The following is a 55343-nucleotide window of genomic DNA, read 5'->3' on the forward strand; positions in this document are numbered from 1 at the left end:
CGCAGGGGGAGTTCTAAGGAGGGGGTTTTGCTTTGAAACAGCCGCAGCGCGCCTTTGCGAAGACACTGCGCAAGGCCATGTCCTTGCCGGAAATGCTGTTGTGGACAAGACTGCGCACCCGTCAGCCGGGCGGGCCGGTTTTCCGGCGGCAATATCCATTTGACCGCTATGTCTTCGATTTTTAGAGCGCATCCCAAAAAGTGGGTCGCACTTTTTGGATCCAGGTGCGTGTAAAACAAAAACTTAGCAAAAGCCAAACTGGTCATCGAGATCGACGGCTATCATCACGGTGTCAATCATCAGGGCGAACGCGACGAAGCGCGCGACCGCTTCCTGAACGAACGTGGTTTTGACGTGATGCGCATTCCCGCCGCCGACGTGCTGGCCGATCCCGATGACATGGCCGATGGCGTCTATCGTTATGCCGCAGAACGCATGGCTTGTCAGGACGGTGGTTTAGGCTAGGGTGAACCGGCTCAAGAAGGGTCTTACATGCCGCGTCATCACTTAAGTTTCGTCCTGCCCATCATGGCGGCAATCTTCGTCCCGGCGGCTCTGGCCCAGACGGCACCGCCCCCCGCCACCGCGCCCGCCCACGTCCAGACCCGGATGACCCTCTATCACGGCACCTGCCCCAGCCTGTCGCGGCCCGACAGCGCGCCCGCCTCCGACTGCCAGCCCGCCCTGCTCGTCAATAGCTATGCCGACGGATTCCTCGGCTATGTTTTCGTGACCGGCAGCCCGCCCGCCAGCCAGTCTGCCGTCTCCTTTTTCGGCGACACAACCGGCATGATGGAGGGTTCGGTGCAGATCGAGGCCGTCACCATCGCCGCGCCCGACAAGAGCCAGACGCTCGATGCGCGCGGCACCTGCACGCGCTCCGGCCCCGATGATGGCGCGCAAACGGTCAATTGCGAAGCCACCACCGATGACGGCATGTACACGGCTACTTTCGTTTCTGATGGCCAGCCGCCCCAGGTTAAAAACCTGACAGCGGCCAGATAATCTACCGCATCACGCCGCCAGAGCGTCCATTTCGCGCCGCACATTTTCTGAGGTTTCAGCCACCTGCGAGAAGGTCTGGTTGATATTGGCCAGGCTGTCGGTGATTTCGCGCACGGCGGTGACCGCCGACTGCATATTATAGGTGATCTCGCTGGTGACGGAATTTTGCTGTTCCATCGCACTGGCCACCGAGGCGACGTTTTCGAGCACATGGGTCATCGAGCCCGAAATCAGGCCGAGCGCCTCCACCACCTCATTCGTCACCGACTGCATGGTGGCGATCTCACCGGCAATGGTCTGGGTGGAACGCGCCGCCTGATTGGCCAGGCTCTTGACCTCGGAAGCGACGACGGCAAACCCCTTGCCGGCCTCACCGGCGCGCGCCGATTCGATGGTGGCGTTGAGCGCCAGCAGATTGATCTGGCCGGCGATGTCGCTGATCAGGGTCACGACATTATTCATGGCTGAGGCCGATTTGTTGAGCGTTTCGGCGGACAGATTGGCGGTTTCGGCGTGCTTGAAGACGCCCTCCACACTGGTGCGCGCGCTCGACATATTGTCGGAAATGGCGCGCACGCTTTGCGATAACTCTTCCGAAGCGGCAGCCACCGAATTGATGATGGCGCCGGTTTCGCTGGAGGCGCCGCTGGCCACGGTCGCCTTTTCCTGCGCCTCAAAAATCTGGCCCACCACCGTGCCGAAATTACGATTGGCGCGTTCGCTGCCCTGACGGCGATGCACCATCTTCGTCACGTCGCTGGCGAACTTGACCACCTTGATCACCTGACCGGCATCATCGAGAATCGGGCTGTAAATGGCCTGAATATAGATTTCGCGTCCGCCCCTGCCGACACGTTTAAACTCGCCCGACTGGAATTCACCGCGCCCCAGCCGCGCCCAGAACTCACGATAGGCCTCAGACGCCACATAATCCGGTTCGCAAAACATGCGGTGGTGACGACCGGCGATCTCACCCAGTTCGTAGCCGACCGCGGCCAGAAAATTGCCGTTCGCCGTCAGGATGTCGCCCGTCGGCGTGAATTCGATCACCGCCTGAGAGCGGTCGATGGCCGCAATCTTGCCCGCCACATCGAGTTCGTTCCGGCGTTGCGCGGTGATGTCGGTGGCGAACTTGATCACCTTGATCACCTTGCCTGCGTCATTGCGGATCGGATTATAGCTGGCCTGCAACCAGATGATGCGCCCGCCCTTGCCCTGACGCTTGAAGGTGTCGGCGCGGAAATGACCGGCGGCCAGATCCTGCCAGAAGGCGCGGTAAGCATCGCTGGCGGCATAGGCGGGGTCGCAAAACAGGCTGTGGTGGCGTCCGGCCAGTTCATCGAGCCTGTAGCCGACGGTCTTGAGGAAGTTGTCATTGGCGGTCAGAATATCACCGCGCGGCGTGAACTCGATGATGGCCTGTGAGGCGTTCAGTGCGGCAATGATGGCTTTGTCGTTATTGTCGGCGGCCTTGAAAAACATACGCATACCCTCCGAGAGACATCCGCTTTTCAAGCGGAACGTGTGTTGTCCCCTTGTCTCCGTCAGAGCAGAATGACCACCTATGCGTTAATAAGCTATTTATCGTAAAATAGTTTTACATCTTTAGGTTGATATTTGTCGCATGGCTGTGCGAGGTGCGCAAAACCTGTCAGTTTTCCGGCTTTGCAAAACGTGGGCGGAAAAACGGGTCTTCGAGAATATTCTCGCCTGCGGTCGGCGATTCCACCGGCTCCGGTGCAACGGTGTCAGCCGCACTTTCCACGCTTTTTTTGCGTGATGGCCTGGCACGGGCGGCTTCGGAAAAGGGGGCGGGCGCATCAGCCTCAGACGCATAAGATTTAGGCGCATCGACTTCAGGCGCATCGACTTCAGGCGCATCGACTTCAGGCGCAAATGGCGTGATCAACGTGTTCGACATGGCAAGTCCGCCCTGCTGCTCCTGCATCTGGCGCAAGGCCCGCAGATCCTCGCCAATGCCCATGACCGACAGGATGAAGCCGCACAGGACGCGCCACACGATCATGCCGATCAGTATGGCCAGCCAGCCCACCACCAGCATGGGCAGGGACAACAGATAAGCCATCGGCGAATTATCGGACAGGGCATTGCCGACCGCCACGCCCAGCACGCCGAACGCCGCAATGATCAGCAGGCTTAAGCCCGCCCAGTAAACGATGTGAATCAGGGCGCGCGTATTGAGCCGGTCGAAGGTCAGCATGTCGAGCCAGATATCCTTTGGACGGCTTGAACCGAACACCTGTCGCATCACACGCTTCATCGCACCTGTTCTCCCGGCAGGCGAAAACCGCCTCATGCCCTAAAGCTAAAGCGGGGATAGGGCCGGATTGTCAAGGGGCAGCGCGATGTTGATACAATGTTGCGACATTTTCCATGTCATGCTAAACATATCGATGCTTCTTCCGGACATGAAGGTCACGATATGCTGACGACATTGAAAAAATGGGGCAACAGCCCTTCTGTGCGGATTCCCGCCGATATTATGCGGCGCGCCAATCTGCATATCGATCAGAAGGTAGAGGTTGAACTGGTTGACGGCGTGATTCACATCCGCTCCGCCGAAATGGAAGACGAGGCCGATCTCGATGCCATGATAGCGCTGCTTACGCCTGATAATCTGCATGGCTTCGTCGGCACAGGCCCTGCGCTTGGACAGGAAGGCGGCGAATGAGCTTCGTCCCCGATCAGGGCGACATTGTATGGCTGGATTTCGATCCGCAGGCCGGCCACGAGCAATCAGGCCGCCGACCGGCGCTTATCCTGAGCCCATCGGCCTATAACAGCCGTACATCACTGATGATTTGCTGCCCGATGACCACAAAAATCAAAGGTAATCCGTGGGAGGTCAGGGTGGCCGCTCATCGTGAGGGCGTGGTGCTGTCCGACCAGATCAAAAGCCTTGACTGGACGGCGCGCAATATCGAGAAAATCGGTGCCGCCACTGCAACCGAACTCAGCCAGGTGCGCAAATTCGCCCGCGCGCTGATCGGGCGGCCTTAGAACGTCCATGCTTTAACCGGGGCAAACAAGAATAAACTTTCGTGGCAAAATCCCTAGACCTGCCCCACCGTCTTCAGCCGCACCTTGGGATGGATTTCGTTCTGGCTCATCACCACGGTCGAGGCGCGGAAGCGTTCGATGATCGAGCGCACAAAGGGCCGGATAGTGGGCGAGGTCAGCAGCACCGCCACCTCGCCGGTCATCGATACGCGCTCAAACGTGTCACGCACGGCGCGGATAAACTCCTGCAAGGCTGAGGGGGCCATCGTCAGTTGCTTGTCATCGCCCTGGCCGACCAGCGACGAGGCGAAGGCGTTTTCCCAATCATGCGACAGGGTAACAATCGGCAGGGAGCCATCGTCCGAGCGGTTCTGCCAGCAGATTTGCCGCGCCAGACGCGCCCGCACATGCTCGACCATCTGGGTGATCGACTTGGTGTGCGCCGCCGCTTCGCCGAGCGCCTCCAGAATGGCGGGCAGGTCGCGCACCGACACGCGCTCTTTCAGCAGGGCCTGCATGACGCGCTGCAAGGTGGCCACCGACACCACGGACGGGATCAGGTCTTCGGCCAGCTTCTTCTCGTCCGAAGGCAGGTCGCGCAAAAGCTTCGACAGTTCGCCATAGGACAGAAGATCGGCCATATTGTCCTTGAGGATTTCGGTCAGGTGGGTGGTGATGACCGTGGCCGGATCGACAATCGTATAGCCCAGGAAGGTGGCTTCTTCGCGCAAGGCGCTGTCGATCCAGGTAGCGGGCAGGCCGAAGGCCGGCTCCTTGGTATGGTCGCCCGGCAGTTCCACCTGACGGCCCGACGGGTCCATCGCCATCAGCGAGCCGATGCGCACCTCGCCCGTGCCCGCCTCCATCTCCTTGATGCGCACGCAATAGCCCTGCGAGGCCAGACGCATATTGTCGAGGATACGCACCGACGGCATGACGAAACCATATTCCTGCGCCAGCGTCCGGCGCAGCGCCTTGATCTGATCGGTCAGCTTGCGGCCATCCAGATCATTGATCAGGCCCAATAGCCCCAGACCCAGCTCGATCTTGATGTCGTCAATCGCCAGCGAGGCCGAGATCGGCTCATCCTCCGGCGGGGCGTTGGCGGCGGCCACCGCGTCGAGTTCGGCCTTGGTCGGAGGGGCGGGCGTGCGGCCCAGCTTCCAGGCCAGCCCACCGGTTGCCAGGGCGATGGCGCCGAAAAAGATGATCGGCATCCCCGGAATGAGCCCGATAATGCCCGAAGCCGCCGACACCATGCCCAGCGCCACCGGATTCTTGGCCAGTTGCAGCACAATCGCCTTGTCGGCCGAACCGTCAACGCCCGCCTTCGACACCAGAAAACCGGCGGCAATCGAGATGATCAGGGCCGGAATCTGGGTGACAAGGCCGTCACCGATGGTCAGCAGGATATAGGTGTGCGCTGCCTCGCCCGGAGCCATGCCGTGCTGCAAGATGCCGATCAGCATCCCGCCGACGATATTGACAATGGTGATGACAATCCCGGCCACGGCATCGCCGCGCACGAATTTCGAGGCACCGTCCATCGCGCCGAAAAAGCCCGATTCCAGCTCGACTTCTTTGCGGCGGCGCTTGGCTTCTTCGGAATCGATCAGGCCGGAGCTGAGATCGGCGTCGATGGCCATCTGCTTGCCCGGCATCGAATCAAGCGTAAAGCGCGCCGCCACTTCGGCGATACGCCCCGAACCCTTGGTGATGACCACGAAATTGACCAGCACGAGGATCGAAAACAGGATCAGGCCGATGATGAAATTGCCCTGGGTCATCAGTTCGCCGAAGGCGTTGATGACCGCCCCCGCCGCATGTTCGCCGTCCTGGCCGTGGGTCAGGATGATACGCATCGAGGTGATGTTGAGCGCCAGCCGGAACAGGGTGGTGACCAGCAAAACGGTCGGAAAGGATGAAAATTCCAGCGGCTTCTTGATAAAGAGGCCGGTCATCAGGATCAGGATCGCCGAGGTGATCGACAAAGACAGCAGGATGTCGAGCACCCACGGCGGCATGGGCAGGATCAGGATCACGATGATCGAGATCACGCCGATGGCCATGATGACCTCGCCGCGCCTCAGCCAGCCGGAAATCTCGGAGAATTTAAAAGCCGGCGCGGCGATAGCTTGTGCCACGAAGGGCCTCCGGGATGTATGACGCTGTACCCGGCAAAATCTACCCGGTAGCTGGTGAATGATTGGTTAATAGGGGTTAACCAAACTGCGCCTCACCGGCCTGAATTATGCCGCGCTGGCTCCCGATTGCGGGGCGGGCACCGGAATGCCGGCCTCGCCATATTCTTTCAGCTTGTTGCGCAGGGTGCGGATCGAGATGCCGAGGATATTGGCGGCGTGGGTGCGGTTGCCGAGGCAATGGCTAAGCGTATCGAGGATCAGCTTTTGCTCGACCTCGGCCACGGTGGAACCGACGAAAGTACGCGCCGCGCTGATCGAGGCCTGAGCGGCGTGATTGACATAGTCCATGCCGATCGGCGCTACCGGATTGAGCGGCTGGCCATCGGGCAGGCGGATCGATTCGGCATCGATCTCGTCGCCGCTCGACAAAAGAACAGCGCGGTGCATGGCGTTTTCCAGTTCGCGGACATTGCCGGGCCACGGATGGGCCTGCAAACGGCGGCGCGCCTCCAGCGACACCGGCTTCAATGCAATGGCATTGGCTTCGGAATATTTCTTGGCGAAATAGTCCGACAGGGCCAGAATATCGGCGGGCCGTTCGCGCAGGGGCGGCAGGGCCAGATTGATGACATTGAGGCGGTACAACAGGTCTTCGCGGAAGGTGCCGTCCTTGACCGCCTGGGCCAGATTGCGGTTGGAGGTGGCCAGGACGCGGATATTGACCGGCACGGGCTTGGCGCCGCCCACGCGGTCGATCACCCTTTCCTGAAGGGCGCGCAGCAGCTTGGCCTGAAGGCGCGCATCCATTTCGGAGATTTCGTCAAGCAGCAGCGTGCCGCCATCGGCCTCCTCGAACTTGCCGATGCGCCGCGCCATCGCGCCGGTAAAGGCGCCCTTTTCGTGGCCGAACAGTTCCGATTCGAGCAGATTATCGGGAATGGCGGCGCAATTGACCGAGATGAACGGCTTTTGCGCGCGCTTTGACTTTTCGTGCAGATAACGCGCCATCACCTCCTTGCCGACACCGCTTTCGCCGGTGATCAGGATCGAGGCGTCCGACGCCGCTACCTGATCGGCCAGCTTCATCACGGCCTGCATCGAGGGATCGACCGTCACCAGCGGACGCGAATCGTCCGATACCGCCGCCAGCACCGCCGCGATCAGCTCCGCATCGGGCGGCAGGGGAATGAATTCCTTGGCCCCGGCTGTAATGGCAAAGGCGGCCTTGCGCGGATCGGGATTGACGCCGAAAGCCACGACGGTGACGAAGATATGCTCGCGCTCATTGGCCTCGATCAGGCCCCTGATGTCGAGTTCGTAATCGACCATCAGAAGGTCAGCGCCCTGACCTTTGCGCAGCGCATCGGTGGCCTGCGCGCCGGTTTCGACATGGGCCACTTTCGCGCCCGCCTCCATCGCCATCTTGACCGCGGAAGAGAGTTGTCCGCTCAGGCGTCCTACAACTAACAGTCTCATGGCCTAGTTTCCTGCATCTTCGGATTTAATGATTTCCGTCATGGTCACGCCCAGGCGGTCATCGACCACCACCACTTCGCCGCGCGCCACCAGGCGGTTATTGACATAGATGTCGATGGCCTCGCCCACCTTGCGGTCAAGCTCCAGCACGCTGCCCTGCCCCAGTTTGAGCAGTTGCGACACCGACATATAGGACTTGCCCAGCACCGCCGAAATATTGACCGGCACATCGAAAACCGGAGCCAGATCGACCGCCGACTTATCGCCGTCATCATCAGGCACATGGCCGGTTTGCGGCGTTTCTTCAAAATCTTCCAGACCGAGATCGGCCATGAGCTGGCCTCCTTATTGATGAGGTGCGCCGTGGGCGCGCGACTGGTGATAGGCTTCGGCTTCGAGCGCTTCAGCAAGAGCGCGCTCCAGCGTGGCAAAGACGGTTTGCGGGTCGTAATCGGCCCGGCCTTCCGGCCAGACCACTTCGAAGGCGCCCTTTGGCAGGGCGGGATTATCGCGGAACTGAATCTGGCCCATGAAGCCGGCCATAGCGGCGGCGTCACTGGCGGCGGCCTTCAGGTCGTGATCGGGATCGCGGGCGAACAGAACCAGCCGCGTGGCGGGCTGAATCTCCTGCCCCAGCGCGGCCAGCGCGGCATCGAGCGGGGCCTGCGGAAAACGATCCAGCGCTTCGGCGGCGATCTTCTGCGCACAGGCCAGGGCCAGTTTGACGGCCAGTTCCTTGTGATTTTGCACGGCCTGAGTGATGTGGCTTAAGCCCGCCTGCGCCGCATCAGCCAGTTGCTGCTGCGCTGCGGCCTGCGCCATCTGGGCGCGCGCCAGCGCCGACGCTTCGCCCTCGGCATAGGCCTGGATACGGATCGCCTCCACCTCTTCGGGCGTATAGGCCTTCTTCTCACGCTTCGGGGCCGACACCACCTTGCCGCCGCCATCGAAGACGGTGCCGAAATCGAAACGTTTATGTTGCACGGCTTCGGTCATTGCGTCGGCACCTCCATTTGAGGTGCGCTAACGCTTCGCTGCTTGAGCGCGGTGCCGAAATCGAAACGTTTATGTTGCACGGCTTCGGTCATGCGACCCCCCTCCTCCCCATTACATGGGGAGGTGTCGAGCAAGCGAAGCGCGTCGAGACGGAGGGGTTAACCGACATCACAAGATACCCCTCCACCGCTTCGCGGTTCCCCTCCCCATAAAATGGGGAGGAGAAGATGGAGGCGATGCTCGTCGAGAGGCCGTTAATAAATAAGCTCATCATCGCCTCCCTGGCCGGCCAGCATGATTTCGCCCTTGGCGGCCAGATCCTTGGCGGCCTGCACCATAGCCATCTGGGCCGCATCGACATCTTTCAGACGCACAGGCCCCATGCTTTCCATATCGTCGCGCATGATCTTGGCGGCGCGTTCCGACATATTGGACATGAACATATCGCGCAAACCATCCGAGGCCCCTTTCAGCGCCAGGGCGAGCTGATCCTTTTCGACGGCGCGTAAAAGCGTCTGGACGCCGCCCGGATCGAGCTTTGACAGATCCTCGAAAACGAACATCAGGGCGCGGATGCGCTCAGCCGATTCGCGGTTGCGTTCTTCCAGCGCCGCCACGAAGCGGCTTTCGGTCTGGCGGTCGAAATTGTTGAAGATTTCGGCCATCAGCTCATGCGAGTCGCGCTTGCTCGTCCGCGCCAGATTGGACATGAATTCAACGCGCAGGGTCTGCTCGATCTTGTCGAGGATTTCGCGCTGCACCGGCTCCATGCGCAACATGCGCTGCACGCATTCGAGCGCAAAATCTTCCGGCAGGGAAGACAAAACGCGCGAGGCGTGGTCGGCCTTGATCTTCGACAGCACGACGGCCACGGTTTGCGGATATTCGTTCTTCAGATAATTGGCCAGCACCGCTTCATTGACGTTGCCCAGCTTGTCCCACATGGTGCGGCCCGCCGGACCGCGGATCTCCTCCATGAGGGCCTCGACCTTTTCGCTCGGCAGGAAGGAGCCGAGCAGGCGCTGGGTCTGCTCGAACGAGCCCATGATCGTTCCCGAAGACGACATGCCCGACACAAATTCGACCAGCAATTCCTCGGTGACCGTCGAAGACACCGTGCCCAGGCTCGACATGGCCTGGGAAATTTCCTTGATTTCCTCTTCGTCGAGCGCCTGCCACAGGGCGACATGATCCTCGCCAAGCGCCAGCAGAACCACCGCCGCTTTTTCGACGCCGGAAAGCTTTTTTGCATCATCTATGACATTGCTGCGCGCCATGCTTATGCCCTAAGTGTCATGGAGCCAGGATCGCAGGATCGACACCGACTCATCGGGGTGGCGCTCGACGAATTCCGACACCTTCTTGACCGAGGAAACGCGCACCTGGCCTTCGATGCGCGCAATATCGATGCGCTCGTCGCCCGCCGGGGCCGGCACCATCTGGTTGGCGGCGCCGATGGCCGGATAACCGGCCTGCCCGCCTTCAAGCGCCCCCGCACCCGCCATCTGCACGCCGCCCGGCCCCGCCAGTTGCGCACCACCATTGGCGGCGACCAGATAGCCGGGCTGGGTGCCGATGAACTTGATCAGCGGACGCGCCACCAGGAAGACCGTCAGAAGCGCCACGATCAGCAGAACCACCATTTCAGCGGCGCGCATGATGTCATTCTTGGTGAAGTCGAGCAGCGACTTCTTGACCAGTGTGCCTTCGCCATCATCCACATCATGGTTGAAGCTGATATTGACCACCTTGACCGGATCGGGATCACCCGGTTGCTCATAGGCAGCGACGGCGGCGGCCACCAGATCGTGAATCTTCTGGATGTCGGCATCGGAGCGCTTCTGATAGGTGGGCGGCGACTTGCCGTCCTTTGACGGCACGGCCACATCATCGACCGCCACCGAGATGGCCAGCTTCTTAATCTGACCGGGGCCGGTCACCTTGGTTGTCTTGGTGGTCGAAATCTCATAATTGGTGATTTCCGAATCCTGCTTCGAATTATTGCCGGACGTGGTGGCGATATTGGGGGCCTGTTGCGTGCCGGGAATATTGGCCGAGGCCGTGGTGGCGCCGCCGGCATTGGGATCGCTCGATGATTCGCTGTTGGAATTGGTCGAGGTGGAGCGCACCACCTGACCATCGGGATTATATTCGACCTGTTCCTGGGTGGTGGATGACTGATCGACATCGGCTGACACCATGACACGCGCCGCGCCACGGCCCACTACGCCCTCGACAATATCCAGCACCCGCTTGCGCATGGCGTCTTCCACCGCGTTCTTTTCGGCCATACCGGCGCTGTCGAGCGCATCATCGCCCTCGCCGCCCGCCGCCAGCAAATGGTTACGGTCATCGACCAGGGTGACGTTTTCCGGCTTGAGATTGGGTACGGCCCCCGCCACCAGATTACGGATGGCGCGCACCGATTCAGCGCTTAAATCGCCACCAGACAATGCCACAACCACCGAGGCCGTCGGCTGGGCCTGCGTTTCACTGAACAGATCACGCCTCGGCATAACCAGATGGACGCGCGTCGAGGAAATGCCCTGCAAGGTGTCGATGGTGCGCGCCAGCTCACCTTCGAGGGCGCGCTGATTATCGAGATTCTGCACGAATTCGGTCTGACCGAGCGTCGGGGCCTTGTCGAAGATCTCATAACCGACGCTGGCCGCTGTCGGCAGGCCCTTTGAGGCCAGCATCATGCGCGCCTTGGCCACCTCATCGCGGTTCACCATGATGGTCGAGCCATCACCCTTGGCTTCGTATTTGATGCCCGCCTGATCGAGCGTCTGGGTGATTTGCGAAGCCTCTTTCAGATCGAGGTTCGAATAGAGCAGGGATTGCGGCTGAGCGCTGACGTGCAGGATCACCATGGCGAGAACCGCCGCAACGCCGCCCGCCGCGCCCAGAATAGCCGTCAGCCGCCCGATACCGAAGCGTTGCAGACCGTTAAAAAAGGACTCCACTGATCCCTGCCCCATCACCTAAGCGGGCGACCCAAGGCCGCCCGTACCAGGCAATAATTTCCCAGTGCGGCGTTAATTAGGTCTTAACGGCTGCGTTAAGATTTATGAATTAAATCAAATAACAGTGTTTATTTTTTATTTCGGCCATCCCGCAACGCAAAAGCAAACGGCCACGACCGTTACCGGACGTGGCCGCAAAACGCGATGCGTTGCGTTTCCCTTTCGGGAACAGACTAGGTGGTCTGCATTCTGATGGAATCGGTCAAAAGAATGCAATCCGCTCTACATTTTACGTTTTTCCGCATCTCGCATTCAATTTGTAAGTCAAATTAAACGCTCGTTGCTCTAGGTGGTCTGCATTCTGATTGAATCGGTCAAAGGAATGCAACCCACTCTACATTTTCCGTTTTTCCGCATCTCGCATTCAATTTGTAAGTCAAATTAAACGCTCGTTGCTCTAGCGATAGGACTGGATGCGGGTGGTGCGCAAACCGGCCATACCGTGGCTTTCAATCGCCTTTTGCCAGCCGAGAAATTCCTCGGACGTAATATTGTAGCGTTCGCACGCCTCATCGAAGGTCAGAAGACCGCCGCGCACGGCAGCCACCACCTCCGCCTTGCGGCGGATGACCCAACGCTCCGTGCCGACAGGCGGGAGATCATTCAGAGTCAGTTTTGCCCCGGTAGGACCAATCACGTATTTTTCGCCTTTATTGTCGCGGCGCTGTTCTTGAAGCATGGCATTTTGCCTTGTTTGACCATCACATGCTGATCAATCTACACGATCTGTCATAACATCCGCTTAATCGCCATAGTAAACATATGACTAACGAAAGTTAGCGCCACCCGTTAAGGCTTTGTTCAGCATATAAAATGCCAATGCTTCAATATTAACGCACGATTAACATTCTTATTTTGAAAGTATGCTTTGTGTAATAGTAAAATAATCGCACATTTTACGACTACACTAATTTAATATTATTGCTTGAGGCTCAAAAGTTCCTGAAGCATCTGATCGGCGGTGGTGACGATCTTCGACGCCGCCGAATAGGCGCGCTGCGTCGTGATCAGGCCGGTAAATTCCTGGGCCAGATCGACCGTCGAGGCTTCGAGCGTATTGGGATCGATTGAACCCGCGCCGTTCGAGCCCGGCGTCTTGAGCAGGAAGGCGCCGGAATCGGTCGAAACCTGATAGGCATTGCCCGTCACCGGGGTCAGGCCGTTGGAATTGAGGAAGGTGGCCAGGGCCACCTGAGCCAGTGTGCGCGTGTCGCCATTTTGATAGACGGCGGTCACCACGCCGTCCGTGCCGATATTGACCTTGGCCAGATTGGCGAATTCTGTGCCGTTAGCCTTGACCGAGGTCGTGGTGGAATCGCTGTTGACCTGGGTAATCGTACTTTTACCGCCCGTGCCGAGGCCGAAGGTCAGGGGGGTGCCGGCAACAGTACCTGCGGCACCTGTCGAAGCGGCCCAGGCGGGTGCCGCCGTCGTGCCGGTCGTGCCCGCCGCCGCGACCGCTATGCCGGTACTCAGAATGCCCGTAGTGCTGGTCAGATTGCCGCTGCCGTCAAAGGTCAGCGTGCCGGTGCCGAGCTGGTGCAGATCGGCGGTGGCGGCGGGTGACGAGGGCACGATAGCCGTATTGCCGCTTGTTATGTCGGGCGATGAGACTTCATAGCTCCAGGTCGAGGGACCGGTTTTCAGCAACGAGATGGTGACCGTATGCGCCTGCCCGAGCGAATCGGAAATTGTGGTCGAAATCGTTGAATCGGGTTTGGTGCCGGTATTCGTAGTGGCATCGTAGGTCGACATGGCCGTCAGAGGGTCGGAGGCCGAATAACCTACCGGTGATACCGCCGGTGGGCCATTGGAGCCCGCCGCATAGGTGGTGCTGGCCGCCGTCGATACAGGCGTCATGGAGTTGAGATTGGCAGCAAAGGTGATGGCGGTCGATGCGGCGGGCTTGTTGGCCAGATCGCTGACATTGATCGGCGACAGTTTGGACTGGTCAGTAGCGCTGGTGTCGATATTGCCACTGGTATCGGCGGGCCAGCCTTCGAGATAATAGCCGCCGGCATTGACCAGATTACCCTGGGTATCTGGCGTGAACGAACCGTCGCGCGTGAATAGAAGTGATGAACCCGACGTCACGGGAGCCGAGGAATCTGAGACGACAAAAAAGCCCTGACCGTTGACACCCATGCTGTAGCCGCCGGTATCATTGTTCAGTTCGCCCTGGTTGGTCGTGGTCTGACGGTTGACCGCCACCACCCCGCCCGACGAGAAGGACGATTTTTCAGCCCCGCCCGAAACGAGGTCGGTGAAGCTGGTCAGGATACGCTTGTAACCGGTGGTGTTGGAATTAGCGATATTGTTGGAGATCGTCCCCAGGGCCGTCGAATTGGCGGCCAGGGCGGTGATGCCGGACTGCATGGCGCTGTTAATGCTCATGATAGGACTCCTGATGGAAACAAGAAGATGAAGGGCCGGGTTTTTAGGAAACCCCGGAAATATTGGTGAGCGGGATGGAAGTATTGCCGACCTGGAGCTGAACCACGCCGTTGACATTCTGGGCCGAGGTAACGACGCCCGTAATGCCGACCGCCGAAGACACATCGCCCGCCACATTCTTGGCGGCCACACTCAGCGTATAGTCACCGGCGGGCAGGGCCTTGCCGGAGGAATCCGTGCCGTTCCAGGTGAAGGTGTGCGCACCGGCGGTCAGATCGGGCGCATCGCCTTTCCAGACCACCGTGCCGGTGCTGTCAGCGATGGTCATGGTGGCGGAATCGGCGGTGCCGCCCAGGGCGTATTGCCAGGAGGCCTGACCATTGGCGAGGGTGGAGGTGCTCTGATCGGCGCTGACTGTCTTGCCGATATAGCCGACGGCGGCATTCATCGAGCCTTGCGTGCCCGCATTGACCAGCGATTCGAGATACTGGTTAGCCTTGAGCTGCTGCTCGACGCCGGAATACTGGACAAGCTGATTGGTCCACTGCGTGGTATCCATCGGCGACAAAGGATCCTGATTCTTGATCTGCGCCGTCAGCAGGTTGAGAAAGGTGGTGTAGTTGCCGGTCAGGTCGGCGGCGCCATTACTGTTCGACGTCGATGATGAACTGGTGCTGGAGGAATTTGTGGTGGAGGAAGTGGAAGTGGACGGCATTAAACCAGAGGTGGCATCGACCATGATAAGGCTCCTAGACGATGAGATTCAGCGCGAGGCGCGAAGAGGTGGGACGGTTGCGTAAGGCATTAAGCGCCGCATCAAGCCCGCCCTCGATGCCGATGTCGGCACCGGAGGCGTCAAGGCGGCTGGCGTTTTGAAGCTGGCGGGCGGCCTGTTGCGGATGACCGCCGCCCTGGCCCTGCGGGTAGGCGTTTTGTCCGAAGCCATTGTTCAGATTGCCGCTCTGAGGCGCGCCACTCTGGGATGCGCCGCTTTGGGACGCGCCAGAGGGAGAGGACTGTGGGCCCGACGCAGCCGCCGCATCGGCATGGGCGGCATGGGCACTGTTTTGCGCCACGGCCTGAGATACGTTCTGAGCCGTATTCATGGCGCGCGCATCGGCATCGCCCCCCGGTTTGGTGGCGGCAAAGGTCAGGGCGTCGTCGGCGATGGTCAGGCCGGTCTGGCGCAACTGGTCGCGCAGTTCGCCCATATGGTCGGCCAGACTGGCCGCTGTCTGCGGATTATCGAAGGTCAGGTGCGCCGTCGCCGTGCCGTCGCGCCCGATGGTCAGAGCCACATCGACCCGGCCAAGATCGCCCGGCGTCAGCTCAACGCGGAACTGGCTCGAACCGGCTGAGGCGCGACGCTGGATTTGCAGGCCGAGATCGCTGAGGGTCTGTACGGCGGCCTGCGACATGGCCGAGGACGGAACATTATTCTGGGCCGGAGTCTGGGCGGGAGTCTGGGCCGGAGTCTGGAGTTGGTTCTGAACCGGATTTGACGTCGTGGCTTGTCCCGCAGGCGCAGAGGGCGCCTGAATCGATGAGCTACTGCCCGGTTGAGCGGTATCGGCTGAGGCCGATAAGGGCTGGAGCGAAAAACCGGAACGGTTTGCCGCTGGTGCAGCGGAGGCCGAGGCCTGAACCCCATCCGCCTTTTTCGCGTTGCGCACCGCTTCGGCCGCTTTTCCGGTAAGGCTGGACGCCGGACGGGCCGAAACAGGCGCATTAACAGCCTGAGCCTGAGCCTGAGCCTGAGCCTGAGCCTGGGTCTGGGTCTGAGCCTGAATCTGGGCCTGAACCTGGCCGGTCGAGGGTGCCACAGAGGCCTGCGCCGAACCGGGAGGCGCTGACTTTTGTGTCTGATCCGACCCTGACGCCACAGGCGCGACGAATGATGCGCCGGATGAAGCTCCCGACGCAATGGCACTATTGCGGGCACTATTGGCAGCCTCATGGCCCGCCGCCCCATGCCCCGCCTCACCTGACGGCTGAACCGGTGCAAATGACGGCGACGCGGCAGGCCTGGCTGCCGGAGACGGACTGGCGGAATCGGGCGAAACCGCATCTCTGCCGGACGATTTTCCGGGGGACGGATTTTCCGGGGGCTGGTTTCCCGGGGGCTGGTTTCCCGGGGGGTGGCTTTCCGCGGGCTGTGCTGCGGCTGGCTTCTGGGTTTGCGGCTCCGGCGCTGAAACCACCGGAGCCATCATGGCCGTCAGTATGGCCGGAATCGGGCTGGTGGCAGCGTTCACGCCGGTATCCGCAGCCGGTTTATCATCTGAAGCCTTGTCGTCAGCCGCCTTGTCAGCATGGCTTTTGCGCGCAGGCACCGCTGTGGCGGCCACAGGTGTGGCGGTCTGGGTTACCGGCATCTCGGCAGGCGCCACCTCAGGCAATGGCAAGGCCTGAGCCGTTGCTACGGGAGATTTGAGCGGTGTCGGCTGTGGCGGAGCGGGCAGAGGCGATGCGGCCTGCCCTTGGTTGTCCGCCTTTGCCACCACATGGCCCATCAGCGATGGATCGATGGTCGCGGCTCCTGCCTGTATGGGCACAGCCGATACGGGATCAGCCGATACGGGCACTGCCTGTACGGGATCAGCCGGTACGGGCACCGACGGTATGGACGCCAGAGATGCGGACGGAAGGGATGCGGACGGAAGGGCGGATGGCGCAGACACGACCGGATCGGTGACCGGTGTTTGCGTGGCTAACGCATCAGGCGCACCGGTTACAGGCGCGCTCGGCGCGGTCGCCATCGGGGCCTGTAACGGCACGGCAGTCTGACCCGCCAGAGGTGCGGCAGCGGTTGGGTCGGTGTCTTTTGAGGCATCGGCCGTCTTTGCGGACGGGCCCGCGCCCAGCCGGGCCAGCAAGGCCGCGAACGGCGAAGCAGCGGTGGCCGCAGATGTCCCCCCGGATGTCGCCGGCACATCGCTGTCGCCAGTCGCGGCCGATGGGGCGGCGACAGCGGACATGATCAGCGAGGTCAGGTTGAAGGACATAAAAATGCGTTCAGGGCTTGGTCAGGCACCCGGCCTTGTCGCGGCAGGCGGTCTGTCGGGCGTCAACGCATTTTGCGCATCCGGTTCAGGTCTTGAATGCAAACGGCGGGCCACGCGCTAACCCTATATTTTTACTATGATTTTTCTATTATCCGCCTCTGACCTCCGATCTATTTCGCCTTAGCTGCGGCCAATTTTGCCTAGAGAACCGGCGCTTTTGACCCGGTAACCGCCGTGGCACACGACTTGAAACCAGACAGATAAGATGATCTTCCTGAGGCAAGGCAAAAAACATAAAGCTATGAAAAGATTTGTTTTTTTAAACAGGCCCCATAGAGCTACCCGGCAAATTCCGCCGGGTGACAGGCGGCTTTTGCCCATGACGGAAGCGAACGGAGCGTTTTCATGTCGCTGAACACCATCATGAATATCGGCATGTCCGGCCTGATGACGGCTCAGGATCAGTTGCATGTCGTTTCCGACAATATCTCGAACGTCAATACGCCAGGCTATATCCGCAAGATCGCCACCCAGCAAAGCGTGACGATCGGCGGGGTCGGCATGGGCGTGCAGTCCGGCCAGGTCAAGCTGGCGGCCGATCAGTATCTCGAAGCCGCCTCCTTCAGCGCCTCGGCCAATGCCGGACAGGCTGACATCAGCTCCAGTATGCTGGATCAGATTCAGTCGCAATTCGGCGACATCACCGATTCCAACAATATGTTCAACCTGGCCTCGACCACCCTGTCGGATATGAGCCAGGCCGCCGAAACCGCCACCTCGAGCCCGGCGCGCCAGCAGGTCTTGTCGGATCTGTCCACTTTTCTCAATACGGCCGGTGGTGTTTCCAGCCAGATCCAGCAGGTGCGCGCCAATGCCGACAGCCAGATCGGCACCGATGTCGATACGATCAACGGCCTGCTCAAGAATATCACCGATCTCAATGCCACGATTTCCAGCGCCACGGTCACCGGCCAGGACGCCACCGGCGCGCAAACCACCCAGACGCAATATCTCGACCAGCTCTCCAAACTGGTGGACATCAATGTCACGCAAGACACCAATGGCGGCGTGACCGTACGTACCAATGCGGGCCTGACCCTGGCCACCGGCTCGACCGCCGCCACGCTCAGCTACACGCCCGCTGCCAATGTTGACGCCACCACCAATTTTTCGCCGATCACCGTAACGGGCGTGAATGGCGAAACGCGCGACATGGCCGATTATCTGTCATCGGGCGAACTGAAGGGTCTGATCGATGTGCGTGACACCAGTTCGGTGGCGGTCAATGACCAGCTCAATGAATATGTGCGCCAATTCACCAATACGCTGAACGCCGTCCATAATCAGGGCAGCGCCGTACCCGCCCCCGCCAGCCTCACCGGCAAGAATACCAGCCTGACCAGTTCGGAAGCCGTGTCGGGTTTTACCGGCCAGACCAATATCGTCACCCTCGATTCGAGCGGCAATATCACCCATACGCTCGGCATTGATTTCACCACGGGCAATCTGACGCTGGACGGCGCCGCAGCCGGCACCTTCACCGCCGCCAATTTCACCAGTCAGGTCAACAGCGCGCTGGGCGGTTCGGCCACGGTTGGCTTTGCCAACGGCGTGATGACCCTGTCCGCCTCCGGCAGCGGCGGCAATGACGGCGTGGCCGTGGTCGATCCCGCAACCGGCGGGGCCACTAAGCAGGGTCAGGGATTTTCGCAGTTTTTCGGCCTCAATGACCTGATTTCATCGGACGTACCGACCAGCTATAATACCGGGCTTTCCGGCAGCGACAATTCAGGCTTCGCCCCCGGCAGCGAAGTCGATTTCGCGCTCAAATCATCTGACGGCTCCACCCTCTCCACCGTCAACTTCGCCGTGCCCTCCGGTGCCACCACCATGAGCGATCTGGTCAATGCACTGAACGACACAACGAGCGGCGTAGGCCGCTACGGCACCTTCTCGCTCGATTCCAACGGCGCCCTGACCTTCAAGGGCTTCGGCAATCCGCCCAATACATTGAGCGTGAAATCGGATCAGACCTCGCGCAACGGCACCGGTGCCTCGTTCAGCCAGTTCTTCGGCCTGGGCGGCACGCAGGGCACCATCGCCACCCGTGTGGGGATCAATCAGGCCGTCAATAATAATCCTTCCCTGCTGGCGCTCGGCCGTGTCAACCTGTCGGCCAGCACCGGCACCGCCGCCTTGTCGGTCGGCGACGGCAGCAACGGGCTGGCCATGGCGGGCGTTGGCAGCCAGAGCGTCACCTTCGCCAAGGCGGGCCTGAATGGCGGCGGCGCGTCAACGCTCAACCGTTATGGCTCCGATCTGGCCGGGCAGGTCGGCAACCTGTCCTCACAGGCCAAAAACAATGCCGATGCCAGCGATGCCCTGCTGACCGAGGCCAATTCACGACGCAGTTCGCAAGAGGGCGTCAATCTCGATGAAGAGCTTGTCAATCTCACCACCTACCAGCAGGGCTACAGCGCCGCCAGCCGCCTGATTCAGGCCGCAAAAGACATGTATGATGTCCTGCTCAACATGATGGGATAAGGAGACACAGATGCGCATCTCCACCGGCCAGATCTGGGCCAATTCACTCAATAACCTGATGCAGGCCCAGCAACGCGAGAACGAGGCCAATACGCAGGTGTCCACCCAGAAGGTGGCCACCGACCTGGCGGGTTATGGTTCGACCAGCGGCGTCATCGCCGCCTATCAGTCTTCGCTGGCCACCACCACCGGCTATCTCGGCGTCGCCCAGACGGTCACCGACCGCCTGTCCAGCCAGGACACGGCGCTCACCACCACGTCGCAATCGGCCTCCGACGCCAAGGATTCGATCATGAGCGCCCTGGCCAGCAATGATGGCTCCACCGTCATGCAAAGCCTGCAAGGCGCTTTTTCCGAGGCGCTCGACGGCCTCAATTACGAACATAATGGTTCTTATCTGTTCGCCGGCGGCAATGACAATACACCGCCCGTCAGCATTGGCAGTATGTCGCAACTCAGCGGGTCATCGGTGACGGTGGCCTCGGTCTTCACCAATGGCACAGTCAAGAAATCCTCGACCATCGATTCCAACACCACCTTGCAGACCGGTATGCTGGCTTCCGATCTCGGCACCAAGCTGATGCAGGTGTTCAAGGATGTTCAGGATTATAATGACGATCCGACCACGGGCCCCTTCGCCAATCCGCTGACCGATGCCCAGACCACCTTCCTGACCACGAAGGCGCAGGAATTTTCCGACGCCTATAGTGGTCTGGTCAATCAGACCTCGCTCAATGGCGTCATGCAGAAACGCGTCGATAACACGACCACGTCGTTGCAGGGGCAATCGGATTCGCTGAACCAGCTCATCACCACGCGCACCTCGGTGGATATGTCCACGGCAATCACCGATCTTCAACAGGCGCAGGTGGCGGTGCAGGCCTCGGCGCAGGTTCTGGCCAGCCTGAACTCATCCTCATTGCTCAACTTGCTGAAATAGAGCCCGCTCTAGCAATTTCGCCAGGTTTCCACTATCTAGCCGTCTATGGAAACCTGTCCCGTCCCCCTGATGGCCTCGGCCGATCTCGACGCCGCCATCGCCGCCACGCGGGCAAGCGTGGGGCTGCCCGCCGGGGCGCGCATCGTGGCGGCCATGTCGGGCGGCGTCGATTCCACCGTGGTGGCGGCTTTGCTGCATCAGGCGGGCTATGAGGTGATCGGCGTCACCCTCCAGCTTTACGACCACGGCGCGGCCCTGAAAAAGAGCGGGGCCTGCTGCGCCGGTCAGGACATTCACGATGCGCGTCTGGCCGCCGAAAAGATCGGCATACCGCATTATGTGCTCGATTATGAAAGCCGTTTCCGCGATTCCGTCATTGAGGAATTTGCCGATTCTTACTTGCGCGGCGAAACCCCGGTGCCGTGCATCCGCTGCAATCAAAGCGTCAAGTTTCATGACCTGCTCGATGTGGCGCGCGATCTCGGGGCCGAAGCTATGGCCACTGGCCACTATGTCGAGCGCTCGCCCGAAGGCCATCTGCGCCGTGCCGCCGATCAAAGCCGTGACCAGAGCTACTTCCTGTTCGCCACCACGCGCGACCAGCTTGCCTTTTTGCGCTTTCCGCTGGCGGGAATCCCCAAGCCGCAGGTGCGCGACATTGCCCGTCAGCTTGGCCTGAGCATCGCCGCCAAGCCCGATTCGCAAGACATCTGCTTCGTGCCGGAAGGCAAGTACACCACCCTGATCGACAAACTGCGTCCGCAGGGCCGCGAACCGGGCGCGATCCGCCATATCGACGGGCGCATCCTCGGCCAGCACAGCGGCATTACCGGCTATACGATCGGCCAGAGGCGCGGCCTCAATATCGCCGTCGGTGAGCCTTTGTTCGTCACCCGCCTTGATGCCGAAGCGCGCGAAGTGGTGGTGGGGCCGCGTGAAGCCCTGCTGACCCGTGGCCTGTCTTTGAAGGAAATCAACTGGCTGGGCGATGAGCCTGATCTGATGGACGCCGCCCGCTCAGGCAAGCGCGTACTGGCGCGCGTGCGCTCCACCCGTCCGCCCGTGCCCGCCCGCTTAAGCCTTAATGGCAATGGTGCCGGTCTTGTGTTTGAAAGCGCCGAGGAAGGCGTAGCCCCCGGTCAGGCCTGCGTGCTGTACGATCCCGCCGACGAAGGCCGCGTGCTCGGCGGCGGCTTCATCGCCAGTACAACCGCAGCCGCCTGAACGCCGCCTCGCATTCTTGTGCGCTAAACGCTTCGCTGTTTGAGCGCGGGCGGCGGCTTCATCGCCAGCACAACCGCAGCCGCCTGAACGCGGACAACACCTCCTCCCTGTGCCGCAGGCATGGGGAGGTGTCGGCATAGCCGACGGAGGGGTCTCTGCCTCGCCGGTAAACCTTATTCCGCCGCCGTTTCCATGGCCAGGCGCGCCAGTTCGGCGATTGATTTGGCCTCCGGGTTACGCTGGATAAAGACCTCGCCCCTTTGCACCGGTTCGCTGCACTCGGCGCAATAGGTAACGGGCGACAGAACACAGCCGCAGCGGCTGTGAAACACCTGAACGAGCGGCGTTTCGTCACGATAGACGTGTTTGGCGCCCCAATCCATCATGTGCATAAGGATGCCGCGCAGGTCATAACCTTTCGGCGTCAGGACATATTCATGACGCAACGGGCGCAGGCAATAGACGCGCTGCTCGAAAATGCCCTCGGCCACCAGATGCTTGAGCCGTGAGGCCAGCACATTGCGCGCCAGACCCAGGGCTTCCTGCCATTGCTCAAAGCGCGTAAGGCCGCGAAACGCATCGCGGATGATCAGCATGGTCCACGGCTCACCGATAATATCGAGGCAGGCGGCGGTTGCATCTCTCTGACGGGAATAGTCGGCGGAACGACCCATGACGTCTGATCCTGTAGGCTAAAGCGCATCCGGCCAGTAAACGGCCCGAATGCGCGCCAAAACAAAACCCAAAATAAGCCTGGAGCACCAAGCCCGACAGGCTCAGATCCATTGATTTCAGGACAGCAGGCAAAAGCCTGCGGCGTTATTATATACGCACACGTCCCGGCGATCCGTCGCTAAACCAGCCTGCGGCAGGATAAAATTTCTGAAATCAGCAAGTCTCAGCGATTCATGGCGTAGAGCGCCGAGAGGGCATGGGCCATCAGGGCCTCGTCGCTATGGACAAAATCCTGCTCGAACTGCCCGGCCTGCCCCGCCTGAGCTGCCTGCCAATGCACGAGCAGGCTGGCACCACCATCAAGCCCGATCAGCACGCTGTCATGCTGCGCCCTGATGCTGGCGGTGCAATCCGTGGCGTAGCTGCCGCAATCGCTGGCATAGGCCCCCGCATGAACCACGCGCACATCGGGCGCCGCCCCTTCGGCGGAATCGAAGCTGGTAACGCGAATATCCTTATAGCCTTGCGCCGTATTGAGGCGGATATGCACGGCGATGCGGCCCGAATTGGGCTCGGCCACCAGCATGAGCTGATCGGTACGGCCATCGCCGTCGAAATCACCTTCGCGCGGCAGTTCCGGCGCTGTCTGGCTGAGGGCATTGAAATCAGGCGTCATCACGGCAGCCTGGGCCGCGCCTGTCATCAGGCTCATGCCCATCAGGCCTGTCATCGCCGCCAGGGCGATCATCGCCATATCCTTGCGCATACCGGAAATCATCACCACTGTCCTCACCTGTCATCGGGGCGATCTGTTCCGAAACCGGACAGTCGCCTCCACCTCACGGATTGATCACGCAAGGCCGATGCCAGCTTTGCCATAAAGCGGCGGCAACGACAATAAGATTTTGTTAACTATGAAAGCGGCTGTTTTTGCTGCGAAAACGTCTGCGCCTCTCCCCGAACACCTGCCTGAGCCCTCGTCCCATCCGTATCAGGCCCGTACAACAGCCACGACAGGTCGGGCCCGTGGAAACCCGGACGATCGCCACAGGCCATCAGCCGGATCAACGTATCGCTTCCCAAACTCAGTAACAGCATGTTCGCCTCCGATTCATTTCTGAGAATGAGAATAAATCGCAATTTGAAAAGAGCAAGAGGCCGTGCGTCACGTCCGCGTGAAGCTGTTTGGACTTTACATATTCAGGGCTTGAGGCTGACCGCACCGATCGTGGCCGGTTCGGGCTTATCTGATATGGCATTGCCGCCGTCATCGAGATTATCCCACTGGCTGCGCGCCACGAAGATGAAGTGGTCGCCATCCACCAGCCCCTGCGCCGGTTGCGACATCTGGCTATCGCCACGCAGCACCACCTGCGATGAGGTGACGCTTTTCCAGTCGTCCGACATGTGCAGATGCAGGATCTTATTGGGTTTGAAACCGTTCTGCACGGCGATCAGATCATGGCCATACAGGCTGAGCGAGGTGATGCCGAGCAGCGACCCGTCGGCAGGCGGCGCCAGATGCGACATTTCACCCGTTTGCAGATCGATGCGGTAAAGGCCGGAAATGAAGTCCGACACGATCAGCACCGAGCCGTCTTCGTTTTCCGCCAGCCCCTGCGGGCTGTCCATATAGCCTTCGGGAATCAGGGTTTGCAACTCACCGGTATAGTCGTTCAGGCGCAGCACCGAGCTATGATAGGCATCGACGACATACAGATCATCCTTCCCGGCCAGCAGATGACCGAACTGGCTGTTTTTGTCGGCCGTCACCACCGTCTTGACCGTGCCATCGGCGGGATCGACCGTCACGATCTTCGACACCAGATCGGCCTTGGGGTCATAGCCGGTCGTCTGGCGCGTAGCGGCGGTGGCGACCCATAACAACCCGCCATGCAGGCCCAGACCGCTGGCGGCCACGCTGGGGCGGAAGGTGATGACATCGTGCCCGCCGGACGGCTGCAACAGGATGATCTTGCCATTGCGCAAGGTCGAGATGAACAATTGCTGGCCTTCGGGCACATAGGCCAGACCGTCAGCCAGTGTAAAGCCCGGCAAGGTGGCGGCCACGTGCATCTCGCCGACAGGCGCGGCATTGGCCTTTTGCAGGGCCTCCATATCGGCATTCCAGACCGGGTTGAATTCCGGGTTCTGCTTGAGATCGACCAGAAAGCCGCGTTTGAGATAATCGGTCAGCGCCGCACGCGCCACATCCTTATGATCCTGCTTGAGCGCCGTCTGCGCCTCCAGCAGCAGGATCGACGGCGAATCGGGGATCAGGCCCTGCGCCTGCTCAAAACTGGCATAGGCGGCATTGGGATCGCGCCAGTCAAGCGCCTGCATCCCCTTGGCACGGTCGGCGCGGAACTGGCCGAGCAAGGAGGCGGGGTCGATGGTCTGGGCCGCCGCAGCCAGGCTGAGAAGCGGAAGAAAAGACGCCAGCCCCAGGGTCGCCAGTCGAATATTGCGCATTACTTTTCCTCTGCCCTGCGCGGCCCGGACGGCCCGCGTTCGCTGGACGCGCCGTGGTCGCCAAGCCCGATCGGCACCGCCGTGGAGGCGCGCACCGAGCGCATGATGATCCGGCTTTCTACCCCGGAAACGAGGTCGGAGGCCAGCAGCTTATCACGCAGGAAATCGTCATAGGCGTGCATGTCGCGCGTCATCAGGCGCAGCATATAGTCTTCGTGGCCGGTCACCGTGTCGCAACTGACCACTTCGGGCCAGTCGGCCAGCCGGGCTTCAAAGGCTTCAAGATTGGCGCGCGACGGCAGGGACAGCTTGACCGACACATAGACCTCAAAACTCAGGCCCAGTTTTTCAGCATCGAGCAGGGTGACGCGCTTGCGGATGACGCCCAGATCCTCCAGCCGCTTGATGCGCCGCCAGCACGGCGACGGCGACAGCCCCACCTGCTCGGCCAGCTCGGCCACGGAGAGCGAGGCATCGTTCTGGATCAGGTTGAGGATTTTCGCATCCAGCTCATCGATCAGATCGGACAAAAAAACCTCGTGTGACTGAAAATTGACAATGCGGTCATCTTATCACGCCTTTTGCGGAAATATCCTGCCTCAGGCAGGAAAATACCGCGGGGTGTTTTAAATCTGTCAAAATCGGATTAGGTTTCCTGCGCTATTTCGGGAATTTTCATGCGTATCCTCAATATCATGCTGGCGCAGGTGCGCGGCGGCGTCGAAACCATGTCGCTGCGCTATCACGAGGCCATGAAACCGGCCGGAATAGAGGTGTTGAGCCTCGGCCATCCCGAAGGCGTGCTCGGCCAGAACCTGCCGCCCGATGATTTTCGCCCGGTGCGCGCCCTGATCAACCACGATCCGCTGGCCGCCCTGACCATTCGCCGCATTGCGCGCGAGGTGCGCCCCGACCTGATCCTGACCCACGGCAACCGCGCCACCGGTATCTGCCTGCTGCCCTGTCTCGGCACGGCGCGGCGCACCGTGCAGGTGGTGCATAATTTCCGTCACAAGGGCCAGAGCGGCCATTTGCGCGCCGCCATCTGCGTATCAGCTTCGGTGCATGACAGCGTGCGCCGCGCCCACCCCAATCTGCCCATCTATGATCTGGCCAATTTCGGCCCGTTGAGCGACCGGCCGGTCAAGCCCGCGCCGCAGGGCACGGTGGTGCTGGGCACACTGGGCCGCCTGCATGTCAACAAAGGCATCGACATCATGATCCGGGCGCTGGCGTCCTTACGCGCCCGCGGCTTAGATGTGCGCCTGCGCATCGGTGGCGACGGCCCGCTGAAGGACGAAATGGTGGCGCTGGTGCGGCTGCTCGGCCTCGAACACAGGGTCGATTTCGACGGCTGGGTGAGCCGCGCCGCCGATTACCTGCACGCACTCGACCTGTTCGTGCTGCCGTCGCGCGTCGAACCGTTCGGACTGGTGGTGGCCGAAAGCATGGCGGCGGGCGTGCCGATCGTGGCCACCGACATCGACGGCCCGAAAGAGATTCTGCTGGATGGCGTGCTGGGCGTCTTAAGCCCAAAAGACGACCCGGACGCCCTGGCCTTCGCCATCGCCACCGCCCTGTCCGACTGGCCCGCCACGCTGAAAAAAGCCCGCGCCGCGCAAACCTACGCCCTGACCCATTTCAGTCTGGACGCCGGCAAGCGCCGCCTCGTCGAAACCCTGAACCAGATCGCCGCCGGTCTTTGAAGCCTTTGGCCGCCGCCCGGCCAAGTTTCTTCGCAAACAGGCTTGAACCCGTCCGGCAGATTGGCTATAGGGCCATCCTTCCGGAGACGCACATGCGGCGTCTGCGTGAAGCCTGGTTCGGTTGGGTAGCTCAGATGGTTAGAGCGGTGGATTCATAACCCACAGGTCGGCGGTTCGATCCCGCCTCCAACCACCAGACATTTCCGCCTGTTGTGAAGGGCGCAAAGTGGCCTGCCGACCGCGTGAAATTCCATGACACATGACCCCACGCGACAGAGTCTCGCGCCACAGTCCAGACCTCTTGCGGATACGCAGGCGACGAACTGACGTGTAGGGATAAAATATGGTACACCGAAAAAGGCCGGAACCTTGTATATCGATGAAGGCCGGATCAATCGGCACATAATCCCCCTGCTGGGTAGCCGCAGGGTGCGCGACCTGACGACACCCGACATAAACCGCTTCATGCGTGACGTGGCGGCGGGCAAGACGGCGGTTGACGTGAAGACCGGGCCAAGAGGCCGCGCCATTGTGGAAGGCGGCAACGGCACGGCGGCGCGCACGGTTGGCTTGCTGGGTGGCATCCTGTCCTTTGCCGTGTCCGAAGGCATTATCAGCATAAACCCCTGCCGAGGCGTCAAGCGCCCTGCTGACGCCCGCCGCGAGGTGCGCCTTAGCCCGGAACAATATCGCGCCTTAGGGAACGCCCTGCGCGCCTCTGACGCCAATGCAGAGGCATGGCAGGCTGTCGCGGCCTTTCGCCTGATCGCCTTCACCGGTTGCCGTCTGGGCGAAGTGCAAAAGCTGAAATGGTCAGAAGTCGATTTGAGCGGCCACGCCTTGCGCTTATCGGATAGTAAAACCGGCCAGTCCGTGCGGCCCCTTGGTGCGGCGGCGGTATCGCTCTTATCCGAATTGCCACGCACCGGCCCCTTTGTGTTTCCCTCGCCTACAAACGGAAAGGCGGCCTATGGGAGCCTGCCGAACGCATGGAAGCGGATCATGGCCCGCGCCCTCACCACCGACCCGGAAACAGACTTATCCGGCCTGACGCCTCACGGCTTGCTCCACGCCTTCGCCCGCACCGGCGGCGATCTGGGCCTAACGGAAATCACGATTGCGGCCCTGCTGGGCCATACGGCGGCCACTGTGACAGGGAGATATATCCATCACCTTGACACAGCCCTGATAGCGGCTGCGGATCGTGTGGCGGCCCGGATCGGCGCGCATATGGACGGATCGGACGAAGGCGCGGCGGTTGTGCCTTTCAAACGGGCATAGCGCCTATGACGAAACGCAAACTATAATTGACAAAATGAAACTAAGGGCGTATTTATAGTCATGATTGAAGTCCGCCAAACTGATGAATTTTCCGATTGGCTTCATAGCCTAAAAGATATTCAGGCGAAGGCCCGCATTGTTTCCCGTGTCCGGCGCTTCAGCCTTGGCAATCTGGGCGATGTTAAGCCAGTTGGGCAGGGTGTCAGTGAGGCGCGACTAGATTATGGCCCCGGCTACCGTCTCTATTTTGTTCAACGTGGCGCGGTGGTGATCCTGCTGTTGTGCGGCGGCACGAAAAAGGGCCAGCAAGCCGATATTGAAAAGGCCAAGGCATTGGCAGAGGTGTACGAATGAAAAAAACAGCGGGCAAATTTGATGCGGTTGCGTATCTCGATAGCGAGGCGATGATTGCCACCTATCTGGAAGCGGCCTTTGAGGAAGGCGATATTGACCTGATCCGCGCAAGCTTAAATGATGTTGTGCGCGCTAGGGGGGTTCAGGACATGGCCAAGGCCACCGGCCTGACGCGCGCGGCGCTTTACAAGGCTATTGGCGAAAACGGCAATCCGACCCTTTCCACTCTGCTGGCCATGACAAAGGCGCTGGGCGTCAAGTTGTCTGTGGCGGCCTGATAAGGCGGCGTGGCGCAAATCGCTTAGGAAGCGAGGCTGTTAGGTAATGCTAGGGTGTGTGCCCGCGATATAGGAGTTGATGAAATGACGGCTTACATCGAAATCGAACATCCCGGCGTGACGCTGAAGGAAGACTTTCTTGACGCCTTCAACGTGCGCCCCGGCGCGCTGGCGGCGGCGATCCACGTAGACCGCGCCGCAATCAAAAACATTATCGACGGCAAACGCTCTGTTACTGCGGAAATGGCGATCCGGTTGGGCCTGTTTTTCGGCACCACCGCTGATTTTTGGCTGAACCTGCAAAAGGATTATGACCTGCGAATCGCCAAGCGGGAAAAGCTGGCACGACTCTCCTTTGAAATTAACCCTCTGCATGTAGCGGCCTGAAACTGATGGATAACAACTATCTTGGAATCACAGTAAGCGGTGTTTCGCTCACACCTTGACGGCGTAGTTGCAAGGGAGAAGGTGGTCGATCTGGCTTTGCTTATGTCCGCCCGCGATGGCCCTTAGGGTGTTGGTCAGGTAGGCATGGGGATCGATGCCGTTCAGTTTGCACGTTTCGATCAGTGACGCGATGATGGCCCAGTTTTGAGCGCCGGCGTCATGGCCTGCAAAGAGAGCGTTTTTCCGGTTCAGGGCGATAGGCCGGATCGTGCGTTCAACAGTGTTGTTGTCCAGCTCGACGCAGCCGTCGTCGAGGAACTGGCAGAGGCCGCCCCAGTATTTGGCGATGTAATTCAATGCCTCGCCAAGCGGCGATTTGGCGGCGACACGGCTGCGGTGATTGTTGAGCCATGCCTCTATATCGGCCACTACGGGGCCAGATCGTAATTGTCGTGCAGCCAGACGCACCGCCGGATCGCTACCGCGGATGTCCCCTTCGATCTTGTAGAGATCGGCGATGCGCCTGAGGCCCTCTTCGGCGATTGGCGCCGGACCGGCGCGGGTAATCTCAAACAGCTTACGACGGGCATGCGCCCAGCAATAGGCCAGCCGGATTGCCGGGCCGATACGGTCGGGTGCGATCAGGCGATTGTAACCGGCATAGCCGTCGACCTGCAGAATGCCGGTGAAGCCCTGCAAGATATGTTCGGCATACTGCCCGCCACGCCCGGGCGCGTAGGTGAAGGCCACACCAGGCGGCGCCGCACCGTTCCACGGTCGGTCATCGCGGGCCAGGGCCCAGAAGTATCCGGTTTTTGTTTTACGTGCGCCGGGATCAAGTACCGGGGCGCGGGTTTCATCCATAAAGAGCTTGGTGGATTGCTTCAGATTGGCGATCAGGGCGCCCCACACCGGGCGCAACTCGAACGCGGCCCGGCCAACCCAGTCAGCCAGCGTAGACCGGTCAAGGTCAACGCCTTGGCGGCTATAAATCTGGGCCTGCCGATACAGGGGCAGATGGTCGGCATACTTACTGACCAGCACATGAGCCACAGTCGCCTCAGTCGGCAGGCCACCGGGAACGAGGCGCGCCGGAGCAGAGGCTTGAGTTATGCCATCCGTGCAGGCCCGGCAGGCATATTTGGGGCGGCGGGTGACGATGACGCGGAACTGCGCCGGGATCACGTCCAGCCGCTCGCACCTGTCTTCACCAATGCAATGTAAGCCGTTGCCGCAGGCACAGAGCAGACTGTCAGGCTCAATAACCTCTTCGATGCGGGGCAGATGGCCGGGTAAGGCCCCGCGATTGCCAGCGCGAGACTTTGCAGCCCGTTTACCACAAGGCGCATCGGCCTCTTCCTCAGCATGGATCGCGGCGATAGCGGTTTCAAGGTCTTCCAGGGCCAGTTCAAACTGACCCGGCTCGGCCTTCTCGGATTTGCGCCCGAAGGCGGCCTGCCTGAAGGCGGCGACCAGCTTCTCCAATCGCTCGATCCGGTCATCCTTGCGCAGATTGCGGGCCTCAGAAGCCACCAGCATGGCTTTGAGAACCGCTATATCATCAGGCAAATTGGCGGGGTTGAGCATGACGGCAATCTAACAAAATCCGCTTTTACCTTCCTGCCTAAAATGCCCCCCGAGTCATCTTGTCGCAGCTATTCCACCGCCTCCGGTGCACGCGCCTCCAGGGCCCGGACTCGGCGCCAGTCCAGCCCCGAGAACAACGCCTCAAACTGAGCATGGCTAAGGCTCATAAGTCCGTCCTTGATCGCCGGCCAGGTGAACACATGCGCCTCCAGCCGTTTATAGGCCATCACCAGTCCGGTGCCGTCCCAATAGAGCAACTTCAGGCGGTCCGCCTTGCGCGACCGGAAGACGAAGACCGTGCCGGTGAAGGGGTCTTTGTGCAATTGGTTCTTCACCAGTGCGGCAAGACCATCATGCCCTTTACGGAAGTCGATTGGCTTGGTCGCCACCATGATCCGTACCCGGTTTGACGGGAAGATCATACCGACGCCATCATGGCACACGCAACTGCCGCAATACGATCTGCTGAAGCGTCGTCTTCAAGACGGATCGTCACATTCCCGACCACGATCTCAGGCCTGATAGCCGGATGCGTAGCCGCGACCGGGGCCGGTTCGCTGACCACCAGAGCGCTAAATTCAACGTCGTCCTCAGGCGCCGGCAAGATCAACTTGCCCCTCCGCGCCAAGGTGCGCCATGAAGACAGGTGGTTCGCCTTTACCCCGGCACGGCGCGCCACTTCATTGACGCTTACCCCAGGCCGCAAGGTCTCTGCAACAAGCCGCGCCTTGACCTCATCCGGCCATCGGCGCGAACGCCGGGTCCCACTGCGGACCGCCCTTCCAGTGAGAATCTCCGGTGTAGTCTCCATGGAGAAAGTCCCTCTCGTTCAACTCTGAACAAGCCATGCGCAGATCAATGCCGAAAAGGGAACGTGGGGGCAGAACACCGCTTACGAATCACATCCCTTTCTGAACAAGACTTCCTCATCGCTACGAACGATGAGATTGACCTTGAGGCTCAAGCTTGGAACGCATCAGACGAACCTCGTCGCCAAACGTTGCTGAGAGCATTGCTTCGCGTGGAGCAGGCGAAAATGGCAGGTAGTTACGATTCAGAGCGCGCGGCCATCAACGATAAAATAAAAACGGCCATGCTCCCTATGAGTCCAGAAATTTTAGAGGTAATGGAACGTAATCGCCTGATCGCACCAGCGCTTGCTACGAATTTGGCTGGTCGTGTCCCAGCGAGTGGTGTAACTGGGTAAGAGCGTAGCGCATGGCTCGCTGCCCATTCAAAAGGGCAAAGCGAGCCTTAGCGTAGCGGGTTGGTCATCAGTGATTTTCGGATAGGTTTGGGTTGCGACACTCATTCCAGAACGAAAGAACACCGATGACCGACGATATGATGGCCCTGAAAGGGCTTGTTGAAAAGACCTCAGACAGCGATTTGTTGCGCGACATGATCAGCTTCACGGCTGAACGCTTGATGGCATTGGAAGTGAGCGGCATGACCGGTGCCGGCTACCATGAGAAAACCGGCGACCGGCTGGTCCAGCGCAACGGCTATCGTGACCGAGACTGGGAAACACGCGCAGGCACGGTCGAGCTTCGGATCCCGAAGCTTCGTAAAGGCAGTTACTTCCCGGGTTTCCTGGAGCCCAGGCGCATGGCCGAGAAGGCACTGACGGCTGTGATCCAGGAGGCTTACGTTCAGGGTATCTCGACGCGCTCTGTCGATGATCTGGTCAAGGCGATGGGGATGAGCGGCATCTCCAAGAGTCAGGTCAGTCGGCTGTGCGAAGAGATCGATGACCGTGTGAAGGCTTTCCTGAACCGCCCCATTGAAGGGGAATGGCCATACATCTGGATTGACGCTACGTATCTGAAGGTGCGCCGGGGCGGCCGTATCGTCTCGGTCGCCGTCATCATCTGCGTTGGCGTCAACAGCGACGGCAGGCGTGAAGTGCTGGGCATGGAGGTCGGCACCTCGGAAGCCGAACCGATCTGGGCAGAGTTCCTGCGCAACCTGACACGCCGGGGCCTGCGTGGTGTCAAACTTGTGGTCTCTGATGCCCACATCGGGATCAAGGGTGCCGTCTCCAAGGTTCTCAACGCCACCTGGCAGCGCTGCCGTGTTCACTTCATGCGCAATGTCTGCGCCCATGCCGGCAAGAGCGGGCGACGCGTCGTCTCTGCCTTCATCGGCACGGCCTTCGCCCAGGAGACGGCGGAAACGGCGAGTACCCAATGGCGAAACGTCGCCGACCAGCTCAGGCCCAAAATGCCAAAGCTGGCCACGATCATGGACGAGGCTGAGCACGATGTCCTGGCCTATATGACCTTCCCGAAGGAACACCGCATCAAGCTGCACTCAACCAACCCCATTGAACGGCTCAATGGCGAAATCAAGCGTCGCTGCGATGTCGTGGGCATCTTCCCAAACGACGATGCCATCACCAGACTGGTCGGCGCCATCCTGCTCGAACAGAACGATGAATGGGCGGTTCAGCGCGGGCGCTACATTACCCTTGAAACCATCGCACAACTCAGCGATGATCCACTTCTCAGCATGCCAGCCGTGGCAAACTGAGCGAAACCCGGACCTGTCCGGAAGTCATTGATGCCAAGCGCTCAATTACACCACGCCCTGGGGCACGATCCTAGAACCCTATGTCCTATTCAGAAACCCGGCTGCTTCGTCGCAAGGAAGCGTCTGACTATCTCGCCGAAAAATATGCGATTTTCCGCAAGCCCGTCACTCTGGCAAAATACGCCACGGTTGGCGGTGGCCCCGCTTTCCGAAGCGCCGGTCGCTACCCCATTTATTCGGTCGCTGACCTCGACAAGTGGGCTGAATCTATCATGTCCCCGCTGAAAACGTCCACCAGCGACAAGGGGGCGGAATAATCATGCAGCATCATAAGATCGCCCCCGGCACGGATTTAGTGCGCGGGGGCGGTGGTGGTTTGCTTTACGGTAACATCACCCCGGATAGCATTATTCTCACCTCACGCAAGGGCTATGCGGGCCGTCTGAGCCGCAAATTTGGCCTGCCTGACACCATTGTCCGCCTGAGCGTTGAATTGGCTCTGGGAGGCGCGCATGTCTAAGCCCGACTTCTCCCGCCCACCTCACTCGCGCAATGACGCTACTGGCGAAACCGCCCGCCTTGCTGCGATTTACAAGGCCGCCACCGCGCCAAAACAGCGTGAACGGGTTTATGGCGTCTTGCTGGCCTCTGGCTATGCCATGACGCCCGAACAAATCACCCGCGCCCTGCATGAAGCTGGCGGCCATGACCTGCTCATGTCGATCCGCCCACGTTGCTCCGAACTGGCCCGCATGGGTTTGATCCGCGACTCTGGTGAACGCGGCATAGGTGAAGGCGGTTGCAAGGCGATCAAATGGCAGGCCGTCACCACCGGCACGGCAGAAGGGGCGCGCGATGAATAATCTCCCCCTGCCGATTGGCCAAATTGCCAAAAATGCCAGCGAAGAAATCCGCGTGGCGCTTCAGGAGTTCAAGGGCCTGACGCTTCTCGATATGCGGGTTTATGGGCGGTTTTCGGCGGCCAAGACCTTCAAACCGACTACGAAGGGTATCAGCCTTAATCCCGCCCTTCTGCCTGAACTGATCCGCGTCTTGCAAGCCGCCGAGTGTGACGCCCGCAAGCTGGGTTTAATCCCCCCGGCGGAATAGCCTCAAAGGCCATGTTTGAAACTTCACCGAAAGTCTAAAACCGGTGAAGTTTCAAACGGCCCTTATTTTTCTTTTAAATCAATAGATTAAGGGCGTTTCGGCGGTGGTTCGTATAATATATATAATACGCGCGCGGATATGGTATCAGACACCTTTTGCTGTTTTCAGCCGGTGGTGTGGCGGTCAAGCTGTTGATGCAGCAAGGATTATCCGCAAGCCATGAAGAATAAATCCTTGGCACCGGATACCCTTCTGGCACCGGCTGAAGCGAGGCCGGAGCAGCTATCCAAACGAGCAAGCGAACGGCCTCGCGTTTCCAAACTCAGTCCTCAAAAGCGAAAGGGGCGGCGCGGTGGTGCACGTAATAGCGCCATGCGTCAAAGCCACGGCCTTACCGATAAGCAGGTTCTGCGGCTGTTGCAGGCGACCTTAAACGCTGATCAGGCTGGCTTACCTTTGAACCGGATGATTACCCTGCACTGGCAACATGCCGGGATTAGGCTTGATCACATGGCGAAGGCGACCGGGCGCTATCTTGACCTGATCAGCAAGGCCATAACACGACACGATGGCCATACGGCTTACATTTGGACGCATGAGAACGGCCCCGGCAAGGGCGGTCATTGTCATATTCTCATTCACGTCCCGCCGCGCCACGTCAAGCGCATCACGAAGCTGCAAAGGGGATGGATCGAAGGCATTACCAAACGCCCCTACAAGACCCGCACAGTCCTGAGCCGCTCAATCGGTGGACGGCTTGGCCTTGAAAGCACCGCGCCTGATCAGCACTTCGCCAACCTAGACGCCGCGCTGTCCTATGTGATCAAGGGCGCATTGCCTGACGTTGCGGAGAGATTTGATATGAGGCGGCATGAACCGGGAGGGCTTATTATCGGCAAGCGCTGCGGCATGTCTCAGAACGTTGCGCCCAGCCAAGACCGCGATCATGCGATAGCGAGTTAGAGACAGACATTCCGCCCTAAGGGAGGGGTGGGTCGAAAACCTAAGGCCAACCTTCCCAAGACCGGTTGTGGCCTCAATTTAAATTGCTAACACAGGTTTTCTCTGCCGTTCACGCACGCGCGACGCTCCGATTTTTCTGAGGTCTGTGGCTGGGCGTCAATTCCCCGCACGCGCAAGCGCGCGTGTAATACCTTGTATTGATGCGCGCGTTAGCTAACCTCAACATGCTGACCTTCCAAACTTATCAAATGTTATCATTTAAGCCCCGATCCCCGGCGAAAAAGTACTAAGAAATGCTAAGGTGGCGGCCCTGCATGTTTGCAAAAGCTTGCATTGAAGCGGTGACCTCAAGACTATCCTTTCCAGTCGGTTTGATCGTCATGTGACGTGACGATCCAATTGCCTTCCACTTCAGGTTCGCGCCCGTCATGATCTGCCTCAAGGTCGCGGGTGCCAGACTTACCCCAGCCTAATTGATTTACCCGGCCCTCCGGTTCCCCTAGCGAGGGTTCCCATTCGGATTCATCGAAAAGCCTGTCTTCGGCCGGATCGTGCTCACGGTTGTCATTCACGCCCTGCGCCCAATCGCGTTGATTTTGATAAGGGGCGGTGGTGACGCTGCCTAAGTCCGGTTCAAGGTCAGGGTCGCCGTCTATTTCGTCCAAGGCGGCTATGATCTGGTCAAGCGCCCATTCCAGTTTGCGGGCGACTTTAACAAGGCGCTTGCGAGCCTGACGCTTTTGCTCTGCCGGGTGCATGACGATGCGCTGTCTCATAGCGTCACCACCGAATTATTTTGCGTCCCCGAAATGCCGACTTTGTGCGCTAAGCGTCCCCCTAGCGTCCCCCGCCATTTTCGGCAGAAGCTAAAACTACATAAGTCATTGATTTGTAATGGCGCACCCGAAGGGATTCGAACCCCCGACCTCTGCCTTCGGAGGGCAGCGCTCTATCCAGCTGAGCTACGGATGCGTATTTTTGTCAGGCGCGTCTAAACGGCCAGCGAACGGCGCGGAACCTAAGCTAAACCCCGTTCGCGCTCAACCGATAAAATGCCGCTCCTGAAAATAATCAGCCCGCATGATGCCCCATACGATGCGATGATTCACGCACCACCAGTTCCGGCGAGACGATAATGCCCTCATGCGCCGTGGTTTCGCCGTGATCGAGCGCTTCGACCAGCAGTTCGAGCCCGCGCCGGCCTAAGTCGAATATGCCGACGCGCAGGGTGGTGAGCGGCGGCGCGGTGAAGCGCGAAATCGGAATGTCGTCAAAGCCCACCACCGCTATGTCATAAGGGGCCCTGACGCCTGCCTCGCTGAGCGCCAGCAGGCAACCCAGCGCCATCATGTCATTGGCCACGAAGATGGCGTCGGGCCGTTCGGCCTGGGCCAGAAAGGCGCGCGTGCCCGCATAGCCCGATTCCTCGGTGAAATCGCCTTCATAGATGGCGTGAGGCGTCAGGCGCGCCGCCTTCATGGCCGCAGAAAACCCGCGCTGGCGTTCGCGCGCCTCGAAATTACCGGCGGGCCCGGAAATGTGGGCGATGCGCGTGCGCCCTTCGGCAATCAGGTGGCGCGCCGCCGTCACGCCGCCACCGTAATTATCGACGCTGATCGAGCCCTGCTCCACCTGACCAACGCGGCTGGCAATCGTAACCAGCGGCAGGTTGATCGGCAGGATGGCGGCCAGATTTTGCGAATCGACAAAGGGCGACATGACCAGCAGGCCATCGACCCGCCCGCCCCAGGCGCGCAGGATCGCCACGGCCTCATCGAGATTGGCGTGCGAACCGGCCACCAGCAGGTGCAGGCCACGCGCCCGCGCCGCCACATCGATGCCGCGAATGATTTCGGCGAAGAATTCGCCATACACGTCGGGCAGCAGCACGCCGATCGTGTTGGTGCGCGACATGACCAGCGAACGCGCCCCGCCATGCGGCACATAGCGCAAGCTCCTGGCCGCCTCCAGTACGCGCTGGCGAACGCCCTGTGTGACATTATCAAGCCCGTTGATAGCGCGTGACGCCGTGGCGATCGACACACCGGCCTCGCGGGCTATATCTTTGAGTGTGGCGGCGCTCATACTGGTTTTTCTCCGGTTATCTCAGATGTAAACGCTTCCAATGGGCCTGTAAATCGCTTCCCGGATGCCAGACCGGGCAATAATGCGGGCAGGATGAACGACCATATGATGTTTGCACACGGCTATGAGATTGACGCGGTGCAGCGTTGTGGCTTAAGGAGAAAATGAGTTTTTGCAAAAGGTTTTTGCCCGCCATGAGCGACACCCTGATTCCTCCTCCCGAAATCATCTATGTCGATACCCACAAGGTGGCCTGTAATGGCGGCGGCGGCGCGCTGGGCCATCCGCTGACCTATTACGAGCTGGGCGAGGACGGCACGGTGGAATGCGGCTATTGCGACCGCAAATTCGTGCATCAGGATCATGCCCACGACTATATCGATCCGGCCCCGCGTCCGGAAGGCGAGCACTAGGATGCGCTTCCTGCACACCATGGTGCGGGTAAGCAATCTCGATGCCGCCCTGCGTTTTTTCTGCGAAGGTCTGGGCCTGCGTCAGGTGCGCCGCATGGACAGCGAACAGGGCCGTTACAGCCTGATCTTCCTGTCGGCCGACGAAGACGCGCATCTCGGCGCGACAGCGGAGTTACGGGGACAGGCTGAAGTCGAGCTGACCTGGAACTGGCCCGATGAGCATGGCGCGGTCGAGGTCTATACGGGCGGGCGCAATTTCGGCCACCTCGCCTATGAGGTCGATGACATCTACGCCACCTGCCAGCACCTGGCCGATATGGGCGTGGTGATCAATCGCCCGCCGCGCGACGGCCAGATGGCCTTCGTGCGCTCGCCCGACGGCATTTCGGTGGAGCTGCTGCAAAAGGGTGAAGCGCTGCCGCCTGCCGAACCGTGGGCTTCGATGGCCAATACCGGCGTGTGGTGACCGGTCGATCTTTAAGCGGCTTAACGGCTGGAAGCTCGTCGCCCAACATATTCTCCCGCCCCTCTCCGCCACTTTGATTTGGCAGCGTCCGCATATGCCGCTATGAACAGCGCCTATGCCAGATCATGAGCCCACCATGCCCGATGCCGCCACGTCCGACACGCCCAAACGCCTCGTCCTGATCGATGGTTCGGGCTATATTTTTCGCGCCTATCATGGCCTGCCGCCGCTCACGCGCAAATCGGACGGCCTGCCGGTAGGGGCCGTAGCCGGCTATTGCAACATGCTGTACCGCCTGATCAAGGAGCATCGCGGCGATGATGCGCCGTCGCATCTGGCCGTGATTTTCGACGCCGCCGCCAAGACCTTCCGCAACGAAATCTATGACGGTTACAAGGCGCATCGCCCGCCCGCGCCCGAAGACCTGATCCCGCAATTTCCGCTGATCCGCGAGGCGACGCGCGCCTTCGGTCTGCCCGCCATCGAACTGGAAGGCTTCGAGGCCGACGACCTGATCTGCACCTATGCCCATCTGGCTGTGCAGCGGGGCTTCAAGGTCACCATCGTCTCGTCGGACAAGGATCTGATGCAACTGGTGACCGATGAGGTCAGCCTGATGGACCCGGTCAAGGCCACGCCGATCGGCCGCGAACAGGTGATTGAAAAGTTCGGCGTGCCGCCCGAACGGGTGGTCGATGCCCAGGCCCTGATCGGGGATTCGTCTGATAATGTGCCGGGCGCACCCGGTATCGGCGTGAAAACCGCCGCGCAATTGCTGACCGATTTCGGCGATCTCGACGCCGTTCTGGCGCGCGCTTCGGAGATCAAGCAGGAAAAGCGCCGCCAGACCCTGATCGATTTCCGCGACCAGATTTTGATGTCGCGCGAACTGGTGCGGCTGCGCTGCGATGTCCCGCCGCCCGCCGACATTGACAGCTTTGCCTTGCGCGAACCCGATGCCGATGTGCTGAGCGCCTTTCTGGCCATGATGGAATTCGCCTCTCTGGCCAGGCGTGTCGGCGGCACCTTAAGCCTGATGCAGGGCACGGCGATGGACAAGCTGCCGAGCGCGCCCGTTTCGCGTCCGCTGTATGGTGCGCCGAAAGCCGCACCGGCGCAAACCGCGCTTCTGCCCTTCGATCTCGACGCCTATGCCTGCGTTCAGAGCATCGAAGAGCTGCGTGGCTGGATCGATGAGGCCTATGCGGCGGGCGTGGTGGCGGTCGATACCGAAACCGACGACCTGTCCGCCTCGCATTCCGGCCTGTGCGGCATTTCGCTGGCCACGGCCCCCAATCGCGCCTGCTATATTCCACTCGGCCATACCGCTGCGGAAGGCCTCGATTTTGGCGGCGACTTTGGCGGCAACTTTGGAGGTGGGGGGGCAGGCCTGACCCAGATTCCGCTGCAACAGGCCATCGCTGCGCTCAAGCCCCTGCTCGAAGACAGAGGCGTGCTGAAGATCGGCCAGAATATCAAATATGATCTGAGCGTATTGCATCGCCACGGCATCGACGTAACGCCCTATGACGACACCATGCTGATCAGTTATGCGCTCGAAGGCGGGCTGCACAATCACGGCATGGATGAGCTATCCGAACTGCATCTCGGCCACACGCCCATCCCGTTCAAGGAGGTGGCCGGTTCCGGCAAGAACCTGAAATCGTTCAAATATGTCGATCTGACTCCGGCCACGCGCTATGCCGCCGAGGACGCCGACGTGACGCTGCGCCTGTGGCATATCCTCAAACCGCGCCTTGCCCGCGAAGGCCAGATGGCGATGTACGAAACGCTGGAGCGCGGTATGCCAGCCGTGCTGTCCGAGATGGAACTGGCCGGAATCCGCATCGACCCGCAGGTGCTGCAATCCCTGTCGCACGATTTCGGCACGCGGATGAGCGAGCTGGAAGCCGAGGCGCACGCCCTGGTGGGCCGCCCGTTCAATCTCAACAGCCCCCAGCAACTCGGTGTCATTTTTTACGATGAGATGCAGCTTCCCGGCGGCAAGCGCACGGCGTCAGGCCAGTGGGCCACCGATGTGAAAGTGCTCGAAGACCTCGCCGAAAAGGGCCAGCCGCTCGCTAAACTATTGCTCGATTATCGCCAGCTTGCCAAGCTGAAGGGCACCTATACCGATAATCTGATCGGCCATGCCGACCCGCAGACCCAGCGCATCCACACCAGCTTCCATCTGGCCGCCACCCCGACCGGACGCTTAAGCTCCAACGAACCCAATCTGCAAAACATCCCGATCCGCACGAAGGAAGGCCGCAAAATCCGCCGCGCCTTTATCGCCAAACCAGGCCACAGGCTGATCAGCGCCGACTACTCACAGATCGAGCTGCGCATCCTCGCCCATATCGGCGATATTCCGCAACTGAAGGCGGCCTTTGCGCGCGGCGACGACATCCACGCCATGACCGCTTCGGAAATGTTCAGCGTGGCGATGGAGGACATGACCTCCGAAATCCGCCGCCGCGCCAAGGCGATCAATTTCGGCATCATCTACGGCATTTCGGCGTTCGGACTGGCGAACCAGCTCGGCATCGAACGCGGCGAGGCCGGGCGCTATATCGAAACCTATTTCGAGCGCTTTCCCGGCATCAAAGCCTATATGGACACAACCAAAGCCTTTGTGGCCGCCAACGGTTTTGTCACCACCCTGCATGGCCGCAAAATCCATATCCCGGAAATTAACGGCAAGGGTGCGCAGAAAGCTTTTGCCGAACGCGCCGCCATCAATGCGCCGATTCAGGGCACCGCCGCCGACATCATTCGCCGTGCCATGATGCGGATGCCAAAGGCTCTGACCGAGGCCGGTTTCACCACGAAGATGCTGTTGCAGGTGCATGACGAACTGATCTTCGAAGCGCCCGACTCCGAGGTCGAGGCCGTGATCCCGCTGGTCAAGCAGATCATGTCCGACGCCGCCCTGCCCGCCATCGAGATCAGCGTGCCGCTGGTGGTGGAAGCCCATGCCGCGCTCAACTGGGACGAGGCGCACTAAAATGGGCATTTGCATAATTACAAATTTGTAGTTATATTATGGGCCATATTATCTTTGAATGGGACGAGGCCAAAAACCTTTCCAATCAGCAAAAACACAATGGCGTCAGCTTTAAAGAAGCCAGCCAGGTTTTTCGTGATCCCCTGCATCTTTCGATTCAGGATCGTGTCGAGAACGGCGAGCAACGCTGGCAAACCTTTGGAATTGTAGGCCATTTCGTGCTACTGGTGGTGGCGCATACCCTCACCCAAACCGATCGGGATGGACAGTCTGTCGAGATTGTCCGCATTATTTCCGCGCGTCGCGCCACGCGCAGGGAAAGGCAATGGTATGAGAATGAAAACAATTAGTCACACATTGGAAACCCTGCCGCCTTTGAACGACGAAGACCGTGCGCATCTGGCCGCGCTGGCCGCCGAACCGGATCAGGCGATTGAGCTGGGCGACATGCCCGAATTGAGCGACGAACAGCTCAGGACAGCCGTGCGCGGACGCTTCTATCGACCCATCAAACAACAGATCACGGCGCGGCTCGACGCCGATGTGCTTGACTGGCTCAGATCTCAGGGCAAGGGCTATCAATCGCGCATCAATACCATTCTACGCCGGGAAATGCTGGCGGCTTTGAAATCAAAACGGGCCTGACCTCCATGCCGGAAACCACCATCGTCAAACATCTCGACCATTTCAATATCCAGACCCGCGACATGGCGGGCACGATTGCCTTTTACCACGACCTGCTGGGTCTGGTGGCCAGGGGGGCGCCGCGCCGCGACCCATCCGAACGCCAGTGGCTCTATGCCGGTGAGCGCGCCGTCATCCACCTCAATCTGTTCGGCACCGACAACACGATCCCGCGCGACGTTCAGCCCGGTGCGGGCACGGGCGCGATCCACCATATCGCTTTTGAGTGCGACGGTTTCGACGAGATGCTGGCCCTGCTGAAGGCGCGCGGCACCGACTATGGCTATGCCGACCTATCGGAAATCGGCCTGCGCCAACTGTTCGTCACCGACCCCAATAATGTGCTGCTGGAGCTGAATTTCCGCAGCGCCTGACTCTTTGGAAGCTTAAGCCTATTTCGCCTTGCCATCATGCGGTTCGATGATGCGGAATTCGCCGCTTAAGTGCATCAGACTCATCATATAGAGCATACCGTCGAAATAGCGCTGCTCACCAGAAGGTACGGGCGTGTCCCACAGCGTCTTCAGAAAGGCGTCCGGCACGGCACCGGGCGTCGCCGCCAGACTGCCGACCGCCGTGGTCGCCACCATGCCAACCGAGTGGCGCGTCGATAAGGGCTTGCCGTCCAGCGTGTAGCGGTCGGCGAAGCTGTTAATGCCCTGACCATAGAGGAAGGTCTGGATGCGATTGCTGAGTGCGCGTTCGCGGTCATCCTTGCCCCACCAGCTATAGTCCACCGACCAGTTGCTGACCGTGCGCCAGCTATCATAGCCGAACGGATCAGGCTGGCCATCTCTGGTCAGCAGGGTCGAGCCGTCAAAATGGCTGCGGTCGGGTGCCAGACCGGTCTGCGGGGCGGTGACGCGATCAAACAGATCGCGGCTGACATCGGCGGCCCTGGCCCAGAAGGCGCGATCTTCCTTCGGCCCCCAGCGCGCCCACAATTCATAAAAGGCGGGCAGATGGTAGGAGGCGTCGGTGCCGGTCACATTGGTTTCCGGCACGAAGCGGATCATGGTGTGGGCCTCATCGACCATCGGCCCCACCGTCACCTGATGGGGTTTGTTGTCGAAATGATAGGGCGGCCACGGCGTGCCGTCCTTCTCGGCCTGCGCCTGCATGGCGCGATTATTCAGGCTGGGCCACGGCGTTTGTGGTGCGACGAAGGGGGGATCCTTGGGGTGAATGCGAAACGGCGTCGTGCCGGTCAGCACCGGATGGTGCCGCATATCACGCAGAATCTTGTCCGCCTCGGCCTGATAATTATAGATGCCCTTGCCATTGCCCCAGCGATTGGCGGCGAAATAGAGCGCCATAGTGAAATATTCCTCGCCGTCCGGCGCGGCGCTGGTGGAACGCGGCGTGCCATCGGTATTCATCGACCAGGCGAAATAGCCAAGCGAGGGATTGTGCGGATCGGTGGTCAGCATATAGGTGTGGGCCCAGTTCCACAGGGCGTCGAACTCGCGTTTCTTGCCCAGTTCGACGGCAATCATCATGCCGTAGCTCATCCCTTCCGTGCGCACATCATTATTGGCCCAGTCGGTGATATAGGCCAAGGTGCCATTGGCATTGGCACCCGTTTCGAAATAGACGCGCTGTTCCTGACCGTCTCCGTGGAAAAGCTGCTGGAAGGTGGCCTCGACCTTTTGCCGGGTGGCCGCCGGACTGACGCCCAGACGCTCAGCGAACAAATTGTGGTAGATGTGCGTCTTGTAAGCCCCGTTGCCATCGCCCGGATGGCGGGCAAATGGCCCTTGAGGCGCATCGACATAGCCATTATCCGCCGTCATCGGCGGCGGGGTGGAGGCTGCCTGCGTCTCGGCGTGAACCGGCAAGGCGGCCAGCATGATGATAGCGGTAACATTGCCGAAAAGGCCGACGCGGCTCAACATTATTCTAAAATCCTCCTGAGACAATCATACGGCTTATCTGCGCCGGATCAGGGCGCGCAGCCTTCGCGGCTCAGGCTATACGGGTTCAGGAGACGTGACAAGTCAGCGCTGCGTCAGCGGTTTCAACATCTTACGGATCGGTTCATCATAGAGCTTGAACGCCGCCCAGGCGAAGCTGACCACGACAATAAAGGCGACGCTGGCCCAGATCAGCCTGTCATGCGCCGAAGGGTGGCGAAAATTGACATAGTTCATGTAGATCAACAAAAACGGGTAGTGCAGGATATAGAGCGGATAGGACAGGTGCCCGGCGATCTTGCACGCCGCCATTTCGATGTGGCTGATTTGCGAATGCGCACCCAGCAGCACGACCAGTGGAAATACCAGCATCACCATCGCCACCTCCAGCAAGCCATTGGCGTGGGCGATGCCGGGCGCGATGCGCGGCACGCACATGGCGATGATCAGCACCAGGCTTAAGGCCAGCCAGCCGGGGCGCACCTTCGGGAACCTGTCATGCACACGATAGAGCCACAGGCCCAGCGTAAACGAAAACGCCATGCGCAACATGCCCCGCCAGTAGCTGCCGAAATCCGAGCCCATATCCATGCTGTTGTTTTTCGCCGCGCACCAGATCAGACCCGCCCCGGTCACGATCAGGATGGCGAACAGCCAGCGCGCCTTGAGGCGACGCAGCACCAGCGCATAGGCGATATTGCCGATATATTCCTGCAACAAAGACCAGGCCGGACTGTTCAGGCTGTGGGTGTCGGTCCAGCGGTTGGGCAGGGGCGGGTGCGGCATCAGGAAGGCGATCAGCACGAAATCAATCGCCACGGTACGCAAGGGTATGACCGATTGCGTGGCCCCTGCGAACGGATCAAACACAAAGCTCAGAACGCCCAGCACCGCGCCCAGCAGCACCAGCGGATGCAGCCGCACCAGCCGCGTCAGGAAGAACTGTTTGAGGCTCATCTTCCCCCAGCGGTCGCCATAGGCATAGGCGATGACGAAGCCCGACAGGGTGAAGAAGAAATCGACCGCCAGATGGCCGTGATGCACCAACTGGCCCTTATCCGACCAGTTGGCGGTCATGCCCATGATATGAAACAGCACCACCAGCACGGCAGCCGTGCCGCGCAAACCATCCAGCACCTCATAGTGCGGCTTGCCGGTTGTGGTGACGTCCGGCGTTATGGCGTCGGTGGCCGACGGGCTGTTAGCCAGTATGTTGTAAGATTGCGACATTTTACCCTGCGATTTTATGATCTTTTGCAGACCTTATCGCCGCCGCAACAGCCCGTTGTCAAACCGTGTGGAACCGCTCCCGCTCAGCGGCGCGGCCTGATTGCCATGTATGCGCTTCGGAAATGATGATCAGGCCGCCAGCCCCGCCGCCTGCATCATAGGCCGCAGCGAGGCCAGTACCTGCGGCTGGCCCATCAGGGCCTGACGCACAGCCGAATCGCGCAGCATCTTCATGGCCTCGCTGCGCGCCTGATCGGACAGCGGCCCCATCGGCCCGGTCTGACCGGCGGCGAAGCCCATCATCATGGCCAGTTTCTGCACCGGCGAGGCCGGACTGCGCAGGATATGGGCCAGCAATTTGACGTCGGCGGCGATCAGCCCGCCTATCTGGCCGAGCCTGACACAAATATCGTCGCCGTCCTTTTCCACCAATTGCGCCGCTTTGATGCGCGCCTGCATCCGCGCCAGGGTTTGCAGGCGCGCGGCGGGCGGCTGCTGGCTTTCGCGCAAGGAACGCTCGAATTTCTGCTGGCTTACGAAGGTTTGCAGCCAGCGCGCCGCCTGACGTTTATTGGCGGCTCCCACCATGTTTTCGCACAGCCAGATCAGCTTTTCGACCTCGTCTGTGGCGTCACGTGCCTCCTCCATCAGGCTGGTGACGAAATCGGCCGAGACGAGCTTTTTCGAACGCTCGACAAAGGCCTCCTTGATGTCGTCGCGCTGGCCTTCGTCCTTGCCGGCGGCGCTCAGGCACAGGGCCAGGGCCCGCAGGGTTTCGATCTCGGTTTCGGGATCATTGGGGCAGAGACGGCGCGGCCCCTTCAGTTCGGTGATACAGCGCCGCGAAATATGATAGGCCAGATGCGGCAGGTGACCGCCCTGAATCAGCGCCGCGTAACCGGCCAGTGTACCGGACAGCGACGGCATCAGCCGCGCCACGCGGGCATCATGGCGCGCCACCAGATCGACCTCGGCTCCCGCCGCCAGTCGCGTCAGCAGGGCCAGCGCCCCCCCGAGATCAAGCTCATCGCCGACCAGATCGGCCAGACTGCCGCGCGTGGCGAAGATTTCCACCACCGGCGCTTCGATGACCTGCATGGCCCAGTTGCGATCCTGCACCACGCCGGACAGGGCCTCGGCGTAGATGCGCAGAGCTTCCAGTTTGGCGGCGGGCCGTTTCGCCTCTTTCAACAGCCCGGCCAGGCCGCCGCCCAGCACATAGTCGCGCTCCGGGTGATCGCGCAGACGATCGACCACGGCCAGCAGATTGGCGGGCGTCAGTTCGGGAAACACCTGCTTGCGGCCATCCTGGATCAGCCGTGTGCAGGCGCGGTCGAACAAACCCTGCCAGCGCCGGATCAATTCATGCAGGGGCACGCCCGTATCCTGGCTTTCCGGCACCGAAAGCTTTTGCGTGACGTGCAAAAGATCATTGCCGGACGCCTCCAGCTTTTCGGCCAGATCGGGACGGTGCAGCAGTTCAAACGGCGTCACCTCATAGCGGCGCAGCCAGTCTTCGAGCAGGCGACCAATTTTTTCGCGCGCAGGCCCCGTATAGAGATCCTGCGGGCTGACGCACACCGAATCGGTTTCGGGGGCCAGTTTCGGCTTTTTCTGCGGGGTGGTAACGCCCTTTTCCATCAGGCGGTGCGAGCGGAATTCGCCCGTTTCGGGATCGAAGGTTTCCTTGGAAACACGCACGGCGGCGCGACCCTCCTTCAGCATCTCCTCGGCCGAAGTGAGCGCCGTGTCGCGGGATTCCACCGCCATTTCCAGCACCCACGAAGCCTGTGGCGTGCGGCGCGAAAACACTTCGTAATGCACCGGGCGGTCGCTCATCTTGTCCCCGAAGAGGCGGAAAGCCCCTTGATTATGCGTCAGAAGTTACACACATCTTATTAAATTATCCTTGAAAGCCGCGAATTCGCCGCGTTGACGCCTTTAAAAGAACCAGCTTAGGGTAAAATGGGGTAGGCAGATGAAAAGCGCGCGGTTTCAGATCGCAATACAGGAGGCCCTATGGCCCGAATAACTCTTGTCGATGACGACGAAAACATCGTGACGAGCGTATCGCTGGCTCTGGAAAGCGGCGGCCATACGATCCAGGCCTATTATGACGGTGCCGCCGGTCTGGCCGCGCTTGAAAAAGACCCGCCTGACCTGGCCATTCTCGATGTGAAAATGCCGCGCATGGACGGTATGGAAGTGCTGCGCCGACTGCGCGCCACCTCCAGCCTGCCGGTCATCATCCTGACCTCGAAGGACGACGAGATCGACGAGGTGCTGGGCTTCAATCTCGGTGCCGATGATTACGTCCACAAGCCGTTTTCACAGCGCCTGTTGCTGGAGCGCGTCAAGGCGGTTTTGCGCCGCGCCGGTATCGTCGATCAGGGCGAGGCCCCCGAAGTGACCGAGGCGCTCAACGCCAAGTCACTGAAGCGCGGCAAGCTGGTGATGGACGCCGCCCGCCACGAATGCACTTGGGACGGCAAGCCTGTGCGCCTGACCGTCACCGAATTTTTGCTGCTGCACGCCCTGGCCCAGCGCCCCGGCTTCGTCAAGAGCCGCGACAACCTGATGGACGCCGCCTATGATGATCAGGTCTATGTCGATGACCGTACCATCGACAGCCACGTCAAGCGGATGCGCAAGAAGTTCCGCGTGGTCGATAATGAGTTCGATTCGATCGAAACCCTTTACGGCGTTGGCTATCGCTACCGCGAAGTCTGAGACGACAGGCGTTTTGAGGGGACGTAGCTGACATGGCCGACGCCTCAGGCGCGCGCGATACAGACAAGGCGGGCCTTGTACATGTCGGACGGCATTTCAGCCGCCTGACCTTCGGACGTTCGCGCCTTGGCCGCCTGATTTTCGGCCTCAACCTGCTCGGCCTGATCATTATCGCCGTTGGCACGCTGGTGCTGTCCGATCTGCGCCGCGGCCTGATCACCAGCCAGATGGATTCGCTGACCTCACAGGCGCAGGTGGTCGGCGAAGTGATTGCCGAAGTGGCCACCGAGGGCGAGCCGCAACCGACGCTGGAACAGGACAATGCCCTGGCGGCGCTGGCGCGTTTTATCCCGTCCGGCGAACGGGCCCGTCTGTTCGATGCGCAGGGCCATCTGATTTCCGATTCCTACGTGGTGTCCGATTCGATCGATGTGTCGCAACTGCCGCCGGCGCGCAAACGTACGGATCCGCCGCCACCCGATACATCGGTACTGCGCGCCGAACGCCGTGCCCGCGCCGACATGCAACTGCACGACGAGGTGGCCCTGGCGCTCACCGGCAGAAATGTCGCCACGGTCAGGCGCAATGAGCGCGGCGTCAAGGTGGTGTCGGTGTCGATTCCGCTGCGCCGGGTCAAGGAGGTGCTGGGCGTTCTGACCATCGAGCGCGGCGATGTCGATAAGATCGTCTGGGATCAGCGCATGGCCATGCTGCCCTTCATTCTGGTGGCCTTCGCGGTCACCATGCTGTCGTCGCTCCTGCTGTACTGGCTGGTCAGCCGGCCAATTGACCGGCTCTCCGCCGCCGCCGACCGGGTGCGCATGGCCCAGACGCGCGCCATCTCCCTGCCCGATCTGGAAAAACGCAGGGACGAGATCGGCACACTGGCGCGTTCGCTGGAAAGCATGACCGATACACTGTGGCGGCGGATGGAAGAAATCGACCGCTTCGCCGCCGATGTCAGCCACGAGATCAAGAATCCGCTGACCTCGATCCGTTCGGCGCTCGAAACCCTGCCTATGGTCAAGGACGATGCGGCGCGCGAACGGCTGATGAATGTGCTGGCCCAGGATGTGCGCCGTCTCGACCGTTTGATCACCGATATTTCCAATGCCTCGCGCCTTGATGCCGAACTGTCGCGCGATATGCCGAAAAAGGTCGAACTGGACACCTTGCTCGAAGATATTGTCTCACTCTATCAGCAAAGCCATCTGCCCGGCCAGGTCAAGGTCCGTTTCCAGCGCGATACGGCCAAGGCTTCAGCGCTTGTCTCAGGCCGCGAAGGCCCGCTCGGCCAGGTTTTCCGCAACATGATCGACAATGCGCGCTCGTTTTCACCGGAAAATAGCGAGGTGCGCGTGGCGCTGGGTGCCAGCGGCGATCCGGCCCTGCCCCTGCGCATCACCTTCGATGACGACGGCCCCGGCATTCCACCCGATAATCTCGACACCATCTTCCAGCGCTTTTATACCTCGCGCCCCAAGGGCACCAGTTTCGGGCAGAATTCCGGGCTCGGCCTGTCGATTTCGCGCCAGATCATCGAGGCGCACCGGGGTCGGGTCTGGGCGGAGAACCGCACCGACAGCGAAGGCCGCGTAACGGGGGCGCGCTTCATCATCCTGCTGCCTGCGGCATAACCGCCGCCTGATAAAGCCCTGTTCAAGCCCGCCTGCCTGTGGCTAATATCGGCCCATGCCCAAGCTCGTGATCCACGCCACCAGTCTCAGCCTGCTCACCGGCGCGCAATGGCGCGGCGTGCTGATCATGGGGCCTTCCGGCATCGGCAAGAGCGATCTGGCCTTGCGCGCCATTCAGGCCGGATGCGCCCTGGTCAGCGATGATTATTCGTGCCTGTGGTCTTCCGGCGGCCATCTCTATGCTGCCGCGCCCGAAACCATTGCCGGGCGCATGGAGATTCGCGGTCTGGCTATTTCCGATATAACGCCGCGCCCCTTTACCCGCGTCCATCTGGCGGTGCTGGCCCAAAGCGATCCGGCGGAACGCCTGCCGGCGGCCGAAATCACCGAAATTCTCGGCCACGCCCTCCCGACGATCCGCCTTGTGCCGCAACAGGCGTCGAGCGTCAGCAAACTTTTGACCGCCCTGCGCGGGCGCGTGAATTAGATTCGAATCACGAGAATTTTGGCGGCAAAAGGGCGGAAGACGCGAATCTGTTTTGCAGTGCAGTGAAATCCGGCCTATGATGTCAGCCTTCCGCGCGCGGCAAGCTAGACGCCGCGTACGGACTTTTCCGGGTTCAGGGACAAGGCTTTATGATCGGACTGGTGATCGTTACCCATGGCAGGCTGGCTGACGAATTCGTAGCCGCTATGGAGCATGTGGTCGGGCCGCAAAGCCAGCTTACGGCCATCTGCATCGGCCCGGAAGACGATGTGGCCCGCCGCCGTCAGGATATACTGGCCGCCACCTTCGCCAATGATTCCGGCGATGGCGTGATTCTGCTGACCGATATGTTTGGCGGCACCCCGTCCAATCTCGCCATTTCGGTGATGGAACAGACCAAGGCTGAAGTCATTGCCGGCCTCAACCTGCCCATGCTGATCAAGCTGGCCTCTTTGCGCAAAAGCGAATCGCTCGATGCCTGCGTCAGTCATGCGCAGGAAGCCGGACGCAAATATGTCACCGTCGCCTCCTATGTTCTGTCGGGCGATAATTAAGCCGCATCCCTCTTTACGAAAACGGCAAATCCCCGCATGTTGCATCTCCTTATCAGCCTGTAGGGGGCGATTCCTTGAGCGATACAGACGTGCCGGTACGGGCCGAGGTCGAAATCTGTAACAATAAGGGCCTGCACGCGCGGGCCTCGGCCAAGTTCGTCAAGCTGGCCTCGTCTTTCGACGCCCAGATCTATGTGCTGAAGGATGACAGCCGCGTCGATGCCTTGTCAATTATGGGGCTTTTGATGCTGGCCGCCGCCAAGGGTTCAACCATCACCATCGAGGCCGAGGGCGAAGAGGCCGGAGACGCTGTGCCGGCCCTGGTTGATCTGGTGGCCCGCAAATTCGACGAAGAGGCCTGAGCGTGAAACACGCCGCCCGCCTGATCCTATTGAGTCTGGCTATCACCGGCCTGATGGCTGCGGCGGCCCAGGCCGAGGGCACCTACAATCCCGCTGCGTCTTCACCGCTCGGCTATGCCACGGCCAACAGCACGTCAGGCGACGAGGCCATATCCGGGGCCAGCGCCGCCAGACCGGCGGCGCGCCACCGCAAACCGGCCAAGAAACCGGTCATGCCCGCCGCTCCCATTCCCTACACCGTCTATAAAAATGGCAAGGCGCCCGCCGCCAGTCCCAAAATCGCAGCCGCCCTGACGCCGGACACCGGCAAGTCCGCGCTTGCCCCCTTGCCGCCCCCCGTGGCGATTCACAGTGCGCCGCTTCCTGCCCAGCCGCCCCTGCCGGTTCAGGCCATAGGTGCAGCCCCGCCGCCCGCGCCGGAGGCTGCGCCGCCCGTCGCGTCCGCGCCTGCTGAAATCAGCCTGCGCTGCGAAACGCGCGTCACGCAAGGGCGCCGTCTGATCTCGCAGGGCAGCTTCTATATCAATATCTTCCCCTCGCCGGTCTTTCCTGACCAGCAGGCCGATTTCAAATTCCTGTTCGCCGATCCGGGCCATCGCTCGCTGATCCGTCAATCGATCTGCCTCGACACCACCTGCTCGGCCGAGGTATCGGGCACGGCCTATTATCTGGTCAATCGCCGCACCCGACACGGCGATGCCCTGCGCATCACGCTCGACCGCGCAAACGGCGCTTTTTACGCCGAACAGATCGACAAGAACCTGGGCGGGGGTGAACACCTCGGCGAACAGGGCATCTGCACGCCGCAAAAACTGCCTTCAGCGATTTTTTAAAGCGCTTAGTGCGCCTTACCGTCTTCTTATGCAGCGGCTTCGCTAAGGCTTGGATATTTTAGAGGCGGGCGGGCTAGATTTAAATTCCGATTATGAATGAATTTCAGGAGTTTAGAGATGAATAACGACCGTTTGCAAGGTAGCTGGGATCAGGTGCGCGGCAAGGCCCAGAAGATGTGGGGCAAGCTGACCGACGATGACCTCAATATCATCGAAGGCGACCGCAAGATTCTGTCCGGCAAGATTCAGGAACGTTACGGCATCGCTCAGGATGAGGCCGACAAGCAGATCGACGAATGGACGCGCAATCATCACTGATTAAACGTTCCTGACAATTTTGAGATTGCCAGACCTCTCTCCCGCCGGATTGAGGTCGGCAAGACGGGCGGGAAAGCGTTTCCTCAGATGCGCTTTCCCGCTCTTTGTGCTTTTATGCCCGTCAAGGCGGGCTGAATTCACCGGAAGCTGCATCCAGATGCGCGCCCGGCGGATATCAAGCCTCGTCAGTGATCCAAAACACGGGGGCTTTCTTCATGAACTATGCGCAAAAACAGGCCGCATCAATGGCCTGGCAACACGCTCATCCGCTCGAACTGGTAGCGATTTCAACCATCGCCAGCCTGGTCATCATCGCCATCATCGTGCTGATCCGCTGGCTCGCCAGTTCAGGCGCCTGGCAATACCATCCCGGTGGGGCCAGCGGCTTCCTGAAGGACGAATGCGTGCGCTGGGCGGCGATTTTAGTGCCCTATCTGGCCCTGACCATTGCTTTCAAAATCTATGTTTATGATCTGCATCCCGAATTGAATAGGCCCAATATCTGGATCGGCTTCGCCGTCGCCGCCATCGTGTTCCGGCTGGTTTTGCGCCGCCTGCCTTTCGTCAAGACGATGGCGCGCCATATCGACGCCGCCAGGGCCCAGGCGAAAGCCGTCCGCTCCTGAGTCGGTCAAAAAAGCCTGGACGTCAGCCTTTCGTGCGCCGCTGACAAACCCCACATAGGCGGTATCACTGACAAGGAGCCTCGCCATGAAAACACGCACACTCGGTCAAAATCTCGAAGTCTCGGCGCTCGGCCTCGGCTGTATGGGGATGAGCTGGGCCTACGGCCCGTCCGACCGCGACGCCTGCCTGAAGCTGTTGCGCGAGGCGGTCGATCTTGGCGTCACCTTTTTCGACACGGCCGAAGTCTATGGCCCCTTCACCAATGAGGAACTGGTCGGCGAGGCGCTGAAGCCGGTGCGCGATCAGGTGGTGATCGCCACCAAGTTCGGCTTTAAAATCGATGAGTCCGGGATGCGCGGCGTCGATTCCCGCCCCGAACATATCCGCGCCGTCGCCGAAGCCTCGCTGAAGCGCCTCGGCATCGAAACCATCGACCTGCTCTATCAGCACCGCGTCGATCCGAATGTGCCGATCGAGGATGTGGCCGGTACGGTGCGCGATCTGATCAGCGAGGGCAAGGTCAGGCATTTCGGCCTGTCGGAGGCTTCCGCCACCACCATCCGCCGCGCCCATGCCGTCCAGCCGGTCACAGCGCTGCAAAGCGAATATTCGCTGTGGACGCGCGATCCCGAAGCCGAAATCCTGCCCACACTGGAAGAGCTGAAGATCGGTTTCGTGCCCTTTTCGCCGCTGGGACGCGGCTTTCTGACCGGGCAGATGGCGCCGCTGGGCGAGCATGATATTCGCGCCAGTAATCCGCGCTTCACCGGCGAGGCGGCGCAACAAAACGCCCGCGTTGTTGACGCACTGAAAGACCTCGCTGCCAGCAAAAACGTCACCTCGGCGCAACTGGCCTTGGGCTGGCTGCTGGCGCAAAAGCCGTGGATTGTGCCCATTCCCGGCACCCGCCACCTAAGCCGCCTCAAGGAAAACATCGCCGCCGCCGATCTTAACCTCAGTCCGTCCGATCTACAGGAAATCGAGCAGGTGATCGCCCGCACCGGCTTTGCAGGCGCCCGCTATGCCGAAGCCGGGTTGGCTATGGTCAATCTCTGATCTGTCGCCTTGCATTCGGCCATAAAAAACCCCCGCACCAGCTCTGGTGCGGGGGTTTTTAGAAAGCGAAATCGTATCAGCCCGCCACAGTCAGCTTGCTGGCATCGGCCTGAATCGTCGGCAAGGTCTTGCTGGCGAAAGTTTTGACGGCGACATCCTGGCCCGTGGCGGCATAGGCGCTGAACAGGGACGCGGCATTGGTCAGAACCTGACCCTGCACGGTGGCATATTTCTGGTCAAAATCGGCGTCCGGCGTGGTTTGCAACTCGGCCAGCCTGGCCTTGTAATCGGCGCTCCAGGTCTGGTCAAAATGCATGTCCGAGGTCGAGCCCTGAATGGCGGTGATCATATCCTGACGCACCTTCATGCCATCATTGAGCACGGCCTGAGCGGCGGCCTTGGTAGCGGGTGACTGCGCCTTGGCGATAGCCACCTGACTGGCGGCGATGCCGAATTCATTGGCGAGAAAGGCCTGACGAATAAAATCCTTGGCGGCATTGGGGGCTTCGGCAGCCGAGGCGGCAGGGGCCGCAGCGGCATCCGTACCCGCAGAGGCGCTGCTGGCAGCAGCGGAGGCCGGCGATGTCGCCATCTGGCTTTCGGGCGCTGCTGCCGTTTGAGCCTGAGCGCTCATGGCTCCGCAAGTCGCTAAAGCAGCCAGAACGGCTGTGATCTTATAAGCAGCTTTAAGTTTCATCGTCTCCATCCTTTATCAAGCTTAACCTGTCCGAAAACAAGCTATGAGCCATCAGAAATAAGGGCAGAGATGTGCTAAATTATGCCGTAATGATAAAATTACCGCCTGAACGGCATTCATTCATATAAAAATTTCGTGAAGGTAAGTTTACTTAAAGTGTATTGATCACTCCATCGCCACAACTGGCAATAATCATAACGATGTTCTGTTTATTGATCCGGCTATGCAGCGGGCAGCGGGTGGGCGGCGAAATAATCATGCAGGGCCACGGCGGCACCCGGATGATTTTCGCTGCATTCAGACAGCATGAAGCGCATCAGATCGGCATAGTGACCGAAATCGGCGCGATAAATGATCGAACGACCGTCACGATAGGCGCTGAGCAGGCCAGCTCCCGTCAGGATGCTGAGATGGGTCGAGGCCGTATTGGCCGGAATCCCGACGCTTTTAGCAATTTTTCCGGCGGCCATGCCCTCCGGGCCCGCCTGCACGATGGTGCGGAAAACATTGAGGCGGCCGGGATGGGCGAGCGCAAAAAGATTAACCACCGCATCATCGTTCGTCATCAGCCCGTCCTGCTCTCGAAAAGCGGGAAAAATTCCCGTAAAAACTCAACCCTCTGTTATCGCAAAACTATGGAATCTTAAAGGCACGGCCAGAAGATGTTATCGTAAACTTTCCGCGAGCGGCGGATGTTTTTGTCCAAAAAACGCGCTGCCGCGTGGGGGCGGCAACGCGCTTGCCGTCAGGGATGTGGCTCAGGCCGCCAGACGGAGCGTCTCTTCGCCCATGCGTTCCAGCCGTGCCGCTATGGCTGGCGCTTCCAGCACCTGACGCGGCAGGTTGGCGAATGTGTCGAGACGGGCGGCCAGATGGTTGAAAATATCGGCATAGGCCGCCGCAACTGTGGACGAAGACCCGACAATATCGCACGGATCGGGCAAGACCCAGTCCACACAGACCGGCTCACCCTTAAATTGCGGGGCGCGCGGACAGCCCCGGCGATCCGGCGACAGGCGGATGATGAAATCAAAACCCGGATCCTTTTCACCCATCACCGCCGTCAACGGCTTGGTGAACAGGGCGTCTGGCGCATAATTGATCTTGTGCAGCAAGGCCAGCGC

62 protein-coding genes and 2 tRNA genes (1 of these 64 cut by a window edge) are annotated in these 55343 nt (G+C 60.3%); 36 read left to right on the forward strand and 28 right to left on the reverse strand.

The window, feature by feature from the left end:
- Positions 1 to 32: 32 nt before the first annotated feature.
- The 3 genes from QB905_RS09065 (at position 33) to QB905_RS09075 (ending at position 1005) form a co-directional block, all read left to right on the forward strand.
- Positions 33 to 185: a DUF559 domain-containing protein gene (locus QB905_RS09065; RefSeq protein WP_282974555.1), complete on the forward strand. Its 153-nt coding sequence runs from the start codon at positions 33 to 35 to the stop codon at positions 183 to 185.
- A 73-nt stretch (positions 186 to 258) separates the two neighbouring features.
- Complete coding sequence (locus tag QB905_RS09070; protein WP_282975607.1) at positions 259 to 465, forward strand: endonuclease domain-containing protein; 207 nt, start codon at positions 259 to 261, stop codon at positions 463 to 465.
- Positions 466 to 492: 27 nt separating this feature from the next.
- Positions 493 to 1005 (forward strand): hypothetical protein, encoded by a 513-nt coding sequence (locus QB905_RS09075; RefSeq protein WP_282974557.1) that lies wholly within the window; start codon positions 493 to 495, stop codon positions 1003 to 1005.
- Between the two features lie 9 nt (positions 1006 to 1014).
- Here QB905_RS09075 and QB905_RS09080 read toward each other — a convergent pair whose 3' ends face one another.
- Both QB905_RS09080 and QB905_RS09085 read right to left on the reverse strand, forming a co-directional pair.
- Positions 1015 to 2493 (reverse strand): methyl-accepting chemotaxis protein, encoded by a 1479-nt coding sequence (locus QB905_RS09080; RefSeq protein WP_282974558.1) that lies wholly within the window; start codon positions 2491 to 2493, stop codon positions 1015 to 1017.
- Positions 2494 to 2656: 163 nt separating this feature from the next.
- Positions 2657 to 3286, reverse strand: a complete 630-nt coding sequence (locus tag QB905_RS09085; protein WP_282974560.1) for a DUF4282 domain-containing protein — start codon at positions 3284 to 3286, stop codon at positions 2657 to 2659.
- Between the two features lie 162 nt (positions 3287 to 3448).
- Here QB905_RS09085 and QB905_RS09090 point away from each other — a divergent pair, with 162 nt between their 5' ends.
- Together QB905_RS09090 and mazF are read left to right on the forward strand one after the other, a co-directional pair.
- The gene (locus QB905_RS09090; RefSeq protein WP_282974562.1) at positions 3449 to 3697 is read left to right on the forward strand and encodes an AbrB/MazE/SpoVT family DNA-binding domain-containing protein; all 249 of its coding nucleotides are present in this window, start codon (positions 3449 to 3451) and stop codon (positions 3695 to 3697) included.
- Entirely contained in the window at positions 3694 to 4026 is a 333-nt protein-coding gene (gene mazF / locus QB905_RS09095; RefSeq protein WP_282974564.1) for an endoribonuclease MazF, read from the forward strand. The genes QB905_RS09090 and mazF overlap by 4 nt, the downstream gene beginning before the upstream one ends.
- A gap of 53 nt (positions 4027 to 4079) precedes the next feature.
- On the opposite strand, the gene flhA is transcribed toward mazF, so the two are convergent.
- From flhA to QB905_RS09145, 10 genes are all read right to left on the reverse strand, one after another.
- Positions 4080 to 6170: a flagellar biosynthesis protein FlhA gene (gene flhA, locus QB905_RS09100; RefSeq protein WP_282974566.1), complete on the reverse strand. Its 2091-nt coding sequence runs from the start codon at positions 6168 to 6170 to the stop codon at positions 4080 to 4082.
- Between the two features lie 105 nt (positions 6171 to 6275).
- A complete protein-coding gene (gene flbD, locus QB905_RS09105) occupies positions 6276 to 7646 on the reverse strand; it encodes a sigma-54-dependent transcriptional regulator FlbD (RefSeq protein ID WP_282974567.1) in 1371 nt (456 codons plus the stop codon).
- Positions 7647 to 7649: 3 nt separating this feature from the next.
- Positions 7650 to 7979 carry a flagellar motor switch protein FliN gene (fliN, locus tag QB905_RS09110; RefSeq protein WP_282974568.1) on the reverse strand — a complete coding sequence of 110 codons (330 nt, stop codon included), beginning with the start codon at positions 7977 to 7979 and terminating at the stop codon, positions 7650 to 7652.
- A gap of 12 nt (positions 7980 to 7991) precedes the next feature.
- Positions 7992 to 8642 carry a FliH/SctL family protein gene (locus QB905_RS09115; RefSeq protein ID WP_282974570.1) on the reverse strand — a complete coding sequence of 217 codons (651 nt, stop codon included), beginning with the start codon at positions 8640 to 8642 and terminating at the stop codon, positions 7992 to 7994.
- Positions 8643 to 8896: 254 nt separating this feature from the next.
- Entirely contained in the window at positions 8897 to 9919 is a 1023-nt protein-coding gene (gene fliG / locus QB905_RS09120; RefSeq protein WP_282974571.1) for a flagellar motor switch protein FliG, read from the reverse strand.
- A 9-nt stretch (positions 9920 to 9928) separates the two neighbouring features.
- Positions 9929 to 11608, reverse strand: coding sequence for a flagellar basal-body MS-ring/collar protein FliF (gene fliF / locus QB905_RS09125; RefSeq protein ID WP_349252564.1), 1680 nt, complete (start codon positions 11606 to 11608; stop codon positions 9929 to 9931).
- Positions 11609 to 12065: 457 nt separating this feature from the next.
- The gene (gene sciP, locus QB905_RS09130; protein WP_282974574.1) at positions 12066 to 12347 is read right to left on the reverse strand and encodes a CtrA inhibitor SciP; all 282 of its coding nucleotides are present in this window, start codon (positions 12345 to 12347) and stop codon (positions 12066 to 12068) included.
- A gap of 239 nt (positions 12348 to 12586) precedes the next feature.
- Positions 12587 to 14062 carry a flagellar hook protein FlgE gene (locus QB905_RS09135; RefSeq protein WP_282974576.1) on the reverse strand — a complete coding sequence of 492 codons (1476 nt, stop codon included), beginning with the start codon at positions 14060 to 14062 and terminating at the stop codon, positions 12587 to 12589.
- Positions 14063 to 14105: 43 nt separating this feature from the next.
- A complete protein-coding gene (locus QB905_RS09140) occupies positions 14106 to 14801 on the reverse strand; it encodes a flagellar hook assembly protein FlgD (protein ID WP_282974578.1) in 696 nt (231 codons plus the stop codon).
- 10 nt (positions 14802 to 14811) lie between these two features.
- Positions 14812 to 17067: a flagellar hook-length control protein FliK gene (locus QB905_RS09145; RefSeq protein ID WP_282974580.1), complete on the reverse strand. Its 2256-nt coding sequence runs from the start codon at positions 17065 to 17067 to the stop codon at positions 14812 to 14814.
- A gap of 405 nt (positions 17068 to 17472) precedes the next feature.
- On the opposite strand from QB905_RS09145, the gene flgK reads away from it, so the two are divergent.
- From flgK to mnmA, 3 genes are read left to right on the forward strand one after another with little or no spacing between them, the layout of a single operon-like run.
- The gene (gene flgK / locus QB905_RS09150) at positions 17473 to 19611 is read left to right on the forward strand and encodes a flagellar hook-associated protein FlgK (protein ID WP_282974582.1); all 2139 of its coding nucleotides are present in this window, start codon (positions 17473 to 17475) and stop codon (positions 19609 to 19611) included.
- A gap of 10 nt (positions 19612 to 19621) precedes the next feature.
- A complete protein-coding gene (locus tag QB905_RS09155; RefSeq protein ID WP_282974584.1) occupies positions 19622 to 20551 on the forward strand; it encodes a flagellin in 930 nt (309 codons plus the stop codon).
- Between the two features lie 45 nt (positions 20552 to 20596).
- Positions 20597 to 21775 (forward strand): tRNA 2-thiouridine(34) synthase MnmA, encoded by a 1179-nt coding sequence (mnmA, locus tag QB905_RS09160; protein ID WP_282974585.1) that lies wholly within the window; start codon positions 20597 to 20599, stop codon positions 21773 to 21775.
- Positions 21776 to 21948: 173 nt separating this feature from the next.
- On the opposite strand, the gene QB905_RS09165 is transcribed toward mnmA, so the two are convergent.
- The 4 genes from QB905_RS09165 to QB905_RS09180 form a co-directional block, all read right to left on the reverse strand.
- Positions 21949 to 22449, reverse strand: coding sequence for a winged helix-turn-helix transcriptional regulator (locus tag QB905_RS09165; protein ID WP_282974587.1), 501 nt, complete (start codon positions 22447 to 22449; stop codon positions 21949 to 21951).
- Positions 22450 to 22673: 224 nt separating this feature from the next.
- Positions 22674 to 23228: a hypothetical protein gene (locus QB905_RS09170; protein ID WP_282974588.1), complete on the reverse strand. Its 555-nt coding sequence runs from the start codon at positions 23226 to 23228 to the stop codon at positions 22674 to 22676.
- Positions 23229 to 23650: 422 nt separating this feature from the next.
- The gene (locus QB905_RS09175; RefSeq protein ID WP_282974590.1) at positions 23651 to 24922 is read right to left on the reverse strand and encodes a hypothetical protein; all 1272 of its coding nucleotides are present in this window, start codon (positions 24920 to 24922) and stop codon (positions 23651 to 23653) included.
- Positions 24922 to 25452: an Lrp/AsnC family transcriptional regulator gene (locus tag QB905_RS09180; RefSeq protein WP_282974592.1), complete on the reverse strand. Its 531-nt coding sequence runs from the start codon at positions 25450 to 25452 to the stop codon at positions 24922 to 24924. The genes QB905_RS09175 and QB905_RS09180 overlap by 1 nt, the downstream gene beginning before the upstream one ends.
- Before the next feature lie 147 nt (positions 25453 to 25599).
- Between QB905_RS09180 and QB905_RS09185 the strand changes: the two genes are divergently transcribed.
- The 6 genes from QB905_RS09185 (at position 25600) to QB905_RS09210 (ending at position 28928) form a co-directional block, all read left to right on the forward strand.
- Positions 25600 to 26628, forward strand: coding sequence for a glycosyltransferase (locus QB905_RS09185; protein WP_282974594.1), 1029 nt, complete (start codon positions 25600 to 25602; stop codon positions 26626 to 26628).
- A gap of 119 nt (positions 26629 to 26747) precedes the next feature.
- A tRNA-Met gene (locus QB905_RS09190) sits at positions 26748 to 26824 on the forward strand.
- 173 nt (positions 26825 to 26997) lie between these two features.
- A complete protein-coding gene (locus QB905_RS09195) occupies positions 26998 to 27909 on the forward strand; it encodes a tyrosine-type recombinase/integrase (protein ID WP_282974596.1) in 912 nt (303 codons plus the stop codon).
- Positions 27910 to 27969: 60 nt separating this feature from the next.
- Positions 27970 to 28263: a type II toxin-antitoxin system RelE/ParE family toxin gene (locus tag QB905_RS09200; protein ID WP_282974597.1), complete on the forward strand. Its 294-nt coding sequence runs from the start codon at positions 27970 to 27972 to the stop codon at positions 28261 to 28263.
- Positions 28260 to 28541 carry an addiction module antidote protein gene (locus QB905_RS09205; RefSeq protein WP_282974598.1) on the forward strand — a complete coding sequence of 94 codons (282 nt, stop codon included), beginning with the start codon at positions 28260 to 28262 and terminating at the stop codon, positions 28539 to 28541. The genes QB905_RS09200 and QB905_RS09205 overlap by 4 nt, the downstream gene beginning before the upstream one ends.
- Before the next feature lie 84 nt (positions 28542 to 28625).
- Positions 28626 to 28928: a HigA family addiction module antitoxin gene (locus QB905_RS09210; RefSeq protein ID WP_282974599.1), complete on the forward strand. Its 303-nt coding sequence runs from the start codon at positions 28626 to 28628 to the stop codon at positions 28926 to 28928.
- Positions 28929 to 28976: 48 nt separating this feature from the next.
- On the opposite strand, the gene tnpC is transcribed toward QB905_RS09210, so the two are convergent.
- From tnpC to tnpA, 3 genes are all read right to left on the reverse strand, one after another.
- Positions 28977 to 30515, reverse strand: coding sequence for an IS66 family transposase (tnpC, locus tag QB905_RS09215; RefSeq protein WP_282972944.1), 1539 nt, complete (start codon positions 30513 to 30515; stop codon positions 28977 to 28979).
- Between the two features lie 68 nt (positions 30516 to 30583).
- Entirely contained in the window at positions 30584 to 30937 is a 354-nt protein-coding gene (gene tnpB, locus QB905_RS09220; protein WP_282972945.1) for an IS66 family insertion sequence element accessory protein TnpB, read from the reverse strand.
- Positions 30934 to 31326: an IS66-like element accessory protein TnpA gene (gene tnpA, locus QB905_RS15320; protein ID WP_461781760.1), complete on the reverse strand. Its 393-nt coding sequence runs from the start codon at positions 31324 to 31326 to the stop codon at positions 30934 to 30936. The genes tnpB and tnpA overlap by 4 nt, the downstream gene beginning before the upstream one ends.
- A 63-nt stretch (positions 31327 to 31389) precedes the next feature.
- On the opposite strand from tnpA, the gene QB905_RS09225 reads away from it, so the two are divergent.
- From QB905_RS09225 to QB905_RS09255, 7 genes are all read left to right on the forward strand, one after another.
- A complete protein-coding gene (locus QB905_RS09225) occupies positions 31390 to 31722 on the forward strand; it encodes a hypothetical protein (protein ID WP_282974601.1) in 333 nt (110 codons plus the stop codon).
- A gap of 125 nt (positions 31723 to 31847) precedes the next feature.
- Positions 31848 to 33047 (forward strand): IS256 family transposase, encoded by a 1200-nt coding sequence (locus QB905_RS09230; RefSeq protein ID WP_282973106.1) that lies wholly within the window; start codon positions 31848 to 31850, stop codon positions 33045 to 33047.
- Positions 33048 to 33127: 80 nt separating this feature from the next.
- The gene (locus QB905_RS09235; RefSeq protein WP_282974602.1) at positions 33128 to 33364 is read left to right on the forward strand and encodes a hypothetical protein; all 237 of its coding nucleotides are present in this window, start codon (positions 33128 to 33130) and stop codon (positions 33362 to 33364) included.
- Between the two features lie 2 nt (positions 33365 to 33366).
- Complete coding sequence (locus QB905_RS09240) at positions 33367 to 33567, forward strand: hypothetical protein (RefSeq protein ID WP_282974604.1); 201 nt, start codon at positions 33367 to 33369, stop codon at positions 33565 to 33567.
- Positions 33560 to 33910, forward strand: a complete 351-nt coding sequence (locus tag QB905_RS09245) for a hypothetical protein (RefSeq protein WP_282974605.1) — start codon at positions 33560 to 33562, stop codon at positions 33908 to 33910. Before QB905_RS09240 ends, QB905_RS09245 begins: the two co-directional genes overlap by 8 nt.
- The gene (locus tag QB905_RS09250) at positions 33903 to 34157 is read left to right on the forward strand and encodes a transcriptional coactivator p15/PC4 family protein (protein ID WP_282974606.1); all 255 of its coding nucleotides are present in this window, start codon (positions 33903 to 33905) and stop codon (positions 34155 to 34157) included. Before QB905_RS09245 ends, QB905_RS09250 begins: the two co-directional genes overlap by 8 nt.
- 219 nt (positions 34158 to 34376) lie before the next feature.
- Positions 34377 to 35120 carry a hypothetical protein gene (locus tag QB905_RS09255; protein WP_282974608.1) on the forward strand — a complete coding sequence of 248 codons (744 nt, stop codon included), beginning with the start codon at positions 34377 to 34379 and terminating at the stop codon, positions 35118 to 35120.
- Positions 35121 to 35473: 353 nt separating this feature from the next.
- On the opposite strand, the gene QB905_RS09260 is transcribed toward QB905_RS09255, so the two are convergent.
- From QB905_RS09260 to QB905_RS09270, 3 genes are all read right to left on the reverse strand, one after another.
- Positions 35474 to 35896 (reverse strand): hypothetical protein, encoded by a 423-nt coding sequence (locus tag QB905_RS09260; RefSeq protein ID WP_282974610.1) that lies wholly within the window; start codon positions 35894 to 35896, stop codon positions 35474 to 35476.
- A 119-nt stretch (positions 35897 to 36015) separates the two neighbouring features.
- Positions 36016 to 36092 (reverse strand) — tRNA-Arg (locus QB905_RS09265).
- Positions 36093 to 36191: 99 nt separating this feature from the next.
- The gene (locus QB905_RS09270) at positions 36192 to 37205 is read right to left on the reverse strand and encodes a LacI family DNA-binding transcriptional regulator (RefSeq protein WP_282974612.1); all 1014 of its coding nucleotides are present in this window, start codon (positions 37203 to 37205) and stop codon (positions 36192 to 36194) included.
- Positions 37206 to 37399: 194 nt separating this feature from the next.
- Between QB905_RS09270 and QB905_RS09275 the strand changes: the two genes are divergently transcribed.
- From QB905_RS09275 to QB905_RS09300, 6 genes are all read left to right on the forward strand, one after another.
- Complete coding sequence (locus QB905_RS09275; RefSeq protein ID WP_282974614.1) at positions 37400 to 37618, forward strand: zinc-finger domain-containing protein; 219 nt, start codon at positions 37400 to 37402, stop codon at positions 37616 to 37618.
- Between the two features lies 1 nt (position 37619).
- Positions 37620 to 38084, forward strand: coding sequence for a VOC family protein (locus tag QB905_RS09280; protein WP_282974616.1), 465 nt, complete (start codon positions 37620 to 37622; stop codon positions 38082 to 38084).
- Between the two features lie 115 nt (positions 38085 to 38199).
- Positions 38200 to 41091, forward strand: coding sequence for a DNA polymerase I (gene polA / locus QB905_RS09285; RefSeq protein WP_282974619.1), 2892 nt, complete (start codon positions 38200 to 38202; stop codon positions 41089 to 41091).
- Between the two features lie 38 nt (positions 41092 to 41129).
- Positions 41130 to 41441 (forward strand): BrnT family toxin, encoded by a 312-nt coding sequence (locus QB905_RS09290; protein ID WP_282974620.1) that lies wholly within the window; start codon positions 41130 to 41132, stop codon positions 41439 to 41441.
- A complete protein-coding gene (locus tag QB905_RS09295; RefSeq protein ID WP_282974622.1) occupies positions 41428 to 41736 on the forward strand; it encodes a BrnA antitoxin family protein in 309 nt (102 codons plus the stop codon). Before QB905_RS09290 ends, QB905_RS09295 begins: the two co-directional genes overlap by 14 nt.
- 5 nt (positions 41737 to 41741) lie before the next feature.
- Positions 41742 to 42149: a VOC family protein gene (locus tag QB905_RS09300; RefSeq protein ID WP_282974624.1), complete on the forward strand. Its 408-nt coding sequence runs from the start codon at positions 41742 to 41744 to the stop codon at positions 42147 to 42149.
- Positions 42150 to 42167: 18 nt separating this feature from the next.
- Here the strand turns inward: QB905_RS09300 and QB905_RS09305 are convergent, their stop codons facing one another.
- The 3 genes from QB905_RS09305 to QB905_RS09315 all read right to left on the reverse strand — a co-directional run bounded on the left by QB905_RS09305 (position 42168) and on the right by QB905_RS09315 (position 46757).
- Positions 42168 to 43670: a glycosyl hydrolase family 8 gene (locus QB905_RS09305; protein ID WP_282974625.1), complete on the reverse strand. Its 1503-nt coding sequence runs from the start codon at positions 43668 to 43670 to the stop codon at positions 42168 to 42170.
- A gap of 102 nt (positions 43671 to 43772) precedes the next feature.
- A complete protein-coding gene (locus QB905_RS09310; protein ID WP_282974627.1) occupies positions 43773 to 44918 on the reverse strand; it encodes an acyltransferase family protein in 1146 nt (381 codons plus the stop codon).
- 129 nt (positions 44919 to 45047) lie between these two features.
- Complete coding sequence (locus tag QB905_RS09315; protein WP_282974629.1) at positions 45048 to 46757, reverse strand: hypothetical protein; 1710 nt, start codon at positions 46755 to 46757, stop codon at positions 45048 to 45050.
- Between the two features lie 180 nt (positions 46758 to 46937).
- On the opposite strand from QB905_RS09315, the gene QB905_RS09320 reads away from it, so the two are divergent.
- The 9 genes from QB905_RS09320 to QB905_RS09360 all read left to right on the forward strand — a co-directional run bounded on the left by QB905_RS09320 (position 46938) and on the right by QB905_RS09360 (position 53522).
- On the forward strand, positions 46938 to 47648 hold the full coding sequence (locus QB905_RS09320) for a response regulator transcription factor (RefSeq protein WP_282974630.1): 711 nt from the start codon (positions 46938 to 46940) through the stop codon (positions 47646 to 47648).
- A 32-nt stretch (positions 47649 to 47680) separates the two neighbouring features.
- Positions 47681 to 49285: a stimulus-sensing domain-containing protein gene (locus tag QB905_RS09325; RefSeq protein ID WP_282974632.1), complete on the forward strand. Its 1605-nt coding sequence runs from the start codon at positions 47681 to 47683 to the stop codon at positions 49283 to 49285.
- 55 nt (positions 49286 to 49340) lie between these two features.
- The gene (locus QB905_RS09330) at positions 49341 to 49772 is read left to right on the forward strand and encodes an HPr kinase/phosphorylase (RefSeq protein WP_282974634.1); all 432 of its coding nucleotides are present in this window, start codon (positions 49341 to 49343) and stop codon (positions 49770 to 49772) included.
- Between the two features lie 149 nt (positions 49773 to 49921).
- Positions 49922 to 50326, forward strand: a complete 405-nt coding sequence (locus QB905_RS09335) for a PTS sugar transporter subunit IIA (RefSeq protein WP_282974635.1) — start codon at positions 49922 to 49924, stop codon at positions 50324 to 50326.
- 74 nt (positions 50327 to 50400) lie between these two features.
- Entirely contained in the window at positions 50401 to 50688 is a 288-nt protein-coding gene (locus QB905_RS09340; protein ID WP_282974637.1) for an HPr family phosphocarrier protein, read from the forward strand.
- A gap of 2 nt (positions 50689 to 50690) precedes the next feature.
- A complete protein-coding gene (locus QB905_RS09345; RefSeq protein ID WP_282974638.1) occupies positions 50691 to 51521 on the forward strand; it encodes a hypothetical protein in 831 nt (276 codons plus the stop codon).
- A gap of 117 nt (positions 51522 to 51638) precedes the next feature.
- On the forward strand, positions 51639 to 51839 hold the full coding sequence (locus QB905_RS09350; RefSeq protein ID WP_282974640.1) for a CsbD family protein: 201 nt from the start codon (positions 51639 to 51641) through the stop codon (positions 51837 to 51839).
- A gap of 215 nt (positions 51840 to 52054) precedes the next feature.
- Positions 52055 to 52465: a hypothetical protein gene (locus QB905_RS09355; protein ID WP_282974641.1), complete on the forward strand. Its 411-nt coding sequence runs from the start codon at positions 52055 to 52057 to the stop codon at positions 52463 to 52465.
- Between the two features lie 85 nt (positions 52466 to 52550).
- Positions 52551 to 53522: an aldo/keto reductase gene (locus QB905_RS09360; protein ID WP_282974642.1), complete on the forward strand. Its 972-nt coding sequence runs from the start codon at positions 52551 to 52553 to the stop codon at positions 53520 to 53522.
- Between the two features lie 76 nt (positions 53523 to 53598).
- On the opposite strand, the gene QB905_RS09365 is transcribed toward QB905_RS09360, so the two are convergent.
- The 3 genes from QB905_RS09365 to QB905_RS09375 form a co-directional block, all read right to left on the reverse strand.
- The gene (locus QB905_RS09365) at positions 53599 to 54156 is read right to left on the reverse strand and encodes a DUF4142 domain-containing protein (protein ID WP_282974643.1); all 558 of its coding nucleotides are present in this window, start codon (positions 54154 to 54156) and stop codon (positions 53599 to 53601) included.
- Between the two features lie 284 nt (positions 54157 to 54440).
- Complete coding sequence (locus tag QB905_RS09370; protein WP_282974644.1) at positions 54441 to 54785, reverse strand: ArsR/SmtB family transcription factor; 345 nt, start codon at positions 54783 to 54785, stop codon at positions 54441 to 54443.
- Positions 54786 to 54977: 192 nt separating this feature from the next.
- Positions 54978 to 55343, reverse strand: partial view of an arsenate reductase/protein-tyrosine-phosphatase family protein gene (locus QB905_RS09375; RefSeq protein ID WP_282974646.1) — the 3' portion only. The gene runs 162 nt beyond the window's last position; 366 of the gene's 528 nt are visible here — the last part of the coding sequence; the start codon falls outside the window, past its right edge — the gene reads right to left on this strand; it ends in the stop codon at positions 54978 to 54980.

The organism is Asticcacaulis sp. EMRT-3 (assembly GCF_030027245.1).
Taxonomy (GTDB): domain Bacteria; phylum Pseudomonadota; class Alphaproteobacteria; order Caulobacterales; family Caulobacteraceae; genus Asticcacaulis.

Bases quoted from the DNA above. Each gene is read 5' to 3' on its own strand.
- QB905_RS09075 (WP_282974557.1), top strand. From the start codon at position 493: ATGCCGCGTCATCACTTAAGTTTCGTCCTGCCCATCATGGCGGCAATC.
- QB905_RS09080 (WP_282974558.1), bottom strand. From the start codon at position 2,493: ATGCGTATGTTTTTCAAGGCCGCCGACAATAACGACAAAGCCATCATT.
- QB905_RS09085 (WP_282974560.1), bottom strand. From the start codon at position 3,286: ATGAAGCGTGTGATGCGACAGGTGTTCGGTTCAAGCCGTCCAAAGGAT.
- QB905_RS09090 (WP_282974562.1), top strand. From the start codon at position 3,449: ATGCTGACGACATTGAAAAAATGGGGCAACAGCCCTTCTGTGCGGATT.
- mazF (WP_282974564.1), top strand. From the start codon at position 3,694: ATGAGCTTCGTCCCCGATCAGGGCGACATTGTATGGCTGGATTTCGAT.
- flbD (WP_282974567.1), bottom strand. From the start codon at position 7,646: ATGAGACTGTTAGTTGTAGGACGCCTGAGCGGACAACTCTCTTCCGCG.
- fliN (WP_282974568.1), bottom strand. From the start codon at position 7,979: ATGGCCGATCTCGGTCTGGAAGATTTTGAAGAAACGCCGCAAACCGGC.
- QB905_RS09115 (WP_282974570.1), bottom strand. From the start codon at position 8,642: ATGACCGAAGCCGTGCAACATAAACGTTTCGATTTCGGCACCGTCTTC.
- fliG (WP_282974571.1), bottom strand. From the start codon at position 9,919: ATGGCGCGCAGCAATGTCATAGATGATGCAAAAAAGCTTTCCGGCGTC.
- sciP (WP_282974574.1), bottom strand. From the start codon at position 12,347: ATGCTTCAAGAACAGCGCCGCGACAATAAAGGCGAAAAATACGTGATT.
- QB905_RS09135 (WP_282974576.1), bottom strand. From the start codon at position 14,062: ATGAGCATTAACAGCGCCATGCAGTCCGGCATCACCGCCCTGGCCGCC.
- QB905_RS09140 (WP_282974578.1), bottom strand. From the start codon at position 14,801: ATGGTCGATGCCACCTCTGGTTTAATGCCGTCCACTTCCACTTCCTCC.
- QB905_RS09145 (WP_282974580.1), bottom strand. From the start codon at position 17,067: ATGTCCTTCAACCTGACCTCGCTGATCATGTCCGCTGTCGCCGCCCCA.
- flgK (WP_282974582.1), top strand. From the start codon at position 17,473: ATGTCGCTGAACACCATCATGAATATCGGCATGTCCGGCCTGATGACG.
- QB905_RS09155 (WP_282974584.1), top strand. From the start codon at position 19,622: ATGCGCATCTCCACCGGCCAGATCTGGGCCAATTCACTCAATAACCTG.
- mnmA (WP_282974585.1), top strand. From the start codon at position 20,597: ATGGAAACCTGTCCCGTCCCCCTGATGGCCTCGGCCGATCTCGACGCC.
- QB905_RS09165 (WP_282974587.1), bottom strand. From the start codon at position 22,449: ATGGGTCGTTCCGCCGACTATTCCCGTCAGAGAGATGCAACCGCCGCC.
- QB905_RS09170 (WP_282974588.1), bottom strand. From the start codon at position 23,228: ATGATTTCCGGTATGCGCAAGGATATGGCGATGATCGCCCTGGCGGCG.
- QB905_RS09175 (WP_282974590.1), bottom strand. From the start codon at position 24,922: ATGCGCAATATTCGACTGGCGACCCTGGGGCTGGCGTCTTTTCTTCCG.
- QB905_RS09185 (WP_282974594.1), top strand. From the start codon at position 25,600: ATGCGTATCCTCAATATCATGCTGGCGCAGGTGCGCGGCGGCGTCGAA.
- QB905_RS09200 (WP_282974597.1), top strand. From the start codon at position 27,970: ATGATTGAAGTCCGCCAAACTGATGAATTTTCCGATTGGCTTCATAGC.
- QB905_RS09205 (WP_282974598.1), top strand. From the start codon at position 28,260: ATGAAAAAAACAGCGGGCAAATTTGATGCGGTTGCGTATCTCGATAGC.
- QB905_RS09210 (WP_282974599.1), top strand. From the start codon at position 28,626: ATGACGGCTTACATCGAAATCGAACATCCCGGCGTGACGCTGAAGGAA.
- tnpC (WP_282972944.1), bottom strand. From the start codon at position 30,515: ATGCTCAACCCCGCCAATTTGCCTGATGATATAGCGGTTCTCAAAGCC.
- tnpB (WP_282972945.1), bottom strand. From the start codon at position 30,937: ATGATCTTCCCGTCAAACCGGGTACGGATCATGGTGGCGACCAAGCCA.
- tnpA (WP_461781760.1), bottom strand. From the start codon at position 31,326: ATGGAGACTACACCGGAGATTCTCACTGGAAGGGCGGTCCGCAGTGGG.
- QB905_RS09230 (WP_282973106.1), top strand. From the start codon at position 31,848: ATGACCGACGATATGATGGCCCTGAAAGGGCTTGTTGAAAAGACCTCA.
- QB905_RS09235 (WP_282974602.1), top strand. From the start codon at position 33,128: ATGTCCTATTCAGAAACCCGGCTGCTTCGTCGCAAGGAAGCGTCTGAC.
- QB905_RS09240 (WP_282974604.1), top strand. From the start codon at position 33,367: ATGCAGCATCATAAGATCGCCCCCGGCACGGATTTAGTGCGCGGGGGC.
- QB905_RS09245 (WP_282974605.1), top strand. From the start codon at position 33,560: ATGTCTAAGCCCGACTTCTCCCGCCCACCTCACTCGCGCAATGACGCT.
- QB905_RS09250 (WP_282974606.1), top strand. From the start codon at position 33,903: ATGAATAATCTCCCCCTGCCGATTGGCCAAATTGCCAAAAATGCCAGC.
- QB905_RS09255 (WP_282974608.1), top strand. From the start codon at position 34,377: ATGAAGAATAAATCCTTGGCACCGGATACCCTTCTGGCACCGGCTGAA.
- QB905_RS09260 (WP_282974610.1), bottom strand. From the start codon at position 35,896: ATGAGACAGCGCATCGTCATGCACCCGGCAGAGCAAAAGCGTCAGGCT.
- QB905_RS09270 (WP_282974612.1), bottom strand. From the start codon at position 37,205: ATGAGCGCCGCCACACTCAAAGATATAGCCCGCGAGGCCGGTGTGTCG.
- QB905_RS09275 (WP_282974614.1), top strand. From the start codon at position 37,400: ATGAGCGACACCCTGATTCCTCCTCCCGAAATCATCTATGTCGATACC.
- QB905_RS09280 (WP_282974616.1), top strand. From the start codon at position 37,620: ATGCGCTTCCTGCACACCATGGTGCGGGTAAGCAATCTCGATGCCGCC.
- polA (WP_282974619.1), top strand. From the start codon at position 38,200: ATGCCAGATCATGAGCCCACCATGCCCGATGCCGCCACGTCCGACACG.
- QB905_RS09290 (WP_282974620.1), top strand. From the start codon at position 41,130: ATGGGCCATATTATCTTTGAATGGGACGAGGCCAAAAACCTTTCCAAT.
- QB905_RS09295 (WP_282974622.1), top strand. From the start codon at position 41,428: ATGAAAACAATTAGTCACACATTGGAAACCCTGCCGCCTTTGAACGAC.
- QB905_RS09300 (WP_282974624.1), top strand. From the start codon at position 41,742: ATGCCGGAAACCACCATCGTCAAACATCTCGACCATTTCAATATCCAG.
- QB905_RS09305 (WP_282974625.1), bottom strand. From the start codon at position 43,670: ATGTTGAGCCGCGTCGGCCTTTTCGGCAATGTTACCGCTATCATCATG.
- QB905_RS09310 (WP_282974627.1), bottom strand. From the start codon at position 44,918: ATGTCGCAATCTTACAACATACTGGCTAACAGCCCGTCGGCCACCGAC.
- QB905_RS09315 (WP_282974629.1), bottom strand. From the start codon at position 46,757: ATGAGCGACCGCCCGGTGCATTACGAAGTGTTTTCGCGCCGCACGCCA.
- QB905_RS09320 (WP_282974630.1), top strand. From the start codon at position 46,938: ATGGCCCGAATAACTCTTGTCGATGACGACGAAAACATCGTGACGAGC.
- QB905_RS09325 (WP_282974632.1), top strand. From the start codon at position 47,681: ATGGCCGACGCCTCAGGCGCGCGCGATACAGACAAGGCGGGCCTTGTA.
- QB905_RS09330 (WP_282974634.1), top strand. From the start codon at position 49,341: ATGCCCAAGCTCGTGATCCACGCCACCAGTCTCAGCCTGCTCACCGGC.
- QB905_RS09335 (WP_282974635.1), top strand. From the start codon at position 49,922: ATGATCGGACTGGTGATCGTTACCCATGGCAGGCTGGCTGACGAATTC.
- QB905_RS09350 (WP_282974640.1), top strand. From the start codon at position 51,639: ATGAATAACGACCGTTTGCAAGGTAGCTGGGATCAGGTGCGCGGCAAG.
- QB905_RS09355 (WP_282974641.1), top strand. From the start codon at position 52,055: ATGAACTATGCGCAAAAACAGGCCGCATCAATGGCCTGGCAACACGCT.
- QB905_RS09360 (WP_282974642.1), top strand. From the start codon at position 52,551: ATGAAAACACGCACACTCGGTCAAAATCTCGAAGTCTCGGCGCTCGGC.
- QB905_RS09365 (WP_282974643.1), bottom strand. From the start codon at position 54,156: ATGAGCGCTCAGGCTCAAACGGCAGCAGCGCCCGAAAGCCAGATGGCG.
- QB905_RS09370 (WP_282974644.1), bottom strand. From the start codon at position 54,785: ATGACGAACGATGATGCGGTGGTTAATCTTTTTGCGCTCGCCCATCCC.